The organism is Roseateles sp. P5_E4 (genome assembly GCF_054049255.1).
The window spans coordinates 110190-167860 of the sequence record NZ_JBFUMS010000012.1 but is presented as its reverse complement, the minus strand read 5'-3'; the positions used below and the strand labels follow the sequence as shown (position 1 = coordinate 167860).

At 67.3% G+C, this 57671-nt stretch carries 41 protein-coding genes (2 of these 41 cut by a window edge); 16 read left to right on the top strand and 25 right to left on the bottom strand.

The annotated features are described in order from the left end of the window. From ACXJLH_RS22405 to ACXJLH_RS22395, 3 genes are all read right to left on the bottom strand, one after another. Positions 1 to 1165: the 5' portion of an ATP-binding cassette domain-containing protein gene (locus tag ACXJLH_RS22405; RefSeq protein ID WP_457446352.1), read on the bottom strand. 851 nt of this gene lie to the left of the window's left edge; 1165 of the gene's 2016 nt are visible here — the first part of the coding sequence; it begins with the start codon at positions 1163 to 1165; its stop codon lies beyond the left edge, outside the window. Position 1166: 1 nt separating this feature from the next. Beyond that, complete coding sequence (locus ACXJLH_RS22400) at positions 1167 to 2318, bottom strand: efflux RND transporter periplasmic adaptor subunit (RefSeq protein WP_457446350.1); 1152 nt, start codon at positions 2316 to 2318, stop codon at positions 1167 to 1169. A 177-nt stretch (positions 2319 to 2495) separates the two neighbouring features. Then, positions 2496 to 4403 (bottom strand): glucokinase, encoded by a 1908-nt coding sequence (locus ACXJLH_RS22395; protein WP_457325220.1) that lies wholly within the window; start codon positions 4401 to 4403, stop codon positions 2496 to 2498. 349 nt (positions 4404 to 4752) lie between these two features. Here ACXJLH_RS22395 and glk point away from each other — a divergent pair, with 349 nt between their 5' ends. From glk to ACXJLH_RS22365, 6 genes are all read left to right on the top strand, one after another. Beyond that, positions 4753 to 5745: a glucokinase gene (gene glk, locus ACXJLH_RS22390; protein ID WP_457446348.1), complete on the top strand. Its 993-nt coding sequence runs from the start codon at positions 4753 to 4755 to the stop codon at positions 5743 to 5745. 456 nt (positions 5746 to 6201) lie between these two features. Then, positions 6202 to 8991: a TonB-dependent receptor gene (locus tag ACXJLH_RS22385; protein WP_457446346.1), complete on the top strand. Its 2790-nt coding sequence runs from the start codon at positions 6202 to 6204 to the stop codon at positions 8989 to 8991. A 221-nt stretch (positions 8992 to 9212) separates the two neighbouring features. Next, entirely contained in the window at positions 9213 to 10505 is a 1293-nt protein-coding gene (locus ACXJLH_RS22380) for an alpha-amylase family glycosyl hydrolase (RefSeq protein WP_457446344.1), read from the top strand. After that, a complete protein-coding gene (locus ACXJLH_RS22375; RefSeq protein ID WP_457446342.1) occupies positions 10502 to 11248 on the top strand; it encodes a sugar nucleotide-binding protein in 747 nt (248 codons plus the stop codon). The genes ACXJLH_RS22380 and ACXJLH_RS22375 overlap by 4 nt, the downstream gene beginning before the upstream one ends. After that, on the top strand, positions 11241 to 11624 hold the full coding sequence (locus ACXJLH_RS22370) for a RidA family protein (protein WP_457446340.1): 384 nt from the start codon (positions 11241 to 11243) through the stop codon (positions 11622 to 11624). Before ACXJLH_RS22375 ends, ACXJLH_RS22370 begins: the two co-directional genes overlap by 8 nt. A gap of 31 nt (positions 11625 to 11655) precedes the next feature. Next, entirely contained in the window at positions 11656 to 12495 is an 840-nt protein-coding gene (locus ACXJLH_RS22365; protein ID WP_056201797.1) for a PA4780 family RIO1-like protein kinase, read from the top strand. A gap of 230 nt (positions 12496 to 12725) precedes the next feature. Here the strand turns inward: ACXJLH_RS22365 and ACXJLH_RS22360 are convergent, their stop codons facing one another. The 7 genes from ACXJLH_RS22360 to ACXJLH_RS22330 form a co-directional block, all read right to left on the bottom strand. Further along, positions 12726 to 13802, bottom strand: coding sequence for a hypothetical protein (locus tag ACXJLH_RS22360; protein ID WP_457446338.1), 1077 nt, complete (start codon positions 13800 to 13802; stop codon positions 12726 to 12728). Beyond that, entirely contained in the window at positions 13784 to 14662 is an 879-nt protein-coding gene (locus ACXJLH_RS22355) for an aldo/keto reductase (protein ID WP_457352945.1), read from the bottom strand. The genes ACXJLH_RS22360 and ACXJLH_RS22355 overlap by 19 nt, the downstream gene beginning before the upstream one ends. Continuing rightward, positions 14659 to 17031 (bottom strand): glycoside hydrolase family 13 protein, encoded by a 2373-nt coding sequence (locus tag ACXJLH_RS22350; RefSeq protein WP_457446336.1) that lies wholly within the window; start codon positions 17029 to 17031, stop codon positions 14659 to 14661. Before ACXJLH_RS22350 ends, ACXJLH_RS22355 begins: the two co-directional genes overlap by 4 nt. A 5-nt stretch (positions 17032 to 17036) precedes the next feature. Continuing rightward, the gene (malG, locus tag ACXJLH_RS22345; protein ID WP_457446334.1) at positions 17037 to 17927 is read right to left on the bottom strand and encodes a maltose ABC transporter permease MalG; all 891 of its coding nucleotides are present in this window, start codon (positions 17925 to 17927) and stop codon (positions 17037 to 17039) included. Between the two features lie 98 nt (positions 17928 to 18025). Beyond that, positions 18026 to 19597, bottom strand: a complete 1572-nt coding sequence (malF, locus tag ACXJLH_RS22340; RefSeq protein ID WP_457446332.1) for a maltose ABC transporter permease MalF — start codon at positions 19595 to 19597, stop codon at positions 18026 to 18028. A 5-nt stretch (positions 19598 to 19602) separates the two neighbouring features. Beyond that, a complete protein-coding gene (gene malE, locus ACXJLH_RS22335) occupies positions 19603 to 20844 on the bottom strand; it encodes a maltose/maltodextrin ABC transporter substrate-binding protein MalE (RefSeq protein WP_457446330.1) in 1242 nt (413 codons plus the stop codon). Next, positions 20841 to 21962: an ABC transporter ATP-binding protein gene (locus ACXJLH_RS22330; RefSeq protein WP_457446328.1), complete on the bottom strand. Its 1122-nt coding sequence runs from the start codon at positions 21960 to 21962 to the stop codon at positions 20841 to 20843. Before ACXJLH_RS22330 ends, malE begins: the two co-directional genes overlap by 4 nt. A gap of 362 nt (positions 21963 to 22324) precedes the next feature. Between ACXJLH_RS22330 and ACXJLH_RS22325 the strand changes: the two genes are divergently transcribed. The 5 genes from ACXJLH_RS22325 to ACXJLH_RS22305 all read left to right on the top strand — a co-directional run bounded on the left by ACXJLH_RS22325 (position 22325) and on the right by ACXJLH_RS22305 (position 31395). Then, the gene (locus ACXJLH_RS22325) at positions 22325 to 24781 is read left to right on the top strand and encodes a glycogen/starch/alpha-glucan phosphorylase (protein ID WP_457446326.1); all 2457 of its coding nucleotides are present in this window, start codon (positions 22325 to 22327) and stop codon (positions 24779 to 24781) included. 2 nt (positions 24782 to 24783) lie between these two features. Continuing rightward, positions 24784 to 26961 carry a 1,4-alpha-glucan branching protein GlgB gene (gene glgB / locus ACXJLH_RS22320; RefSeq protein ID WP_457352935.1) on the top strand — a complete coding sequence of 726 codons (2178 nt, stop codon included), beginning with the start codon at positions 24784 to 24786 and terminating at the stop codon, positions 26959 to 26961. Positions 26962 to 26972: 11 nt separating this feature from the next. Next, on the top strand, positions 26973 to 29051 hold the full coding sequence (gene glgX, locus ACXJLH_RS22315; RefSeq protein ID WP_457446325.1) for a glycogen debranching protein GlgX: 2079 nt from the start codon (positions 26973 to 26975) through the stop codon (positions 29049 to 29051). Continuing rightward, entirely contained in the window at positions 29048 to 30559 is a 1512-nt protein-coding gene (gene malQ, locus ACXJLH_RS22310) for a 4-alpha-glucanotransferase (RefSeq protein WP_457446323.1), read from the top strand. Before glgX ends, malQ begins: the two co-directional genes overlap by 4 nt. Before the next feature lie 158 nt (positions 30560 to 30717). Further along, positions 30718 to 31395, top strand: a complete 678-nt coding sequence (locus ACXJLH_RS22305) for a PEP-CTERM sorting domain-containing protein (protein ID WP_457446321.1) — start codon at positions 30718 to 30720, stop codon at positions 31393 to 31395. Positions 31396 to 31443: 48 nt separating this feature from the next. Here ACXJLH_RS22305 and ACXJLH_RS22300 read toward each other — a convergent pair whose 3' ends face one another. Both ACXJLH_RS22300 and ACXJLH_RS22295 read right to left on the bottom strand, forming a co-directional pair. Continuing rightward, the gene (locus ACXJLH_RS22300; protein ID WP_457446319.1) at positions 31444 to 33273 is read right to left on the bottom strand and encodes a glycoside hydrolase family 13 protein; all 1830 of its coding nucleotides are present in this window, start codon (positions 33271 to 33273) and stop codon (positions 31444 to 31446) included. Beyond that, entirely contained in the window at positions 33270 to 34895 is a 1626-nt protein-coding gene (locus tag ACXJLH_RS22295; protein WP_457446317.1) for an alpha-amylase family glycosyl hydrolase, read from the bottom strand. The genes ACXJLH_RS22300 and ACXJLH_RS22295 overlap by 4 nt, the downstream gene beginning before the upstream one ends. A 127-nt stretch (positions 34896 to 35022) precedes the next feature. On the opposite strand from ACXJLH_RS22295, the gene ACXJLH_RS22290 reads away from it, so the two are divergent. Further along, a complete protein-coding gene (locus ACXJLH_RS22290) occupies positions 35023 to 37731 on the top strand; it encodes an alpha-1,6-glucosidase domain-containing protein (RefSeq protein ID WP_457446315.1) in 2709 nt (902 codons plus the stop codon). A 147-nt stretch (positions 37732 to 37878) separates the two neighbouring features. Further along, the gene (locus ACXJLH_RS22285) at positions 37879 to 39027 is read left to right on the top strand and encodes a GGDEF domain-containing protein (RefSeq protein WP_457446313.1); all 1149 of its coding nucleotides are present in this window, start codon (positions 37879 to 37881) and stop codon (positions 39025 to 39027) included. A 42-nt stretch (positions 39028 to 39069) separates the two neighbouring features. Here ACXJLH_RS22285 and ACXJLH_RS22280 read toward each other — a convergent pair whose 3' ends face one another. Both ACXJLH_RS22280 and ACXJLH_RS22275 read right to left on the bottom strand, forming a co-directional pair. Then, on the bottom strand, positions 39070 to 39621 hold the full coding sequence (locus tag ACXJLH_RS22280) for a PEP-CTERM sorting domain-containing protein (RefSeq protein WP_457446311.1): 552 nt from the start codon (positions 39619 to 39621) through the stop codon (positions 39070 to 39072). Between the two features lie 11 nt (positions 39622 to 39632). Next, positions 39633 to 43220 carry an alpha-1,6-glucosidase domain-containing protein gene (locus ACXJLH_RS22275; protein WP_457446309.1) on the bottom strand — a complete coding sequence of 1196 codons (3588 nt, stop codon included), beginning with the start codon at positions 43218 to 43220 and terminating at the stop codon, positions 39633 to 39635. Positions 43221 to 43510: 290 nt separating this feature from the next. Here ACXJLH_RS22275 and ACXJLH_RS22270 point away from each other — a divergent pair, with 290 nt between their 5' ends. Beyond that, positions 43511 to 44728 (top strand): tetratricopeptide repeat protein, encoded by a 1218-nt coding sequence (locus ACXJLH_RS22270; RefSeq protein ID WP_056201840.1) that lies wholly within the window; start codon positions 43511 to 43513, stop codon positions 44726 to 44728. Positions 44729 to 44734: 6 nt separating this feature from the next. Here ACXJLH_RS22270 and ACXJLH_RS22265 read toward each other — a convergent pair whose 3' ends face one another. Then, on the bottom strand, positions 44735 to 45061 hold the full coding sequence (locus ACXJLH_RS22265) for a YkgJ family cysteine cluster protein (protein WP_457352917.1): 327 nt from the start codon (positions 45059 to 45061) through the stop codon (positions 44735 to 44737). Between the two features lie 58 nt (positions 45062 to 45119). Between ACXJLH_RS22265 and ACXJLH_RS22260 the strand changes: the two genes are divergently transcribed. Next, positions 45120 to 45791: a plastocyanin gene (locus tag ACXJLH_RS22260; protein ID WP_457446307.1), complete on the top strand. Its 672-nt coding sequence runs from the start codon at positions 45120 to 45122 to the stop codon at positions 45789 to 45791. Here the strand turns inward: ACXJLH_RS22260 and atpE are convergent. The 9 genes from atpE to ACXJLH_RS22215 form a co-directional block, all read right to left on the bottom strand. Beyond that, positions 45788 to 46030: a F0F1 ATP synthase subunit C gene (atpE, locus tag ACXJLH_RS22255; protein WP_056201848.1), complete on the bottom strand. Its 243-nt coding sequence runs from the start codon at positions 46028 to 46030 to the stop codon at positions 45788 to 45790. The genes ACXJLH_RS22260 and atpE overlap by 4 nt on opposite strands. 120 nt (positions 46031 to 46150) lie before the next feature. Next, positions 46151 to 47611 carry a protein kinase domain-containing protein gene (locus ACXJLH_RS22250; RefSeq protein ID WP_457446305.1) on the bottom strand — a complete coding sequence of 487 codons (1461 nt, stop codon included), beginning with the start codon at positions 47609 to 47611 and terminating at the stop codon, positions 46151 to 46153. Continuing rightward, positions 47611 to 48387 carry a metallophosphoesterase family protein gene (locus ACXJLH_RS22245; RefSeq protein WP_457323550.1) on the bottom strand — a complete coding sequence of 259 codons (777 nt, stop codon included), beginning with the start codon at positions 48385 to 48387 and terminating at the stop codon, positions 47611 to 47613. The genes ACXJLH_RS22250 and ACXJLH_RS22245 overlap by 1 nt, the downstream gene beginning before the upstream one ends. A gap of 45 nt (positions 48388 to 48432) precedes the next feature. After that, positions 48433 to 50862, bottom strand: coding sequence for a fused MFS/spermidine synthase (locus tag ACXJLH_RS22240; protein WP_457446303.1), 2430 nt, complete (start codon positions 50860 to 50862; stop codon positions 48433 to 48435). Further along, a complete protein-coding gene (locus tag ACXJLH_RS22235) occupies positions 50859 to 51485 on the bottom strand; it encodes a TIGR02466 family protein (protein WP_457446301.1) in 627 nt (208 codons plus the stop codon). Before ACXJLH_RS22235 ends, ACXJLH_RS22240 begins: the two co-directional genes overlap by 4 nt. Beyond that, on the bottom strand, positions 51482 to 52441 hold the full coding sequence (locus ACXJLH_RS22230) for a HupE/UreJ family protein (protein WP_457446299.1): 960 nt from the start codon (positions 52439 to 52441) through the stop codon (positions 51482 to 51484). The genes ACXJLH_RS22235 and ACXJLH_RS22230 overlap by 4 nt, the downstream gene beginning before the upstream one ends. Beyond that, entirely contained in the window at positions 52438 to 53277 is an 840-nt protein-coding gene (locus ACXJLH_RS22225; RefSeq protein WP_457446297.1) for a peptidylprolyl isomerase, read from the bottom strand. The genes ACXJLH_RS22230 and ACXJLH_RS22225 overlap by 4 nt, the downstream gene beginning before the upstream one ends. Positions 53278 to 53456: 179 nt before the next feature. After that, positions 53457 to 55739, bottom strand: a complete 2283-nt coding sequence (locus ACXJLH_RS22220; protein ID WP_457446432.1) for a hypothetical protein — start codon at positions 55737 to 55739, stop codon at positions 53457 to 53459. A gap of 103 nt (positions 55740 to 55842) precedes the next feature. Continuing rightward, positions 55843 to 56298: a copper chaperone PCu(A)C gene (locus ACXJLH_RS22215; RefSeq protein ID WP_457352903.1), complete on the bottom strand. Its 456-nt coding sequence runs from the start codon at positions 56296 to 56298 to the stop codon at positions 55843 to 55845. Positions 56299 to 56458: 160 nt separating this feature from the next. On the opposite strand from ACXJLH_RS22215, the gene ACXJLH_RS22210 reads away from it, so the two are divergent. After that, positions 56459 to 57028 carry a PEP-CTERM sorting domain-containing protein gene (locus tag ACXJLH_RS22210; RefSeq protein ID WP_056201870.1) on the top strand — a complete coding sequence of 190 codons (570 nt, stop codon included), beginning with the start codon at positions 56459 to 56461 and terminating at the stop codon, positions 57026 to 57028. A 67-nt stretch (positions 57029 to 57095) separates the two neighbouring features. On the opposite strand, the gene argF is transcribed toward ACXJLH_RS22210, so the two are convergent. Continuing rightward, positions 57096 to 57671 carry the 3' portion of an ornithine carbamoyltransferase gene (argF, locus tag ACXJLH_RS22205; RefSeq protein WP_056201873.1) on the bottom strand. Its footprint extends 387 nt past the window's final position, so only the last 576 of its 963 coding nucleotides appear in the window; its start codon lies beyond the right edge, outside the window; the stop codon is at positions 57096 to 57098.

Below are 57671 nucleotides of genomic sequence, written 5' to 3'. Positions count from 1 at the left end.
GGCCCTGCACGAGCTTGAGCTTGCGTGCCTTCAGCGTGGCCGTGTCGCCACCGATGGCCTCCAGCATCGCGTCGCGCGACTGGTGTCGCGCGGTCAGCTGCATCTGGCGGTTCAGCGTGATGCTCTTGACGCCATTGAGCGCGCGTAGCGAGTCGATCTCGTGTGGCCGGAAGGGCTGGGGCACGGCCCCGGGTGGCAGGGCGGGGTTGCCGCGCCAGACGGGGATGCGGCCGGAGATCAGGCTGCTGAGGTCGGTCTCGATGGAGTCCCGTGCGGCGGTGGTCAGCGCGACGATGCTGACGACGGAGGCGATGCCGATGCTGATGCCCAGCATGGACAGGGCCGTGCGCAGCCGGTTGCCCTTGAGCGCCAGCAGGGCTGTGGCGACGGCCTCGCGCCATTGCACCTGCAGGCGGCGCAGGCGGCCGCCTTCCTTCACCGGTGGCGCATCGCTGGGCAGTTCGGTGGGCGCGATGTGGCCGGCCGGCGTGCCGTTGTCGGCAACGACCTTGCCGTCCTTCAGCTCGATGACGCGCCGCGCATGAGCCGCCACGGCTGCGTCGTGGGTGACGAGGATGATGGTGTGGCCGCGCTGGTTCAGCTCTTCGAGCAGGCGCAGCATCTCGGCGCCGGAGGCCGAGTCCAGCGCGCCGGTGGGTTCGTCGGCCAGGATGATCTGGCCACCGTTCATCAGCGCCCGGGCGATGGACACGCGCTGCTGCTGGCCGCCGGAGAGCTCATTGGGCCGGTGGTGCAGGCGGTCACCCAGGCCCAGCCGCTCCAGCAGCGCCCGAGCCCGCCCGCCGCGCGCGCCGGTGCCGACGCCCGCATAGACGGCGGGCAGGGCGGCGTTGGCGCGCGCGTCCAGGTGGGGCAGCAGGTGGTAGCGCTGGAAGATGAAGCCGAAGCGTTCGCGGCGCAGGGCGGCGAGCTCGTCGGGGCCGAGGGTGCTGGCGTCCTGGCCGTCGATGACGAAGCTGCCGCGCGTGGGGTTGTCCAGGCAACCGAGCACGTTCATCAGCGTGCTCTTGCCGGAGCCGGACTGACCCATGATGGCGACGAATTCGCCGGCCTCGATGTTGAGGCTGACGCCGTCGAGGGCGGGAACGTCGATCTCGCCCAGCTGGTAGTGCCGGGCGACGTCCTTCAGCTCGATGAGAGCCATGTCAGGTGGACGCTGCGCTGGCGGGAGCGGAGGCCGCATCCGCCGCACTCGGCGGCGCCAGCAGCACCTTCTCGCCGGCCTTCAGGCCATCCAGCACCTGCACCTTGGCGCCATCCTGCAAGCCCACCTTGACCTGCCGCGGCGTCTGCTTGTTGGCTGCGTCCAGCACCTGCACCGTGAAGCGCCCGTCCTTGCCGCGTTCACCCAGCGCGACGATGGGCATGGCCAGCACCTGCCTGGCCGAGCCCGTCTCGATGTCGACCTGCACCGTCATGTCGCTGAACAGCGCCCGCTCGCGGTTGTCCACCTCGAACAGCACGTTGTAGAACACCGCATTGCCCGCGCGCTCCGGCACGGGCTGGATGACGCGCACCTTGCCCTCGTAGCGCTTGCCTTCGCCCGACAGCGTGGTGAAGCGCGCCGTCTGGCCGACCTTGATGGCCTGGATGTCGGCCTCGGGCACCTTGGTGCGCACGGTGATGGTGTCCAGATCGGCCAGCGTCAGGATGACGGGCGTGATCTGCACCGAGATCAGCGTCTGGCCCACCTGCACGGGCAGGTTGACGACGGTGCCATTCATGGGCGCGGTGATGCGCGTGTAGGAGAGGCTGACCTTCTTCTTGTCCAGCTCGGCCTGCAGGCGCGTGAGGTTGGCGGCCTGGCCACGCAGATCGGCTTCGATCTTGGCGATGTCGATCTCGGCCTTCTCGGCTTCGTTGCCCGAGGTGGCCTGGCCAGCCAGCAGGCGCTGCTGGCGCTTGAGTTCGCGGCGGGCGGCTTCGGCGTCGACGCGGCGGCTGTCGATAGACGCGCTGGCCTGGGCCACGGCGGCTTCGGCTTGCGCCACGTCGCTGCGCGCCAGCTCGGGGTCGAGGCTGACGAGCAGGTCGCCCTTCTTGACTTGCTGGCCCAGCTCGATGTGGATGGTCTGGACCTGGCCGCTGACCTGGGCGCCGACGTCGACGCGGGTCTTGGCCTGAAGCACGCCGGCGGCCTGCACGGTCTGGGTCACGTCAGCCAGGGCGACGACGCCGCTGGGCGGAGGGGGAGGCGGGGGCGGTGTGCGAGTGAACCACCAGGCGGCGCCAGCGGCAGCGAGCACGGCGATGACGATCAGGCGCACGCGCCAGCGTTTCAGAAAAGAAGCTTTCATGTCCCTCCCAGGACGATGGGGTCTTATTCGCCCCTTCCGGCCGGCATTGGCGTGATGGGTCGGCTAGCGTAGCAGTTGAACGGAGCCTGGCGGCCCCACTTCACACATCGTCGTGAGTGAAGCGCCGCTTGGCAAAAGTCATGTGGGGTCAGGGCTTGAGTACTTCAAGCCGTGCACTCAGCGGCTGTGCGAGGTCAGCCGGGCCAGCGGCGAGGCCATGCTCACTCCGGGGGCCGCCGTGCTGGCGCCGCGTGCAGTCTTGCCGTCGTCGTCCTCGCCGCCGACGGTCAGCGCGGCGATGCTGTCGGGGCTGCGGCGCATCGCCACGCCCACGGCGAGGATGTCGATGACCAGCAGGTGCAGGATGCGGCTGACCATCGGCAGGTGGGTGGCGATGTCCTCGATGTGGTCGACGATCAGCGTCGCATCTGCCTTCTTGGCCAGCGGGCTCTGGCTGGCCGTGATGGCCACGACCTTGGCGCCGCGTTCCTGCGCCTTCTCGACGACGGACAGCAGCTCGGGCAGGCGGCCGCCGCTGCTGATGACGACGGCCACGTCGCCCTCGCGCAGCACATCGGCGGCCAGCAGCTGCAGGCGCGGGTCGGTGTAGGCGCCGCAGGGCATGCCAAAGCGCAGGAATTTGAACTGCGCGTCCTGGGCGACGACGCCGTAATGGCCGAGGGCGAAGAACTCGATGCGGTGAGCCGACAGCAGCATGTCGATGGCGCGGTCGATGGTGTCGCGGTTCAGATGGCTGCGCACCTGCAGGATGGCGCTGGCGGTGTTGCCCAGCACCTTGGCGCCCAGCTCCAGCATGGAGTCGTTGGTGTTGACCTGGGTGTGCGTCACCGGCACCGTGCCCGTCAGGCCGGAAGCCAGGCGCAGCTTGAAGTCGGACAGGCCCTCGCAACCCAGCGAGCGGCAGAAGCGGATGACAGTCGGCTGGCTGACACCGGCGGCGCGGGCAATCTCGGCGATGGGGTCGTTCAGCACCGAGCGCGGCTGGGCGAGCACCAGGTCAGCCACGCGCAGCTCGGCGGGTGACAGCTCGCTGCGGGCGCGGCGGATCTGGCCGAGGATGGCCGAGCCGGGCGAGGCCTGCAGGTTGCGCAGCTGGTTTTCAAGAATGGCCGAGGCGCCCTTGAAGGTGGCGTGCTCGGCCGTGATGACGAAGGTCGGGATGGCCGACACGTACTCGCGGAAGCGCCCCTTGTCCTCGAAGCGCTCGCGAAACGGGCTGCGGTCGAAGTACTCGCCCAGGCGCGGCACGATGCCGCCGCCGATATAGATGCCACCCAGCGAACCCAGCGTGACGGCCAGGTTGGCCGCGCAGGTGCCAAGCAGGCCGCAGAAGACTTCCAGTGTTTCCAGGCACAGCGCGTCGCCATCCTCCAGCGCGCGTTGGGTGATGGCAGGCGCCTGCAGCGGCTCGGTGGCCACGCCGTTGCGGTCGGCCAGGGCCTTGTAGATCAGCTCCAGGCCGGGGCCGGAGATCAGGCGCTCATAGGAGACGTGGTCGAGCGTCTTCCAGGCGAACTTCAGGATGTCCATCTCGCGCTCATCACGCGGGCCGAAGTTGACGTGGCCGCCCTCAGTGCCGAGCGCAATCCAGCCTTCCCCGGCCGGGATCAGCCCCGACACGCCCAGGCCCGTACCCGCGCCCAGCAGGCCGATGACGCTGGGCCGGCGCGCCTGGCCGCCGCCGACCTGGTGCACATCCACTTCGGCCAGCCGGGGCAGGGCCATGGCCAGGGCGGTGAAGTCGTTGACGACGACGAGGGTGTCCAGGCTCAGGCGCTGGCGCATCTCGTCGATGGAGAACTGCCAGTGGTAGTTGGTCATGCGCACCCGATCGCCTTCGACCGGGTTGGCGATGGCGATGGCCGCATGCGCGATTTGCTGTGCGCCGCCGTCCTGCCAGCTCAGGCCTTGCAGATAGGCGCGCACGGCGGCGTGGAAGTCGGCGTGGTCGGCGCAGCGCAGCGAGGCCATCTGCGTGAACTCACCCGGGCCGATTTCCAGCGCGAAACGGGCATAGGTGCCGCCAATATCGGCAAGCAGGCGGGGGCTGTCGAAACGGGGCATGGGCGCTGAAGGAACCTGAGGAAAGACGGGCGATTATCAGCAGGCGCGCAGGCGACCTGCCTTGGACCCTTTCGGGGGCGATTCCTGGTGTGGAAGCTCAAACAGGTTGTAGCTTCACTACAGATCCTCGGCAATCGAGTTTCCCCAGGGCGATGGCTGGCTTGCCGGGAGTTGAAAGCGTTTTCTCATTCGAGATGAGATTCCAAGGGCGAGTATGTATTGTCGATCGGATGTAGTTTTGCTACCGTCCGCCGCGACCGTACTACACCCTTTTCAGCCCTGTGTTTGCCACTGCCCGACTCCTGAATATCCGCTGCCTTGCGCCCCTCCTTGTTTCGGGAGTTCCTGTATGAGTGCCGCCTACCCCTGGTTGGTGGCCGACGTCGGCGGCACCAATGCGCGTTTCGGCACCGTTGCCGGCCCCGGCGCCGCGGTGGAAGACGTGCGGGTGCTGTCGGTGGCGGGCCATGCGGGGCCGGCGGCCGCAGTGCGCGCATATCTGCAGGGGCAGCCAGCCGGCAAGGCCCAGCCGCAGAGTGCGGCCTTTGCGCTCGCGACGGCGCTGGACGGCGATCACATCGAGCTGACCAACGGTGCCTGGAGCTTCTCGCGCGCCGGCGCGCAGGCCGAACTGGGCCTGAAGACGCTGCTCTGCCTGAATGATTTCGAGGCCCAGGCGCTGTCGCTGCCGCGGCTGCGTGCCGACCAGCTGCGCGCCTGGGGTGTGCCCCCGCCGGCGACCGGTGACGTGGCCGTGGGCACGGTCATGGCCGTCATCGGCCCGGGCACGGGCCTGGGCGTGGGTGGCGTCGTGCGCGCCCCTGGGCGCTGGCTGGCGCTGCCGGGTGAGGGTGGGCACGCAACGCTGGCGCCGGCGGACGATTTTGAGAGCGCCGTGCTGAGCCAGGCGCGCCGCGAGTTCCCCCATGTGTCGGCCGAGCGCTTCCTGTCGGGCATCGGCCTGCCGGTGCTGTGCCGCGCCGTCGCGGCCGCGCTCGGGGAGGGCGAAGACGTCAGCTCGCTGCCGACCGAGCAGATCGTCGCCCGGGGCCTGGCCGGTGAATCGACTGCTTGCGTGCGCACGCTGGATCTCTTCTGCGCCATGCTGGGTGGTTTCGCCGGCAGCGTCGCGCTGACGCTGGGTTCGCGCGGCGGCGTCTTCATCGGCGGCGGCATCGTGCCGCGCCTGGGCGAGCGCTTCTTCCAATCGGAGTTCCGCGCCCGTTTCGAGGCCAAGGGGCGCTTCCAGCCCTTCCTGGCGGGCATCCCCACGGCCCTCATCACCGACACGCTGGCCGCATTGTCCGGCGCCGCCCTGGCGCTGGAGCAGGCCGACGCCTGACACGGCGCGCGCGGTCTGCGCGCGCCGTCTTCTCACACGCGATCTTTGGCACCACGCCGCCGCCGCGCGGCCGGTGTGGCTTCGCCTTGCGTGCTCTCGCCTTGCATGACCGCCCCTTGCGCCTTGCGTCGCCCGGACGCGATTGGTCACGCCGGCAGACCTGTTGTTAACCCCTAAGTTGATGCTGTAGTTGCGCTACAAGTTTTGACTTCTTGCGTAGTTGTTCGCCCTGATGTTTCGCCGGCAGTGTCAATTCCATGCTGGTTTACCCGCGGTTTTTGACTGAAATCGGGTCGTTTCTTCGCAACGTCTAGGGTTTACGCAGATGCTGGAAAAAATCTAGTTTTGATACAAACCTGCTCGAGACGTTGGGTTCTCGCCCACGAGACGCGCGCCGGTGGCCCCGGAGGCGGACTTCGGGCCAAGCCGTTTTCCAATGAACTAGAGGAGACATTCATGACCATGAGCCAAGACAAGTGCGGGTCGGGCACCGCGGCGTCGTTCCGCATCAGTCCGATTGCCATCGGCTGCACGTTGCTGATCGCCGCCGCAGGCGCACAAGCGCAGACCCAGCAACTCGAAACGGTGACCGTCACCGGCATCCGCAGAGGCATCGAGGCATCGATCTCGGTCAAGAAGAACGCCGACAACATCGTTGAGTCGGTCTCGGCCGAAGACATCGGCAAGCTGCCCGACATCAGCATCGCCGAGTCCATCGGCCGCCTGCCGGGCCTTTCCGCCCAGCGCGTGGCGGGTCGCGCCCAGGTCATCAGCGTGCGCGGCCTGTCGCCCGATTTCGCCACCTCGCTGCTCAATGGCCGTGAGCTGGTGAGCACCGGCGACAACCGCTCGGTCGAGTTCGATCAGTACCCCTCCGAGCTGCTGGCCGGCGTGAGCGTCTACAAGACGCCGGACGGCGGCCTGGTCGGCCAGGGCCTGTCCGGCACCATCGACATGCAGACCGTGCGCCCGTTGAACTTCGGCAGCCGCGTGATGGCCGTCAACGTGCGCGGTCAGAGGAATTCGCTGGGCGGTGCCGCCGGCTCCAAGGGCACGGGCAACCGCGTCAGCGCCAGCTACATCGACCAGTTCGCCGACCGCACCGTCGGTCTGGTGCTGGGCTACGCCCACCAGGAAACCCCGATCCAGGAAGAGCAGGTCGGCCTGTACGAGCCCTGGCAGTCGCTGGGCGCCGGCTGGCGTCCGGGCGTGGCGGCAGGTACGTTCTATTCCGATGGCATCAAGGCCCTGCGCCGCACTGGGGTGACCAAGCGCGACGCCTTCATGGCGACCGCCGAGTTCCGCCCGAACAAGGGCTTCACCAGCGTGGTGGACTACTACCACACCAGGGCCACGCAGGAGGACACCGCGAACCAGTTCGAAGTCAATCTCGGCGGCTACAACGGCGGTTACAACCCGGGCCTGAACATCGCTTCCCCGGTGGTGAACGGCAACAACACCTTCGTCGGCGGCAGCGCCAGCGGCCTGTACCCGCTGGTGCGTGGCATGTACAACGACCGCAGGGACACCATCGATGCCTTCGGCTGGAACAACAAGCTCAAGCTGGCCGGCGGCGGCACGCTGACGGCGGATGTGAGCTACTCCAAGGCTGACCGCAAGGAAACCAATCTCGAGAACAACACGCAGTTGCTGCCCACCGGCGCAACCGCACCGCTGGACACCCTGAAGCTGAATTTCGCCACGTCCAGTTTCCCGACGCTGACCCCCACGCTGAACTACTCCGACCCGACCAAGCTGTTCCTGCGCGGCACGATCTACGGCTCGGGCTACGGCAAGCGTCCCAGCGTCGAGGACGAACTCAAGTCGTTCAAGCTGGCTGGCAACTTCCCGCTGCCGGATTCGATCAAGGGCTTCTTCCAGGACGTGGACCTGGGTGTCAACTACGCCGACCGCTCCAAGAAGAAGCGCCAGCCCGAGGGCAACATCAACGTCGGCTCGCAGGGTGACACCGCCATTGCCAGCGACCTGCAGTACGCCCCCGTGGACCTGAGCTTTGCGGGCCTGGGCAGCATCCCGGCCTGGAACGTGCCGGGCGCCGTGTCGCGCTACATGACGTTCAACCCCAGCGAGACCAGCGCGGCCTATCTGATCCCCAAGGCCTGGAACGTGTACGAGAAGGCCACCACCGGCTTCATCAAGGGCAACATCGACACCGAGTGGGGCGGCATCCCCATGCGCGGCAACGTGGGCCTGCAAGTCATCCGCGTGGATCAGTCGTCCACGTCGAACTATTGGGACAGCAACGCGCCCGCCGGCAGCAATGTCAAGACCAACAGCGACGGCAAGGTGCGCACCGACGTGCTGCCAAGCATGAACCTGGCTTTCTCGCTGGCCGATGACCAGACCCTGCGCGTGGCCCTGGCCCGCCAGATGGCCCGCCCGCGCGTGGACCAGCTCCGCTCGGGCATCGAGTTCGGCGTCGACAACTCGACCGGCAAGCCCGGCGCCAGCGGCGGCAACCCCAAGGCCGATCCGTGGATCGCCAATGCCTTCGACGTGTCCTATGAGAAGTACTTCGGCACCAAGGCCTATATCGCCGCGGCGGGCTTCTACAAGGACTTGAAGAGCTACATCTACACCCAGAAACAGGACGGCTACGACTTCACGGACTTCGTCAAAAGCTACACGCCGCCGAACACGTGCACGACGCCTGCCGGCCCCAATCAGCCTTGTCCCGCCGCGCTGCCCACGGGTACGTTCACGGCGCCGTTCAACGGCAAGGGCGGGAAGCTGTCTGGTGTCGAGCTCTCGGCCTCGCTGCCGCTGAGCCTCGTCTCCGACACCTTCAAGGGCTTTGGCATCCAGGCCAGCGCCAGCTTCACCCACAGCAGCATCAAGATCCAGGATCCGGAGAGTGCGAGCAGCGTGGGTGGCGGCGACATCGCGCTGCCCGGCCTGTCCAAGCGGGTCTACAACCTGACGGCCTACTACGAGGCCAATGGGTTCGAGGCCCGCGTGAGCCAGCGCCGCCGCTCGGACTTCATTGGTGAAATCGGCAACTTCAACGGCTCCCGTACCCTGCGCTACGTTGTTGGCGAGAAGATCACCGACCTCCAACTGGGATACTCCTTCAACGAGGGCGCCTTCAAGGGTCTGGGGCTGCTGTTCCAGGTCAACAACCTGACCAACGAGGCTTACCAAACCTACGCCGGCACCAAGGATCGCCCGTTGGAGTACATCCGCTGGGGGCGCACCTTCCTGCTGGGGGCGAACTACAAGTTCTGATGCTTCGGTGTTGAATGAGGCCCGGCCGTGCGCCGGGCTTTTTCGTTTGGGGGCCCTCATCGGCCCGGTCGGGAGACGGGCGATGATTCAGGGGACACATGACGCACAAGCTGGAGAGAAGCTCGACCTCTGTCGCACGCATGGACGCATCTTCCGTTTCAGCGGCGCCACCGCTTGCCACTTGCCCGCGATCACGCAGCACGTCCCTCATCTAGACCGCCATGCCCAACCGCCGCACCGTACTGACCGCCGCCACCTCACTCGCCCTGCCCGCCATGAGTGCCTCTGCCGCCGCCTCCGTCGAGATGCCCCATCTGCCCTGGACCCGCCAGGCCGTCATCTACCAGGTCAACGTTCGCCAGTTCTCGCCCGAGGGCACGTTCAAGGCCGTGCAGTCGGACCTGCAGCGGCTGAAAAGGCTGGGCGTGGACATCCTGTGGCTGATGCCCATCCAGCCCATCGGCAAGCTCAACCGCAAGGGGACGCTGGGCAGCTACTACTCGATCAGCGACTACACGGCCGTGAATCCCGAGTTCGGTACGCTGGCCGATGCCAAGGCGCTGCTCGCTGCGGCGCACAAGCTGGGGTTCAAGGTCATCCTCGACTGGGTGGCCAACCACACGGCCTGGGATCACCCCTGGGCCACGGCGCACAGGGATTGGTACAAGCTCAATGGCAAGGGTGAGATCTACCCCGTCACCTTCAACGAAGGCCAGCCGGGCGAGGAGCACTGGGACGATGTCGTCGCGCTGAACTACAAGAGCCCGGGCTTGCGCGCCGCAATGATCGACGCGATGAAGTTCTGGGTGCGAGAAACCGGCATCGATGGCTTCCGCTGCGATGTGGCCAGCCTGGTGCCGACCGACTTCTGGGTGCGTGTGCGCAAGGAGCTGGACGCGGTCAAGCCGATGTTCATGCTGGCCGAGTCCGACGCCATCGACCTGCACACCAGCGGCGCCTTCGACATGACCTATTCCTGGGACCTGGCCGACCAGGTGTTCAAGAGGATCGGCAAGGGCGAGGCGGGCGCCCCACTGTTGAAGGAGTGGCTGGCCAAGCAACCGGCGGGCTTTCCCGCCCATGCCTACCGCATGCGCTTCACGAGCAATCACGACTTCAACTCCTGGCACGGCACCGACGCCGATCTCTACGGCGACGCCTACCCCGCACTGGCGGTACTGACGTTCACGCTGCCCGGCATGCCGCTGGTCTACAACGGCCAGGAGTCGCGGTTGACCAAGAAGCTGGAGTTCTTCGAGAAGGACGCCATCGACTGGAAGACCTATGAGCTGAGCGACTTCTACGCCAGCCTCGCTGCGCTCAAGCACCAGCATCCGGCGCTGGCCGCCGGCCAGTACGGCGCGCCGGTGAAGCTGCTGGACAGCCCGCCCGACATCGTCGCCTTCGAGCGCCGCCTGGACCAGGATCTGGTGCGCGTGGCTGTCAACCTGTCGAAGATGGAACAGCTCTGGCAGGGCCATAAGCTGCGCCCATGGGGGTGGCAGTTGTCATGAGAATCCTCATTACTGGCCTGAACGGCACGTTGGCGCCACGCTTGGCCGAGGCTGCGCGCGCAGCCGGGCATCAGGTCATCGGCTGGGACCGTACCGCGGTGAACCTCGACGATGAGAAGCTGTCAGCCGCCTGGCTTTCCGCGCAGTCGGTGGACGCGATCGCCCACCTGGGCATGGCTTCGGCGCGCTTCGCGGGCTGGCTGGCGTCGCGCTGTCCGAACTTCCTGTTTACCAGCACGGTCATGGTCTTCGACCACGAGCCCGACGGCCCGCATGACGTGGCCGACGCGCGCAACGCCAAGGACGAATACGGCCGCTACAAGGCCGAGTGCGAAGACGCGGTGTTGCTGGCCAACGAGAGGCCCGTCATCGCCCGCATCGGCTGGCAGATCGACGCGACCCGGCCTGGCAACAACATGCTGACGACGCTGGACGAATGGCAAAAGCGCGATGGCCATGTGGCCGCAAGCCGAGCATGGACGCCGGCCTGCTCGTTCATGACCGACACGGCCGCTGCGCTGCTGGCGTTGATCGAACGGCCGCTGCCCGGTGTGCACCACCTGGACAGCAATTCCGAGGAGGGCTGGCGCTTTGATGAGGTGGCGCGCGCACTCGCGATCGAGTTCGGGCGCGACTGGCAAGTCCAGGCGAACGAGGGCTACCGGCACGACCAGCGCCTCATCGGTGGCGTCAGCCGCTTGCCACCGCTGTCGGCACGCCTGCCTGGGCTCACCCGTGATTGAGCGCTGGCCCATCAACGGCAAGGGCCGCAGCCGCACGGTGGCTCATGGGGGTTTTGGCGGCCTGGTCTGGACGGTGGCCAACGCGACCGACTTCTCGGCCGGCTTTGAAGAACAGGTGCGTCAAAGCCTGCAGATGCTCGAAGCGCATCTGCAGGAAGCCGGCTCGGCGCGCACCCACCTGCTGTCGCTGCAGGTCATCCTCACCGACATCGCCAACCGGGATGCTTTCGACCTGCAATGGCAGGCATGGATCGGGCCGCATCCCGAACATTGGCCGCAGCGGGCCTGCTTCCAATCTGGCCTGGCGCCGGGGTTGTTGATCGAACTGGTGGTCGTCGCGGCGCCTGTTTCGGCGAGGCAGAAGCTGGGCTCCTGAGCCCAGGCCCGCCCGCGTCGACAATGACGCCATGAAACCACCCGCCCGCCTGCAGGCACTGATTGATGAAGGCCTGATCGACAGCGTCGTTAGGCAACTGAAGAGCGGCAAGGAAGCCGATGTCTACGTCGTGCGCTGCGGCGATGACACCTGTGCCGCCAAGGTCTACAAGGAGGCCAACAAGCGGGGCTTCCGCCAGGCCGTCGACTACACCGAGAACCGCAAGGTCCGCAACAGCCGGCAGGCGCGCGCGATGGCCAAGCGCACGACCTTCGGCCGCCAGCAGCAGGAGGCGGCGTGGCAGAGCGCCGAGGTCGACGCGCTCTACCGCCTGGCTGCGGCCGGCGTGCGGGTGCCGCGGCCCGACAACTTCCATGATGGCGTGCTGCTGATGGAACTGGTGGCCGATGAGTTCGGCGACGCTGCACCGCGGCTCAATGACCTGAGCTTCAGCGCGGCCGAGGCGCGCCAGCACCACGACACGCTGATCGGCGAGGTCGTTCGCATGCTCTGCGCGGGTGTCATCCATGGCGACCTGTCCGAGTTCAACGTGCTGCTGGCCGCCGATGGCCCGGTCATCATCGACCTGCCGCAGGCCGTGGACGCCGCCGGCAACAACCATGCGCCGCGCATGCTCATACGCGACGTGAACAACCTGCGCAACTTCTTCGGCCAGCACGCGCCGGCCTTGCTGGCCACGCAGTACGGCCCCGAGATCTGGTCGCTCTACGCTGCCGGTTTGCTGGTGCCCGGCATGCCGCTGACGGGCCGCTACGAGCACAAGCGCGGCGAGGTGGACCTGTCGGGCGTGTTGCGCGAGATCGAGGATGCGCGCCTGGAAGAGGCAGCGCGCGTTCTTCGCATGAGCTAGGTTTCGCCCGGCTGCAGCTACAGCTCGCGCCGCTGGCCTGCAGCACGGCGCCGTAGAACTCGCGATGCAGACGCTGGAAGATGCCGTCGGTGATCCCCGCCTCCAGGCGGGTCTTCAGCTCGGCGGCCAGGCCGGGGCGACTCGGGCTGACGAAGAGATAGGCCGCCGCGGGGTAGTGCAGCATCAGGTTGGGCGCGATGGCCAGTCCTGCCGAGGTGACGGGGTTGACCCTAGAGCTGGTGGCGCTCGGCTTCGAGTTGTTGTTCGCGCAGCTGGTGCAGCAAAGCCGCGTCGTCCAGGGCTGCATCTTGCTGCGCCAATGCGCCGCAGCTGCGCAGGGTGTGGCCGTGCTCGCGCAGCGCCTGCTGCAGCCACTGGGCACGCCTGAGGGTGCGCGGCGTGCAGGAGCGGCCGCGCAGGTCGTCTTCGAGATCGCTGCGGTGGGCGCGCCAGGCGTCGGCCAGGTAGAGCCGACCCGGCGCGTGGACCAGTTCGTGGCGCCAGCGAACGGCCAGCCCACGGTAGTGACCGATGACGCGCCCGGTGGCGCCGCGGCAGGCCAGGCGCTCGGCCAGGCCCTCATAGGCCTGCGCTGCCAGCCGCTTGAAACCCAGGAAATGGGACAGGGCGTCGCCATCGCTGCCCGCATCGAGCAAGGCGCCGAACAGGTGGCGGCTTTCGATGCGTTCGGCGAGGTGGTATTGGGGGCGGTTGTGGCCATCGTCGGCGCTGTTGAACTGTGTCAGCGGGTCGAAGCGGTAGCAGTAGCCGAAGTCGTAGAGCCAGACGCGTTCGCCGTCGTCCAGCAGATTGCCGGCGCTGTAGTCCCACTCGAAGAAGCCGTGCTCGATCAGCGCGCAGCCGGCTTCGAGCAGCGTGCGCGCCTGGCGCTCGTCGAGCACGCCCGGGGGGCGGCCGGCAATCCAGGGCGATACGACGAGGCCATCGCGTAGCGAGCCGAAGACCGGTGCGACGACGCCCGGCAAGCCCAGCCCGGTCAGCTCGGCGTGGCGCTGCAGCTCGTTCAGGAAGGATGTCTGGCCGTCGGGATTGCGCACCCGGCATTCGGCGCGGGCGCGCTTGATGGCCCAGCGCTGGCCGGCGTGGTTGAGGCACAGCACCTCGGCGGTCAAGCCGCCGTTGTGCACGGCTTCAACGCCGGGGCTGTCGGCGTTCAGTGCCTTCAGTTGCGCGACCGGCAAGGGCAGCGCGGCCGCATCACCAAAGGCGAACTCGGCACCACTGGAGATGAAAGCCAGGTTGGTTCGCTGGCGCGCTTCGTCCAGCGTCAGATCAGGCCCGGCCATGCGTCGCCATGTTGGTCGAAGGCCGCGCGGACGGCGACCACCAGTTCGGCTGGCAGCGGTCCACGCGAGATCGCTTCGATGTTGCGGCGCAGGTTGGCCGGTTTGGCGGTGCCGACGATGGCGCTGGCAACGCCCGTGTGGAAGGCCGCGAAGCGCAGGGCCAGGTCAGCCCAGTCTTCCTTCGCGGGCAGGCTCATGGCCTTGAAGCGGTCCCAGTACTGGCCTTCTGCGAAGTCATCCGGCCGCTGCGCATGGCGCCAGACGGCGCCGGCCAGCGGGCGTTTGGCGATGACGCCGATGCCGGCATGGTCGGCCCGAGCGGCACGCAGGTTCAGATGGGCCTGGTCGCAAATGCTGACCGAGGTCTGCAGGCTGCCAAAGGCGTCACTGGCGATCGCGAAGTCGATCTCGGCGTTGTCACCCGAGTAGGCGGCCACGCGCAGCTTGCCGCTCGCACGGCAGTCGTTCAGCGCGCGCGTCACCTCGCCTTGCTCCAGCACATGCAGCGGGCATGAATGCAGGTGGACGATGTCGAGCCAGTCGGTCTGCATCAGCCGCAGCGCGCGCTCGACGCCTTGCACGATGCAGTCGTACGTCCAGTCCGGCACGCCTTCGACGCCGTAGCCCACCTTGGTGGACAGCACGAAGTCCGCACGGCGCGTGTTGAGGTGGCGGCCGATCCGCTCCTCGCTGAGGCCGTAGCCGCGGGCGGTGTCGACGAGGTTGATGCCAAGGTCCAGCACATGGTTCAGCAAGGCGCCGGCTTCAGCCTCGGTCGTGCGCTCGTCGTTGATGTGCATCGCACCGAAGCCCAGCGCGGAGACCTTGAGGCCTGTGTGGCCGAGAGGGTTCAGGATCATGGGGTGATGAGGACGCGGCCGAACAGCGGCGGCACGGTGAGTTGAATCCAGCCGTTCTTCACGGTCACGGTGGAGCCGCCCAGTGCGTCGCGCAGTTGGTCGGCCGGGAAGGGCAGGCCAACGCTGACGGTGCGTGGCTTGTCGCTGTTGTTGGTCGCCGTGATGGCCCAGGTCTTGCCGTCCTGGCGCGCCAGCACGACGACGTGGTCGTCGACATGCAGCGGCTCGCTCAAGCGACCGTGGCGCAGCACGGGCAGGTCGTGGCGCAGCTGGGTCAAGCGCTTGAAGTCGGCCAGCAGCGCGTTGTCGGGCTGGCCGCCTTCGTCGGCCCAGGGGTAGGGCGCGCGGTTGTAGGGGTCGTCGCCACCGCCCAGGCCCACTTCGTCGCCGTAGTAGATGGTCGGCGAGCCGGGGTAGGTCATCTGGAAGAAGACGGCCAGGCGCAGGCGCTGCTTGGCCAGCGCCAGATCGCGGTCCTCGCCGAAGTGGTGCAGGGCGCGCGGCTGGTCGTGGGTCGACAACAGGTTCATCAGCGCATAGAAGGACTGCGCCGGATAGGCCTCGCGCATCAGCTCCAGGTTTGCGGCCATCAGCTTGCCGCTCTTGCCGGCGGCGTAGTCCAGCACGGCGTTGCGGAAGATGTAGTTCATCGTCGAGTCGAACATGTCGCCGAGGAAGTACTTCGACGAATCGAACCAGGTCTCGGCGACGGTCAGCGCGTCGGGCTTCTTGGCCTTGACAGCCTGGCGCCATTCGCGCCAGAAGTCGTCGGGCACCCAGGGCGCCACGTCCATGCGCCAGCCGGCCGCGCCGCGGTCCAGCCAGAGGTTGGTCACCGAGTCCTTGTCGCGGTAGGCGTAGGCGCGAAAGGACGGGGCGCTCTTGTCGATCTCCGGCAGATCGGACACGCCGACCCAGCCCTGGAACTGCTTGTTGGGGTCAGTCTCCTCGGGCTTGAACTTGAACCAGCTCGCATACGGCGAGGCGGGGTTGATCTTGCCGCCGTCAAACGCACCGCCCGCGGGGAAATTGGAGAAGCGGTTGAAGTAGGGAGAGTCTGCGCCGACGTGGTTCAGCGAGGTGTCGGGGATGACGCGGATGCCGCGCTTGGCGGCTTCGGCGCACAGGCGAACGAAGTCGTCGTTGCTGCCGAAGGCCGGGTCGATCTGCTTGTAGTCGGCCGCGTCGTACTTGTGGTTGCTGGGCGCGCGGAACACCGGCGTCAGGTAGATGGCGTTGGCCCCCAGGCTCTTGATGTAGTCCAGCTTCTCGATGATGCCGGCGAGGTCGCCACCGAAGAAGTCGTTGTTGTAGAGCTTGTCCGAGCCGTCACCCGTACTCGGCTTGAAGGGCTTCTCGTTCCACTTCTCGTGGCGTTCGACGTCGCGGTCCTGGTAGCGGTCCTGTGGCCGGCCGCCACCGGGGCGCGGGTCGTTGGCCTTGTCGCCATTGCGGAAGCGCTCGGGGAAGACGTAGTAGTAGACGATGTCCCGGCCCCAAGCCGGCACCTCGAAGCCGGGCGCATGGATGGTCTGGCGGTAGCGGCGCACGCGGTTCAAGTTGGCCGGCAGGCGCTCGACCGAGGCAGACCCCATGGAGCCCTTCTCGCGCGTCCAGTAGATGGGGTCCTTGTTGTTCTGCAGCGCGTACCTGCCCTGATCGGTCTCGATCTCGAACCAGTAGCCGTAGATACCAGTAGCGTCGAAGCGATAGCTCGCTGTGAAGCCGATGCCCATGCCGCGCGACTGTGGCGTCATGGCGATTCGGGCCACAGATTCGTAGGCGAGTTGCTCCTGGTTGCCGGTCATCTGGCGGCGTTCGATGACGAGGGTGGCCTGCTTCAGGCCGGGCACGTCGTTGCCGATGCTGAAGCGGATCTCGCTGCCGGCCGGCTGGGCGCCGAAGGGCGCCTTGAACTCCGTTGCGCGGGAGTTGAAGTGGGTCGTCAGCGCAGCCTTGTCGGTGAGGGGCTTGGGTGGCGTGGGTTTGAAGGTCCTGGGGCCGACGGTAAGCGTGACGCTGCCGTCGGCGGCAATCGCCAAGCGCAGCGTCTGCTCCCCCTTGAAGTCGCGCTTGAGGTTGCCGCCGGCACCGCGAGCCGGGTCGCCCTTGGCGTCGCCGCCAAAGGTGAGGGCGGCCGTCCAGTCTTCATCGGCGAGCTTGAACTCCTGCGGCCCTTTGGCTTTGAGGTTGAGGAAGTAGGCATCGCAGCGGTACTCGAAGGCGTGGTCATCCTGCGCCGCCCAGTTGTTCAGCCCACCGCGCAGATAAAGAGTGGCGTCGCCGAGCGGTGCGGGTTTGCAGTTGGCGGCATGAGCCGCAGGGACGAGCGAAAGCAACGCTGCGCACAGCGCGAATGTCTTCAACATATGGATCAGCCCTTGACGCCGCCAGCCGTCAGGCCGGAGACGATCCAGCGCTGTGCCAGCAGGAAGACCAACGTGATCGGCAGGCCCGACAGCACGGCCGCGGCCGCGAAGTCGCCCCACAGGAAACGCTGGTCGTGCAGGAAGTATTTGGAGCCGACGGCCAGCGTGAGGTTGCCCTCTTCGCGCAGCAGGATGGACGCCACCGGGTACTCGATGATGGTGCCGATGAAAGCCAGCACGAAGACCACCATCAGGATGGGAATCGCCATCGGCAGCAGCACGCGCGAGAAGGCCTGCCAGTGCGTCGCGCCGTCGACCTTGGCGTTCTCCTCGATCTCGACGGGGATGGTCTCGAAGTAACCCTTGATGGTCCACACATGCGTGGCGATGCCGCCCAGGTAGGCGAGCACCAGGCCGGCGTGCGTCTCGATGCCCAGCGCCGGCACATAGGTGCCGATGGTCTCGAAGATGGCGTAGATGGCGACGAGCGCCAGCACCGGCGGGAACATCTGCAGCAGCAGCATGCCGTTGAGCACCGGCTTGTCGAAGCGGAACTTCATGCGCGCAAAGGCATAGGCCGCGCTGGTGGAGATGGCGACGATGAGGAAGGCCGAGATGGTGGCAATCTTGATCGAGTTCCACAGCCAGGTCAGCACGGGGAAGGGCGGCTGCACCAGGCTGCCATCGGCGGCCTGGTAGGGGATGCCGAGCGCCAGCTTCCAATGCTCCAGGCTGATCTCGGTCGGGATCAGGCTGCCGGTGGCGAAGTTGCCAGGGCGCAGCGAGATGGACACGACGGCCAGCAGCGGGAAGATGGTGATGGCGATGAAGATCCACATCACCGCGTGGCCGGCGAGGGTGCGCCAGCGGGCTTGTTTGCCGAGAACGATGGCCATTCAGAACTCCAAAGACTTAACCACAGAGGCACAGAGACACAGAGAAAGACAAAGGAAATTCCTCTGTGTCTCTGTGCCTCTGTGGCCGTGTTTGGTTTTCATTTCTGCGCCCTGGCAGACATGCGAAGGTTGATCAGCGACAAGGCGGCAACCAGGAAGAAGATCAGCGTCGAGATCGCCGCAGCCAGGCCGAAGTCGGAGCCCGAGTCCTTGAAGGCGATGCGGTAGGTGTAGCTGACGAGGATGTCGGTCTGGCCCGCGGGCAGCTTGGTGGACAGGAAGTCCGGCCGGCCGTCGGTCAGCAGCGCGATCAGCACGAAGTTGTTGAAGTTGAACGCGAAGGCGCTGACCAGCAGCGGCGCCAGCGGCTTGATGATCAGCGGCGCGGTGATCTTGAGGAAGTTGGTCGCGGGGCTGGCGCCGGCCAGGGCCGAGGCTTCGTACAGGTCGGCCGGGATCGCCTTCAGCAGCCCGGAGCACAGGATCATGATGTAGGGGTAACCCAGCCACACGTTGACGATCAGCAGCATGGTCTTGGCCAGCAGCGGGTCGGCAAACCAGGCCGGCTTGACGCCGAAGGCCGCGTTCAGGATGGCGTTGATCTCGCCGAAGTTCTGGTTGAACAGGCCCTTGAAGACGAGGATGGAGATGAAGCCCGGCACCGCGTAAGGCAGGAACAGCAGGGTGCGGTAGGTGGTGCGGTACTTCATGCCCTCCCAGTTCAGCAGCACGGCGAAGAGCATGCCGATGGCGGTGGAGAAGATGACCGTCAGCGCCGAGAAGATGACCGTCCAGCTGAAGATGGACAGGAAGGGGCCGCGGAACTCGGCGTCAAACAGCATGCGCGTGTAGTTCGCCATGCCGATGAAGGCCTTGAAGCCGGGCTGCAGGGTTTCGCCCGCCTCCGTCTGGAAGAAACCGGTGTCGCGGTTGGCCTTGAACACGGCGCCGTCGGCAGCGCGCGTCAGGCTGCCGTCGGCATTCGTCGTCCACATCGGTTTGACGGGGCCGAACTCGCGCAGGCCGAGGTAATGCAGCTCGGTCTTGTCGGGCGCAACGAGCACGAGCTTGGCCAGCGCGTCGCGGTGCTTGATCAGCTCGGGCAAGGGCAGGGCGGCATCTGTCGGTGCGGACGTGGCGTCCGCCGCGGCCAGGTCCACGCGGAGGTCCTTGCCCGCGCGCAGCGCCAGCGGTGGCGACATCCACTGCGGGTTGGCTTCGCCCTCGGTTTTAAGCACGAGGCGGAATTCGGCGCCGCTGGCATGCAGGCTGTAGTTCAGCACCCGGTCTTCGACCGCGTCATGCTGCTCCAGCAGGTACTCGCGCACGCGGCTTTCGCTGAGCAGGTGGATGCTGGAGTAGTTCGTCAGGCCGATCTGCGCCGTGTAGACGAGCGGGAAGGCGATGAAGACCAGCATGCCGGCCACGCCGGGGAAGAGGTAGCGCCACGCAAAGCCGCCACGGCTCAGGTAGACGTAGAAGCCCGCCGTGAACAGCAGCAGCACGCCGGCAGCCCAGGCGGCCTGGCCGGTCGTGTAGATCAGGAAGACGAGATACAGCGCGGCGACCATGCCGAGGATGGCGAGCGGCCAGTGCAGCCACTTGGACAGCTTCTCGGTCAGCGAGGGCGGCAGCGTTGTGTAGGCGCCTTGGCCGAGGGATGAGGACAAGGCGTTCATTTGTTCAGCAGCATCCGTGCGGCGGCGCCGTCGAGCGCGTCCTTCGGTGATTGCAGTCCGTTGGTGATGGCTTCGAGCGCCGCGTCCATCGCGGTCCAGAAGCGGCCGACCTCGGGGATGTTGGGGATGGGCGCGCCGTTGCGCGCATTGGTCATGCTGGCTGCGATCAGCGGGTTGACTGACAGCTCGGCGTAGAAGGCCTTGTTGGCCGGCACGCCGATGGGCACGTCGGCATCCAGCACCTTCAGCGCTTCGGGGCGCATCAGGTGGTTCTCGATGAACTCCTTGGCGATGTCCTTGTTCTTGCTGGGCGCCGAGATCATGCATCCCAGCACGCCGACAAAGCTCTTGCTCGGCTTGCCGGCGATGACGGCCGGGATGCCTGCCACACCGATGTCGATCTTGGCGCGCCTGGCGTTGTCCCAGGCCCAGGGGCCGGAGATCATCATGGCCACCTCGCCACGGGCAAAGGCGGACTCCATCTCGGAGTAGCGCGCGCCCTTGGGCATGTGGCCGCCCTTGATGAGGCGCTCGATCATCTGGGCACCAGCCAGGGCGCCTTCGTTGTTGACGTCCACCTTCTTGGGATCGAAATCACCCTGGGTATCACGGCCGAAGATGACGCCACCCGCGCCGGCAATCATGGGCCAGCTGAAGAAGCTCTTGTTGTAGTCCCACAGCACGGCGTGCTTGCCGCTGGCCTGAAGCTTCTTGTCCAGCGCGATCAGTTCGTCCCAGGTCGCGGGCGGCGTGGGCACCAGGGCCTTGTTGTAGATCAGGCCCGTCGTCTCGATGGCGATGGGGTAGCCCCAGATGCGGCCGCGGTAGCTCAGCGCCGCCCAGGCCTGGTCTTCGGACTCGGCCTTCAGCCGCGCCGATGGACGCAGCGACGTCAGCAAGCCCGCCTTGGCCCATTCGCCGACACGGTCGTGGGGCCAGCAGAAGATGTCCGGGCCCTTGCCAGCACCGGCGGCCTGCTGGAACTTGTCGGTCGCATCGACCGGGTGCTCGACGACGACCTTGACGCCCGAGGCCTTCTCGAAGGCATCGCCGACCTTCTGCAGGCCGTTGTAGGCCTTGTCGCCATTGATCCAGACCAGGAGCTTGGGTGTGTCCGCCGACGCCGCCGAAATGCCGCCACAGAGGCACAGAGACACAGTGAAACGCGAAAGGGCTTTCAGAGCTTTCTTCTCTGTGCCTCTGTGCCTCTGTGGCTGTGTTTTCTTCACAGCCGTCATGCCTGCAGCTCCGGCGCAGCCAGCCGGCGCAAGGCCAGACCGTTGGCGTCGAACACGTACAAGGCTTCAGCCGGCAGATGCAGGTCCAGATCCTGGCCGCTGCGCAGGCGGTCGCAGCCGTTGCGGCCTTCGAACTGGCAGGTCAGCGGCTCTTCGAGGCCGGGGTAGGGACAGTAGGCGAAGGTGATGCCGCCGAGGGATTCGACGAAGGCGACGGTGCTGTACACCAGGTTGTTCTCGCCACCTTGACGGATGTGCTCCGGCCGCACGCCGAGAGTCACCTTGTCGCCCACCTTGGCGCCACTGCCATCCACCAGCGCGCGCAGCACGACGCCGCTGCCGGCCAGCTTCACGTCCACATGCCCCGCCTCGATGACGACCAACTCACCCTCGATGAAGTTCATCTTCGGGCTGCCGATGAAGCCTGCCACGAAGAGGTTGCGCGGATGCTCGTACAGCTCCAGCGGCGAGCCGACCTGCTCAATCTTGCCGGCCGACAGCACGACGATGCGGTCGGCCAGCGTCATGGCCTCCACCTGATCGTGGGTCACGTAGATCATCGTGGTCTTCAGATCCTCGTGCAGCTTGGCGAACTCATAGCGCATGCGCACGCGCAGGGCGGCATCGAGGTTCGACAGTGGCTCGTCGAACAGGAAGACATCGGGCTTACGCACGATGGCGCGGCCGATGGCGACGCGCTGGCGCTGGCCGCCGGAGAGGTCTTTCGGCTTGCGGTCCAGCAGGTGCTCGATGTGCAGGATCCTGGCCGCGTTGCGCACGGCCGTCTCGATCTCGGCCTTGGGCACCTTGGCCAACTTCAGGCCGAAGGCCATGTTGTCGAACAGGTTCATATGCGGGTAGAGCGCATACGACTGGAACACCATGGCAATGCCGCGCTCGCTGGGTGGCACCTCGTTGACGACGCGCCCGCCGATGGTCAGCTCGCCGCCGGTGATTTCCTCAAGGCCGGCGATGGTGCGCAGCAGCGTGGACTTGCCGCAGCCCGAGGGGCCGACGAAGACCATGAACTCACCGTCGCGGATCTCCAGGTCGATGCCGTGAAGGATGCGGATGTCGCCGTAGGCTTTCTCCACACCGGTCAGTCGAACGTCTGCCACTTCTAACCTTTCAGTCGCCGGCCGTCTGGTGGTCGGCTTGTCTCGTCATTTGACGGCTAAATTTCTCTTCTTTGGCCGTCTTTGTAGACAATATACATTCGCTACGCGCTAGCAACAACAGAGGTTATCCGTTCGAATCTTCATGAAATCCTTGAAAATCAAGGCTTTGCAAAACATCTCGGGTTTTCCATATGTAGTCAAACTACACAACGGGGCGGAGCTGGTCGATACTTCAGCCAACGCTGCCCGTCGAGTAGCATTCTTGCCTCCGTCGCTGGGGGCCGGCACTGATGAACTCCCCAACACCCAAGAGCTTCGCGTTACCCGTTCAACGCAAGCCCGCCGCCAAGGCCTCCACCGCGATGAAGAAGCCGACTGCCCTCTCCGCCGAAGACAAGGCCTTGCGCGCCGCCTTCGAGACCGCCTACGAGCGCGAGCTGTCCCAATCCAGCCATGGCCCCACGCCGCAGGCGGCCTTGCACGCGGCGGCCATCGCCTGCCGCGAGACGCTCGCCCGCCGCTGGGCCACCACGCAGGCCGCTGACGCCCAGCGTGGCGACAAGGCGCCCGTGCGCCGCGTGCACTATCTGTCGATGGAATTCCTGATGGGCCGCGCGCTGTCCAATGCGCTGGCCGCCCTGAAGCTGGTCGACCCGCTGGAAGCCAAGCTGGCCGAGCAGGGTCTGGCCCTGGGCGATGTGCTGGAGCGCGAGCCCGATGCGGCCTTGGGCAACGGCGGCCTCGGTCGCCTCGCGGCCTGCTTCCTGGACAGCTTCGCCGAACTGGAGCTGCCGTCCTTCGGCTACGGCCTGCGCTACCGCTATGGCACCTTCGCCCAGGTCATCAGCCAGGGCCGCCAGCTGGAGCAGCCCGACGACTGGACGCGCGACTCGCCCGCCTGGGAGCTGCCTCGACAGGACCTGCGCTACGAGGTTGGCTTTGGCGGCCGCATCGAGGTCGATGCCTCGGGCGTGCGCCGCTGGCAGCCGGCCGACAGCATCGAGGCCCAGGCCTTCGACTTCATCGTGCCCGCCCACCACAGCGAGCGCGTCTCTACGCTGCGCCAATGGCAGGCCACGGCCGCGCCCATCGCCTTCAAGCCTTTCTGCGAGGGCGACTACGCCCGCGCTGCCCGCCACCAGGTGCTGGCCGATGCGCTGAACTGGGTGCTCTACCCGGACGACTCCACCGAAGCCGGCCGCGAGCTCCGCCTGAAGCAGGAGGCCTTCCTCGTCAGCGCCTCGCTGCAGGACCTGATCGCGCGCCATCTGCGCGAGTTCGGCTCGCTGCACAACCTCGGCAAGACCAACGCCATCCATCTCAACGACACCCACCCGGCGCTCGCACCCGCCGAGCTGATGCGCCTGCTGCTGGACGAGCATGGCCTGGGCTGGGACGAGGCCTGGAAGATCACGCGCCAAGCCGTGGCCTACACCAACCACACGCTGATGCCCGAAGCGCTGGAGACCTGGCCCGTGCGCATGTTCGAGAACCTGCTGCCGCGTCACCTCGAGATCATTTACGAAATCAACCACCGTTTCCTGGAAGAGGTGCAGGCCCGCTTTCCCGGCGATCACGCCTTCGCCTCGCGGGTGTCCCTCATTGACGAAGGTAGCCACGGCAGCGAGCGCCGCGTGCGCATGGCCGCGCTTGCGTTGGTCTCGTCGCACCGCGTCAACGGCGTGGCCGCGCTGCACTCGGAGCTGATGGTGCAGACCATCTTTGCCGACTACGCCCGCATCTGGCCGGAGCGCTTCCACAACGTCACCAATGGCGTCACGCCGCGCCGCTGGCTGGAGCAGGCCAACCCGATGCTGTCCGGGCTGCTGGACAGCCGCATCGGCGAGGGCTGGCGCAAGAACCTGGCCGAGCTGGGGGAACTGGCGCCGCTGGCCGCCAACAAGGAGCTGGGCGAGGAGTTCCTGGCCGTCAAGCGCGCCAACAAGGAACGCCTTGCCGCCGTCATCCGCCGTGAGCTGGGCATCTCGGTCAATGTCGACAGCCTGTTCGACATCCAGATCAAGCGCATCCACGAATACAAGCGCCAGCTGCTGAACATCCTGCACGTCATCAGCCGCTACCAGGCCATCCGCGACAACCCCGATGCCAACTGGGTGCCGCGCACCGTCGTCATCGCCGGCAAGGCGGCCTCGGCCTACCAGACGGCCAAGAGCATCGTGCGCCTGGCGCATGACGTGGCCCGTGTCATCAACAGCGACCCGCGCGTGGGCGACAAGCTCAAGCTCGTCTTCCTGCCCAACTACAGCGTCACGCTGGCCGAAAGCATCATCCCGGCGGCCGACCTGTCCGAGCAGATCTCGACGGCCGGCACCGAGGCCTCGGGCACCGGCAATATGAAGTTCGGCATGAACGGCGCGGTCACGATCGGCACCTGGGACGGTGCCAACATCGAGATGGCCGAGGCCATGGGCGTGGAGAACATGTTCGTGTTCGGCCTGCGCGCCGATGCCGTCGCCAAGATCAAGCAGCTGGGCTACGACCCGCGCCTGTATGTCGAAGAGAATCGCCAACTCAAGCGCGTCATCGATGCCATCGCGGCGGGCGTCTTCAGCAACGGCGACACCGATCGTTATCGCGCGCTGGTGGACAGCCTGTTGCACCGCGACGTCTACCTGCTGATGGCCGATTTCGCCGATTACGTCGCCACCCAGGCCAAGGTCGATGCGCTGTTTGCCGACCGTGCCGCCTGGGCTGAACGCGCCTTGCGCAATATCGCCGGCATGGGCCCGTTCTCGTCCGATCGCACGATCAACGAGTACGTGGACCGTGTCTGGTCCGTGAAGAGTCTGAACACCTGACGATGCTGAACGACGCCGACGTTGATTCCCTGCTGGCGGGCCGCCATGCCGATCCTTTCGGCCGGCTGGGCCTGCACGCGGATGACAACGGTCGGCTCTGGGTGCGCGCGCTGCTACCCGGCGCCGCGGAAGTCGCGCTGCTGGATGCCAGCAGCAAGAAGCACATCGTCGACCTGGAGGAGCGCCGCGGCGGCTTCTTCGAGGCGCAGGTGCCACGTCGCAAGCACCGCTTCGACTACCGCCTGGCCGTGCGCTGGACCGGGGGCGGCGAGGGCGTCTATGCCGACCCCTACAACTTCTACCCCCAGCTCGGCGACGACGAGCTCAAGGCCTTTGCCGAAGGCCGCAACTTCCGGCCCTGGCTGAGCCTGGGTGCGCATGTCGTGCAGTACGGCGACGTCAGCGGCGTGCGCTTCGCGGTCTGGGCACCCAATGCGAAGCGCGTCAGCGTCGTCGGCAACTTCAACAACTGGGACGGCCGGCGCCACCCGATGCGGCTGCGCCACCTGGCCGGCGTGTGGGAGATCTTCGTGCCCCACGCCATCGAAGGCGATCTCTACAAGTTCGAGATCGTCAACGGCAACGGCGCGCTGCTGCCGCTCAAGGCCGACCCCTATGCCCGCCGCGCCCAGTTGCGGCCGGAGACGGCCAGCGTCGTCGCGGCCCTGCCCGAGCCGACGCCGCTGCCGCGCCAGCGTGAGCGCGCCAACCGGCGCGAGTCGCCCATCAGCGTCTACGAGGTGCACGCCGCCTCCTGGCGCCGCGGTGTGGCCGGTGACTTCCCGACCTGGGACGAACTCGCCGAGCACCTGCCCGCCTACGTGGTCGACATGGGCTTCACGCATGTGCAACTCATGCCCGTCAGCGAGCATCCCTTCGACGGCTCCTGGGGCTACCAGACGCTGGGCATGTACGCCCCCAGTGCGCGCTTCGGCCCGCCCGAGGGCTTCGCCCGCTTCGTCAAGGCTTGCCATGAGCAGGGCCTGGGCCTGCTGCTGGACTGGGTGCCGGCCCACTTCCCCGCCGATGCCCACGGCCTGGCCGAGTTCGACGGCACGCGCCTTTACGAATATGCGGACCCCAAGGAAGGCTTCCACCGCGACTGGAACACGCTGATCTACAACTTCGCCCGCACCGAGGTGCGCGAGTTCCTGATCGGCAGCGCGACCTACTGGATCGAGCGCTGGGGCGTCGACGGCCTGCGCGTGGACGCGGTGGCCAGCATGCTCTACCGCGACTACTCGCGGCCCGCCGGCGAATGGATTCCCAACATCCGTGGCGGCCGCGAGAACCTCGAGGCCATCTCGATGCTGCGCGAGATGAACGAGCATGTCGGCGAGATCGAGGGCGCCATCAGCGTGGCCGAGGAGAGCACCAGCTTCCCCGGCGTCTCGGCGCCCACCTACGCGGGCGGCCTGGGCTTCCACTACAAGTGGAACATGGGCTGGATGAACGACACCTTGCGCTACATGGCCGAGGACCCGATCAACCGCCGCTGGCATCACGACAAGATGACCTTCGGCCTGATCTATGCGTTCAGCGAGAACTTCATGCTGCCCATCTCGCACGACGAGGTCGTGCACGGCAAGGGCTCCATGCTGGCCAAGATGCCCGGCGACGACTGGCAGAAGTTCGCCAACCTGCGCGCCTACTACGGCTTCATGTGGGGCCACCCCGGCAAGAAGCTGCTCTTCATGGGCCAGGAGTTCGCCCAGCGCCAGGAGTGGAACCATGCCGAGAGCCTGCCCTGGGGCCTGCTGGAAGACGACCGCCACGCCGGCGTGCAGCGCCTGGTGCGCGACCTCAACAAGCTCTACCGCGACCACACGGCCCTGCACCGACTGGATTGCGAGCAGGGCGGTTTCGAGTGGATCAGTGCCCATGACGCCGAGCATTCCATCTACGCCTGGGTGCGCCGCGACGGCACGGGCCGCATGGTCGTCGTCGTCTGCAACATGACGCCTGTGCCGCGCGAGGGCTATTCGCTGGGCGTGCCCGACGGCGTGACCGCCTGGCGCGAGGCCCTCAACACCGATTCGGCCTACTACGGCGGCAGCAACATGGGCAACGGCGTCGCCGCGGCGGGCCTGCCCGTGCAGGCGATGCCGGCGCATGGCAAGCGCCTGTCCATCACGATCAACCTGCCGCCGCTGGCTACATTGTTCTTCGTTCCGATCTGAGTCTGTAGTCCATGGCGCATCTGCCTGATCTGCAACCCGGCTGGCACGAGCCGTTGGGAGCGCTCGCCCGTGACGGCGGCGTCAACTTCGCCTTCGCGAGCGAGCACGCGACGCGCATCGAGCTCTGCGTCTTCGACGGCGAAGGCCAGCGCGAGCTGCGCCGCTACGCGCTGGACGGCCCGCATGACGGCGTGTTCCATGGCTTCCTGCCCGGCGTTGGCCCCGGCCTGGTCTACGGCCTGCGCGCCCACGGTCTCTATGTGCCCGAACAGGGCCACCGCTTCAACCCGCACAAGCTGCTGCTGGACCCGTACGCGCGCGAGATCGTCGGCCACTTCGGCTGGCGGGCCGAGCACCACGGCTACGAGCTGGGCCACCCGGACGGCCCGCGCTCGCTGGATGCGCGCGACAACGCGACGCAGGCGCTGAAGGCGCGTGTCGCGCCACCACCCGTGAATCACGCGCGTGCCCCCCAGCCGCGCCGCGCGCCGGCCGACGTCGTGCTCTACGAGGCCCATGTCAAAGGCTTCTCCAAGCTGCTGCCCGGCATGCCCGAGGAACTGCGCGGCACCTATGCCGGCCTGGCCCACCCCGCATCCATCGCTCATTTCAAGCGCCTGGGCGTGACGACGCTGTCGCTGCTGCCGGTGCACTACTGCATCGACGAGCCCCACCTCGCCGAGCGCGGCCTGCACAACTACTGGGGCTACAACACGCTGGGCTTCTTCTGCCCGGACCCGCGTTGGGCGAATGCGGCTCACCGCAACGACCCGACCGCCGTGACGGCCGAGTTCCGCCAGATGGTGGGCGCCCTGCACGAGGCCGGCCTGGAGGTGGTGCTGGACGTCGTCTACAACCACACGCCCGAGGGCAACGAGTTCGGCCCGACGCTGAGCTTGCGTGGCCTGGACAACGCCACCTGGTACCGGCTCGTCGCGGATGACAAGAGCCGCAATGAGAACCTGACCGGCTGCGGCAATACCGTCAACTGTGCCCACCCGCGCGTGACGCAGTTCGTGCTGGACTCGCTGCGCTACTGGGTCGCCGAGATGGGCGTCGACGGCTTCCGCTTTGACCTGGCGCCGGTGCTGGGCCGCACGAACCAGGGCTATGACCCGAATGCCGCCTTCTTCACCGCGCTGCGCCAGGACCCGTTGCTGGCCGGCGTGCACCTGATCGCCGAGCCCTGGGACGCGGCCTACGACGGCTACCAGGTCGGCCGCTTCCCCGGCCGCTTCCTGGAGTGGAACGACAAGTTCCGCGATGCCGTGCGCGGCTATTGGCTCGGCGCCGGACCGGGCGTCGGGCGCGGAGAGCTGGCGCGGCGCTTCATGGCCTCGAGTGATGTCTTTCACCATGGGCAGCGGCTGCCCACCGCCTCCGTCAACTTCGTGGCCGTTCATGACGGCTTCACGCTGGCAGACCTGACGAGCTATTCCACCAAGCACAACCACGCCAATGGCGAAGAGAACCGTGATGGCCGCGACGGCGAGCTCTGCGCCAACTTCGGTGCCGAAGGCCCGACCGAGGACGCCGCCATCAACGCCACCCGCGAACGCGTTCGCCGCGCTTTGCTGGCCACGCTGCTGCTGGCGCAAGGCACGCCGATGCTGTGCGCCGGTGACGAGATCGGCAATGGCCAGGGCGGCAACAACAACGCGTATTGCCAGGACAACGGCATCACCTGGCTGAACTGGGACCAGGCTGAAGGCCGCACGACCGAGCTCGTCGCGCAACTGCTGACCCTGCGCGCGAGCGAGCCGCTGCTGCGCCACCCGCGCTGGTTTGCCAGTGGCCCGGCAGACGCCAGCATTGCCTGGTACGCGCCCAGCGGCCACGAGATGAGCCCGCACGACTGGCACGACGCCGGCCAGCGCGCTTTCGGCGCCCAGCTGCGCGAAGCGGATGCCGGCGCGCCGCGGCTGATGATCGTCTTCAACCCCGACCCGGCGCCGCTGCCCTTCCTGCTTTGCAACGGGCCCTGGCAGCTCGTGCTCGACAGCAGCGGCGAATCGGCCGCGCCCCTCGTTCTTCCCGGCCAGCCGCTCAATGTGCCGGCCCGTTCCCTCGTCGTACTGCGCCACGCATGAACCTGAACCAACGCTCCTCGGGTGTGCTGCTGCACATCACCTCGCTGCCCGGCCCCCATGGCATGGGCGACTTCGGCCCCGACGCTTATCGTTTCGTCGACTGGTTGCAGTCCGCCGGCCAGTCCGTCTGGCAGTTGCTGCCGACGACGCCCATCGGCCCCGGCGACAGCCCCTACCAGGGCGTGTCGGCCTTCGCCGGCAGCCAGTGGATGGTGGCGCTGGAACCGCTGGTCGCCAAGGGCTGGCTGACCCAGCCGAGCGTCCCGGCCTTCAACGGCGGCCTAATCAACTATGGCGAGGTCACGCCCTGGCGCGAGCAGCAGTTGCGCGCCGCGGCCAAGGGCTTCTTCGCCAACGCGGCGGACGCGGACCGCATCGCCTTCGCCAAGTGGTGCCTGGAAGCGCAAAGCTGGCTGGACGACTACGTCCTCTTCATGGCCATCCGCTCGCCGCTGAACGGCCAGCCGTGGTGGGAATGGAGCGAAGGCCTGAAGAAGCGTGAGTCCGCGGCACTGGCGGCGGCGCGCAAGGACTACGCCGACGAGATCGCCTTTTGGCAATTCGTGCAGTGGCAGTTCGACGTGCAGGCCGGAGCGCTCAAGAGCTACGCCAACGAGCGCGGCGTCCACATCATGGGTGACCTGCCCATCTTTGTCGCCCACGACAGCGCCGACTGCTGGTCGCGCCCGGACCTTTACGAGCTGGACGACAACTTCCAGACCACGGTGGTGGCCGGCGTGCCGCCCGATGACCTCGGCCCGCTCGGCCAGCGCTGGGGCAACCCGCTCTACCGGTGGGACAAGATGGCCGACGAGAACTACGCCTGGTGGACGGCGCGCATCCAGCGCGCGCTGACGCAGGCCGACGTCTTTCGCATCGACCATTTCCGCGGCTTTGCCGGCTACTACGAGATTCCCGCCAGCAGCCCCGACGCCACGCAGGGCCAGTGGCTGACCGGCCCGGGCATGGCCCTCTTCGACGCCATCAGACAAGCCCTGGGCCCGCTGCCCATCGTGGCGGAGGACCTGGGCTTCATCACCGATGACGTGCACGCGCTGCGCGATGGTTGCGGCTTCCCCGGCATGAAGATCCTGCAGTTCGCCTTCGGCGCTACAGCGCAGCACGAATTCCTGCCGCATATGTGGCCCAGGGCCTCGGTGGCCTACACCGGCACGCATGACAACGACACCGTGCGCGGCTGGTGGGACCAGGCCAAGCCTCGCGAGCGCGCCTTTGCCGGCTCTTACCTCGCCTGCGGCGACCACGACGTGCACTGGGCCATGATCCGCGCCTGCGCGAATTCAGTGGCCAACATGGCCGTGTATCCGCTGCAGGACGTGCTTGGCCTGAACAGCGCCCACCGCATGAATGTGCCCGGCGTGCTGGGTGGCAACTGGGGTTGGCGCTTCCACTGGGGCATGCTGGGCAGCGAGCCGGCCCGTGTGCTCGGACTCATTACCGCGGCTTCGGGCCGGGGCCCGTTCGAGCTGTTGAAGCTGCCCGCCTGACGCTGCAAGCCGCCTTCCCCCTGAACCGGGGGGCGGTTTGGCTTCATCGGTAGCACGTTGTTGATCAATCAGAGGGGCGGGCTGCGGGGCATTTCGCTAGCATCGGCCGGTTTCCTCGGTGCGCCTTTGCGCCGGGGCGCTTCCAAAGAAGGTCCACCATGCAGATCAAGACCCTTGCCGCCGCCGCGGCCCTGCTCGTTTCCGGCCTGGCCAGCGCCACCACGACGCTGAACGCCGGCTCCTACTCAGTCACCTACGACGAAACCACCACGGGCTTCGGCTGGATCAGCAGCTGGTTCACGGCCGGTGGCGGCGCTGTGGGCTTCGATTGGTCGGTGGACCCGTCGGTGAACGTCACGAGCGTGGGTGGCGCGGCGATGTCGGCCACTTTCGCCATTCCCGACTTCACCATCTCGGTCAACCCGGGCTACGCCTTGAGCGGTGCCGTCATGTCCAGCCTGGGCAACATCGTCTACGCCCAGAACGGCGGCGCGACGACGTCGATCACCGCGACGGGCATGGTCTCGCTGGATGGCGGCGCGCCCATGGCGTTGCCTTCTGCGCCCCTGACGCAGACGGTCATCAACCCCTTCTTGGGCTATTTCTCCGGCTCTACCAGCGTGCCGGTCGGCGCGTTCAGCAGCTTCGCCGTGACGGGCGCTTCCATCACGCTGAATGCGTCCGGCGGCAGCTTCGCCGCCATCGGCGCGCAGCCGCAGAACAAGCTGAGTTTCGCGTTCACCGCAAACCCCGTGCCGGAACCTGAAACCTATGCCCTGCTGCTCGCCGGCCTGGGTGTTGTCGGCCTGCTGGCACGCCGCCGTCGCCCCTGCTGATAGGCGTTCGCCTCGGCAACAAGGGCTCCGCAAGAAGCCCTTTTCCGTTCAGCGCGAGACTTCCAGGATCAGCGGGCTGCGCGCCGCCACCGTCAGCGCGGCGCCGAGGCTGAACTCCCGGTCACCGAGGACGTCGCGGGCACGGTCGCCCGCGGCCACGCGCTCGCTGAAGCGGGACAGCGCCAGATTCACCGGCTCGGCGCTCTTGTTCAGCACGACCATGACGGTGCGGTCGGCTTCGTAGCGGAAGAAGACATGGCAGCCGTCCAGCGGTGCGTACTGCATCAGCGCGCCGTCGTGGATGGTGGTGGCGCCCTTGCGCCAGTTGAAGAGGCGGCGCGTCCAGTCCTGCATCTCACGCTGCTCGGCCGTCAGGCCCGCGCCGGTGAAGGCGTTGACGGTGTCGCCGGGCCAGCCGCCGGGCATGTCGGCGCGCACGCGGCCGTCGTCGCGCTCCACGGGGCTCTCGAGCAGGATCTCGCTGCCGTAGAACAGCTGCGGGATGCGCCGCGTGGTGGCGAGGTAGGCCAGCGCGATCTTGGTCAGGCCGACATCGCGCTTGAGCAGCGAAAACAGGCGCGGCGTGTCGTGGTTGCCGTCGAACAGCACGAGGTTGGCCGGGTCGGGGTAGACGAAGTCATGCGCCAGCCCCTCGTAGAGCTTGGTCAGGCCGGTGTGGGCGCCGTCGTCCTCGGTCAGCGCGGCCAGCAGATTGCCCTGCAGCGGGAAGTCCATCAGGCTGGGTGCGTATGACACATAGCCGTCATGGTTCTTCTTGCCGCGCTGCCAGTAGGACACGACGGCCGGGTGCGGGCTCCATTCCTCGCCGACGATGTTCAGGCGCGGGTACTCCTGCATGACGCGGGCGGACCAGCGGGTCAGGAAGTCGCGGTCGGAGTAGGAGTAGGTGTCGGTGCGGATGCCTGACAGGCCGAAGCGCTCGACCCACCACAGCGTCATCTGCGTCAGATAGGTGGCCAGCTCGGGCCGGCGCTGGTTCAGGTCGGGCATGCCGGGAACAAACCAGCCATCGGTGAAGCGCAGGCGGTCGCTGGCCGAGGCGTAGGGATCCTGCAGCGTCATGCGCGCGTGGTGGGTTTCGGTGTATCCGGCTGGCCATTGGTTGACCCAGTCCGGCGCCGGCAGGTCGGCCATCCACCAGTGGCCGCTGCCGATGTGGTTGAGCACGATGTCCTGGATGACGCCGACGCCCTGGGCCCGAGCCTCGGTGGCGAAGGCGCCGAAGTCGTCGTTCGTGCCGAAGCGCGGATCGATCTTGTAGAAGTCCGTCGCCGCATAGCCGTGATAGCTGTACCTGGCGCTGTTGTTCTCGACCAGCGGCGTCGGCCAGACCTGGGTGAACCCGAGCCCGGCGATATAGCCCAGGTGCTGGCGCATGCCGGCCAGGTCGCCGCCGTGGCGGCCGCCGGGGTCCGCGCGGTTGACGCCTTCCTTCATGTCGGCCTGCCGGCCGCTGCCACTTTTGGCGAAGCGGTCGGGCACGACGAGATAGATGGCGTCCTTGGGGCCGAAGCCCTGGCGATCGGCTGAGCCGGGTGCGCGGGCCAGCAGCGAGTAGCGCAGCGTGCGGCCGGCAATGGTCAGCAGCAGTTCGCCCGGCTTGGCGTCGGGGCTTACGTCGAGGTCGATGAAGAGGTAGTTGGCGCTGGTGGCGCGGTGGCTGCCCTTCAACCTCACGCCGGGGTAGGGCGCCAGCGTCGGCTGGGCGCCGGCAATGCCGCTGCCATGCAGCATCAGTTGCAGGGAGGTGTCGTGCATGCCGACCCACCAGTTGGGCGGTTCGACATGCTGCAGGCCGGCGGCCATCGTGTTCAGGCTCATCAACAGGGCGGTGGTCAGGGTGATCAGGGACTTCATGGCGCTTGCAAGCTGTAGATGCGCACCGAAAGCGGCTGCAGCGTGGCGGAGACGGCGCCCTTGGGATAGAGCGCCCGGGCATGCGCCGTCAGTTCGATGGTGGCCGGTGTGTCGCCGTAGTTGATGGCAACGAGGACACGCTCCTTGCCCTGCACGCGCTGGAAGCTCCAGACGGCGCCGTCGACGCGGTCGGACTCGTAGCGGCCCAATGTCAGTGCCGGCGACGCGCGGCGCAGCGCGATCAGCTCACGGTAGAAGTTGAACAGCGAGCCGGCGTCGCGCTGCTGGCTTTCGGCGTTATGGGCACTGCGGTTCAGGGCCAGCGGGCGGAAGGGCTGGGGGTTGGTCGTGAAACCACCTGCCGCGGTCCAGCTCATCGGCGAACGCAGCGGATCGTCACCCTTGCCGTCGATGCCAGCATGGCCGATCTCCTCGCCGTAGTAGACGAAGGGCGTGCCGGGCAGCAGCAGATAGCTCGCCGCGGCGAGCCGGTAGCGGGCTTCGTCGCCGTGCAGTTGGTCCCACACGCGTTGGCCGGTGAAGATGTCGTGGTTGTGCAGAAAGGTCGCCATCGTCGGCGACATGCTGCGGTAGTAGTCGGCCACCTTCTGCACCGCCGCAACCTCGCCCTTGGCAGCCTTGATGATTTCGTAGTTCTGGTTGAAGGCGAAGGCGCCGCCGCACAGCTCCGGCTTGCCATAGGCGATGGGCTCGGCCGTGGCCTCGCAGACGACGTAGCGGCCGGGGTAGCTCTTGATGAGGTCCTGGAAGCGCTTGGTCAGCACGCGGCTTTCGGGCTGGTCGTTCCAGTCCTTGGCGTTGTTCTCGATGAGGTGAGGCACGGCATCCAGCCGGTAGCCGTCCAGGCCGCGGTTGAGCCAGAAGCGCAGCGAGTCCTCGTGGTACTGCACCACGGCCGGGTTGCGCATGTTGAAGTCGGGCATCTGCGGGCCGAAGGTGCCGAAGAACACGTCCGGCGCACCAGGCTTCGGCGCGGGCAGGTCCTTCAGTTCGCCGGGCCAGTCCCACGGCTTGGTGGCGGCGTCGTACCAGGGATATTTGCCCCAGATGTCCCAGCCGGGGCCCGGCGCGGTATTCCAGACGAACCAGCTGCGCCAGGGGCTATTGCGGTCGGCCACGGCCTCTTGGAAGGGCGGGAATTGCCAGGACGCGTGGTTGATGACGTAGTCCATGACGATGGCGATGCCGCGCTTGTGCGCCTCGCGGATCAGCTCGTCGAAGTCGGCCAGCGTGCCGTACTGCGGTTCGATGGCGCGGAAGTCGGTCGTGGCGTAGCCGTGATCGTGATCGGAGCTGGCGGTGATGGGCATCAGCCACAGGCCGCTGACGCCGAGCTTCTTCAGGTAGTCCAGTCGCCGGGTCAGGCCTTTCAGGTCGCCGATGCCGTCGCCATTGCTGTCCTGGTAGCCGCGCACGAAGACTTCCATGAAGACGCCGTGCTGCCAGTTCGCGGGCAGGGCGCTGGCGCGCGGCTGGGGCGGTACCGGCCGTGTGTCGATCTGGGCTTGTGCCGTGGCCGCTGCGGCCAGTGCGAGGGTGAGCAGCAGTTGCTTTTGCATGGTGTTCAGCAGGTGGCGGTGTGGACGAGAAAACTTGTCCATGAGGCAGTCATGTAATCAAACTACTTATCAATCTGATGTCGAGCATAGCGACGACATTGGGTGATTCGCTAGCGGGATTTCGATGAATGTAGTTTTGCTACTATTCAAAAACAACAAGGAGACCTTCATGCCATATCGCCCCCTGCTGTGCTGCATGGCGCTGGGCCTGACGCTGATTGCCGGTGCAGCGCGCGCCAGCGATCTGGACGATTGCAATGCCGAAGTGCCGATCCCCGCACCTGCTGCGCGGCCGGCAGCCGAGGCCTATTGGCTGGATGCGCGGACCGTGCAGTGGCCGGGGCTGAAGCTGCAGGGCGGCGACCGCGTACGCCTGTATCACGCCCGGGCGGCGGGGCTGAAGGCGCCGGCTGGCGACAGGGTCACTGGCGCCGATGGCGCGGTCGAACTCGTGCCCGCCACGGTGGCGCTGCCGGCGCGATTCCGTTTCATCGGTGAGGGGCCGCGCTTCGCCATTGCGGGCGGCGCGGATGCCGCGGCCCTGCTGCGCGAGCAGTTGATGCTGGTGCACGAAGCTGCCGACGGCAGCGTCCTTGGCGCGACAGGCCTGCAATTGCCCGGCGCCCTGGACGACCTCTATGCCGCGGCCGAGCGCGTGACGGATTTTGGCGCCCATCCCGCCAAGGCGCAGACGCGCTTTGCCGTCTGGGCCCCGACGGCCCAGCGCGTGCTGCTGTGTCGCCATGCCGGGCCCGACTCGCCCGTGGTGGCGGTCGATGCGATGCGTCTCGATGCCGCCATCGGTGTCTGGCGTGCCGAGCTGCCGGGCGACCTGAGCGGCCAGGCCTATCGCTACCTCGTCGACGTCGTCACGCCCACCCATGGCCGGGTGCGCAATCTCGTCACCGATCCCTATTCGGTCGCGCTGACGGCCGACTCGCGGCTCAGCGTCGTCGCCGACCTTGCTGCCCCCGCGCTCAAGCCGCGTGGCTGGGACGCCTCGCCGCGCCCGACACGCGTGAGGCTCGCCACCGACCAGGTCATCTACGAACTGCATGTGCGCGACTTCTCGGTCAGCGACACGACTGTGCGGCCCGAATGGCGCGGCAAATACCTGGCTTTCACGCAAGGTGAGTCCAACGGCATGAAGCACCTCAAGGCGCTTTCCAAGGCCGGCCTGACCGACGTGCACCTGCTGCCGGTCTTCGACCTCGCCAGCGTGCCGGAGCGCGGCTGTATGACGCCGACGGTGCCCGACGCGCCCGCCGACGGCGAGGCCCAGCAGGCCGCCGTCATGGCCGTCGCGGCCGACGACTGCTTCAACTGGGGCTACGACCCCTGGCATTTCAACGTGCCGGAGGGCAGCTACGCGACCGACCCGCTCCGGCGCGTCGTCGAGTTCCGCCAGATGGTGATGGCCCTGCACCAGGCCGGCCTGCGCGTCGGCATGGACATGGTCTACAACCACATGGCCGCGGCCAGCCAGGCGCCCAAGTCCGTGCTGGACCGCCTCGTGCCCGGCTACTACCACCGCCTCAATGCCAAGGGCGAGGTTGAGCGCTCCACCTGCTGCGACAACACGGCCACCGAGCATCGCATGATGGCCAAGCTGATGATCGACTCGGCGGCGCTGTGGGTGCGCGAGTACCACATCGACTCCATGCGCTTTGACCTGATGGGTCACCAGCCGCGCGAGGCGATGGAGAAGCTGCAAAAGCGCGTCGACGCCGAAGCCGGCCGCCCGGTGCAACTGCTGGGCGAGGGCTGGAATTTTGGCGAGGTTGCCCATGGCGCGCGCTTTGTGCAGGCCTCGCATCTGAGCCTGAACGGCAGCGGCATCGGCTCGTTCAGCGACCGCGGCCGGGATGCCGCACGAGGTGGCAGCGCAGGCGAGGGCGGCGACGACAGCGTGCGCAACCAGGGCTGGCTCAATGGCCTGGTGTACGCGCCCAATGCCTTGTCGAACGCGAAGCCGGAAGAGCTGCTGGCCGCCGCCGACATGATCCGTGTCGGCCTGGCCGGCTCGCTGCGCGGCTATGAGCTGACGACCTGGCGTGGCGAGACCAAGCGCCTCGATGCCATCCTCTACGGCGGCGACCAGCCGGCCGGCTTCGCGTCCGAGCCGGGCGAGGTCGTCAACTACGTAGAGAACCACGACAACCAGACGCTGTTCGACGTCAACACGTTGAAGCTGCCGCTGGCGACCAGCCGCGCGGACCGCGCCCGCGTGCAGATGCTGGGCGCTGCGGTGGTGGCTTTCAGCCAGGGCATTGCCTACTTCCATGCCGGCCAGGACATCCTGCGCAGCAAGAGCATGGACCGCAACAGCTACGACAGCGGCGACTGGTTCAACCGGCTGGACTGGAGCTACAAGAGCAACCACTTCGGCACCGGCCTGCCGCCCAGGCAGGACAACTTCGGCAAGGACGGCCGCGACTGGGCGCTGGCCCGCGAGCGGCTGACCGATGGGGCCATTTCCCCCGGCCCGGCCGAGATCGCCTGGGCCCGCGACGTCTTTCGCGACCTGCTGCAGATCCGCGCCAGCACGCCGCTGCTGCGGTTGAGCAGCGCCGCCGAGATCAAGAAGCGGTTGAGCTTCCCCGGCAGCGGCCCAAGCCAGAACCCGGTGCTGGTGGCGACGCGCATCGACGGAAAAGGCCTGCCGGGCGCGGGCTTCAAAGCCGTGATGACGCTGATCAACGTCGCGCCGACGGCGCAGACGCTGAAGCTCCCCGAGGAGGCCTCTGCCGTCTGGCGCCTGCACCCCGCGCAGCGCCATTCACAGGCGGCGGATCGGCGCGTGGCGCGCGAGGCCAAGGCGGTTCGCGGTGTCTTCGATGTGCCGGCCCGCAGTGCGGCCGTGTTCGTGCTGGATTGAGGGCGCCGTTGGCGGGATTTGCAGCGGCGCGAACAAGCAACGATATTCCGCCAACGGCTTCCGGTGAGACGCGACGACACGCTGGTGCGCGGGCTTGCCGGTTGAGGATTCAAGGAATGGGTCAACAGAGGTCAGGCGACGTCAACCATGCAAGCTGCGCAAGATTTCGACAAGAACGTCCGCAGAAAGAAGATCCTTCTCAAATATACGACGCTTGTTTTTGTCGCGTATGCCATCACACAGATTGCGACTCTGGGGGCCTACCTTGCAGGAATTTCTTCGGTCAGGCTTCCTGAGGTCTTGCTCCTTGCGTCGATATCGCTAGGTGTTACGGCGATATTCCTGCTGTGGATCAGGCTGAAGAATGTAGCTACCAAGAAATTCGCCAACTTCGTCTTCTTCGGTCAGTTTGCCGTCTGGCTCGTCATGTATTCGGCCTGGTTTCTCGTTCTCAGGGAAGTACGCGGCGCTGCGCTGTTTTGCGCCCTGATGGCGCTGTCGTTTCTCTTGTCGAACGCAAACCTGATCCAGTCCCTCATCGTTACTGCCAGCGCGACATTGCTGCAGATGGCCGGCTCATATGTTGCAATCGTTCATCTGAAGCAGCCTGGATCACTGGGTGTCGAGATTTTCTACGCACTCTGTTTTCTCCCCGCCGCCCTTTTTATCTGCAATCTTTCCGACCAGTATGCCCGTCAAAGATCCGAGGTGAAGGCGGCGAAAAGCGCTGCTGAACAAAGCCGGGACGCTGCGCACCAGCTCAATGCCGAACTGGAAAAGGCATTGAAGATGGTGCACGATATGTCGATTCATGACGAATTGACGGGCCTGTTCAATCGGCGCCATTTGATGGATGTGCTGTCCGTCGAGAAGAATCGCGCCGACCGCACCGGCCAGCTATTCTCAATCGTGGTTGTCGATATTGATCATTTCAAACTGGTCAACGACAGCTTTGGGCATCTCAAAGGAGATGAGGTGCTCAAGGAGGTGGCCAACGCACTGCAAAAGACTTTGCGTGGCTGCGATTTTTCAGCGCGCTTTGGCGGAGAGGAGTTCATGATGATCCTGGGGCAGGCGGGTGCAGATGGCGCAAAGGCCTGCGCAGAGAGAATCCGTCGGCTGATCGAAGTCATCAGATTCCCCGGATTTGGAGATGACTTCAAGGTCACGGTGTCGATGGGGCTGACCGAGTATCGGCCGGTGGAAGACATATCGGAATCGATCTCGCGCGCAGACCAGGCGCTTTACCGTGCCAAGAATTCCGGCCGTAACCGCGTCGAATATGCGAAACGCTGAAACGCGCGGCAGCCAGGGCCTTTGATTTGAATGGTGCGCGACTCAGCCGCGCCGGGTGCGGTGCCCATGCGCGCCGATCAGGCCGAGGCCCAGGAGCACCAGCGCCGCAGTAGCCGGCTCGGGCACGGTGCTGACGTCGAAGCTGAGATTGCCGCTGACCCACTGGCCCTCGGCGACGTTCAGCGCGAAGTCCTTGAAGCCCTCGCTGAACTCGATGCGCAGCAGGCCGTCGGCGCCAGCGCTGGCGCCCAGGAGCGTCAGGTCAAGCGAGCCGGCGTAGCTGCCGCTGCCGCTGGTGCTGTCCAGGGCGCCCGGCGCGAAGGTGAACAAGTCCAGACCGCTGGAGTTGCCGAAGCTGAGCTGCATCTCCGACAACACGCTGGGCGCGAAAGCGTTCAGGTCCAGCGTCCAGGCCAGCGAGTTCAGTACCGCGTTGGCGCCGATGTCGATGAGCCAGACAGTGTTGCCCGCTTCGCCCAGCAGGTTGATGCTCTGCGCGCCGCTCACGTCGACGACGACGGGCGCGGCCTGGGCGGTGAGTCCGGCGAAAGCCAGGGTCGCCGCAGTGGCCAGGCGTTGGAGTTGCTTGTTCATGCCTTGGGTTCTCAGTTGGATGCCGCGGGGCGAGCGACGAAGACGACGGCCGTGCGGGCCGGCACGTTGAAGGCGCCGGTGGTGCGGTCGAACGTGGCTGCGCGAGCGTGCTGGTCGGCGGTGTGCGCCGGGTGCAGTTCCAGCGCGTGGCCGGCGAGCGTGGGCAGCGTGAGCTGCTTGGCGGTCTTGTCGACGTTGATCAGGTAGACGAGTTCATCAAAGTTGGCGCCCGGGTAGCCCACGCCGTTCAGGCGGCCGACCAGCACGGTGGCTTCCTGGTTGGAGCCGGTGTTCAGGAAGCTCAGGCGCGACTTGATGTCGTCGGCCGTGCGCAGGCGCAGCAGCGTGCTGCTCTTGCGGATGCGCAGCAGGTCGCGGAAGGCGTCGCGGGTCCACGCGATGTCATTGGCATGGGGCTTGATCAGCGCATTCGCCAGCAGCGGACGGGCCAGGCCCCAGTTGTCGCCGTTGTCGCGCGAGGGCGGCAGGCCGACGCCGAAGTTGTTGTCGGCATAGCTCCAGTCCAGGCGGTTGAACCAGTCGCCGCTGTCGTAGCTGTTGCGGTCCAGGCTCTTGCTGCGCAGCGTGTCCACGCCGGCGTGGAAATAGGCCACGCCCTGGCTGAAGGCATTGATGGCGCTGGCCAGGATCTGCACGCGGGCGCGGTCCTCCTTGCTGGTGCCGGTGGGCAGGCGGAAGGCGTTGTTGTCGAACAGCGTCAGGTTGTCGTGGTTCTCCACGTAGTTGACGACCTCGCCGGGCTCCAGCACCCAGCCGGCCGGGATGCCGCCGACGTCGATCTGGTCCAGGCGCAGATTGGCGTCCCAGCTCGTCTGCATCTGGAAGCTGCGGATGGAGCCGGCGAGCGACGCCTTCAAGCGGTCGGCAAACCACATCAGCTCGCCGCGGCTCTGACCGGAGGCGGAGGCATTGCTGTCGTAGAAGAAGCCGTTCACATAGCCCTGGTTGGCGACGAGGGCGTTGCCGGAGTCGCAGCAGCCGCCGCCGCGCACCGCGTCGCGGATCAGCGGGTTGAAGCTGCCGATGCCGGAGCCGTTCAGCGACAGCATCTCGGCCTGCACGAAGCGCGCGCCGTTGGCGACTTCGCCGAAGTTCCAGCCCTCGCCGACGATCTGCACCTCGCGGCCGGTGGCGACCTTGACGCGCGCCTTCAGCGCCTCGATGACCGAGCGCGGGTGGTGGCCCATGATGTCGAAGCGCAGCGAGCTGATGCGGTAGTCGCGCGTCCAGGTGACGGCCGAGTCGATCATCAGCTTGGCCATCATCAGGTTCTCGGCCGCGGTGTTCTCGCAGCAGGTCGAGCGCTCGATGCCGCCGGTCGCGCTGAGGCGGTAGTAGTAGCCGGGCACGACCTTGTCGAGCACCGAGTTGGCGTTCTGGCCCGACGAGGTGGTGTGGTTGAACACCACGTCCATGCCCACGCGCAGGCCGGCGGCGTTCAGGGCCTGCACCATGCGGCGGAACTCGACGACGCGGGTCAGCGGGTCGTTGGCATTGCTGGAGTAGCTGCCCTCCGGCGTGCTGAACTGCAGTGGGTCGTAGCCCCAGTTGAAGCAGTCGGTGCCGGCGGTAGCGGCCACGGTGGCCTGCTGGGATTCGCTGTCGGGTGCGCCGCTGGGGGAGGGCGTCACGCAGCTCTTCTCGTTGACGCTGGCGATGTCGAAGACGGGCAGCAGGTGCACGTCGGTCAGGCCGGCGGCGGCCAGCGCCGTCATGTGCTTCATGCCATTGGACTGGCTTTCGGTGAAGGCCAGGTATTTGCCGCGCCTGGCGGCGGGCACGGTGGCGTCGTTGATCGAGAAATCGCGGACGTGCAGCTCGTAGATGCTGAGGTCCGACGGCGCGGCCACGGTGGTGGGCGGCGCGCTCTGGTCCCAGCCATTGGGCTTGGTGGCCTGGGCCTGCAGGTCCATGACAACGCTTTGCTGGCTGCCCAGGGTCAGGCCGAGGGAGTAGGGGTCGGTGACGAGGTTCTTCACCAGGCCCGTGCCCTTGACGAAGACCTGCACCTGGTAGCGGTAGTTGGCGCCTTGCAGATGGCCTTGCTTGCTGAGGCTCCAGACGCCGGTGGCAGCGTCGCGCGCCATCGGCTCGGTAGTGGTGCGGGTCAGGCCCGAGTTGCCCAGGGCCGTCGTCAGCACCAGCGATACGTTCTGCGCGGTGGGTGCCCACAGCTTGAAGCTGGTGTTGCCATTGCTGGCGACGGCGCCCAGGTCGGGCACGTTGTTGGCGGCGGCATAGAGGTCGTCCAGTGCGCCGGCGATCTGGGCGGTGGTGGCGTTCTGCACCTTGCCGTTGGCGTCTTCCTGCACGAGCACGAGTTGCTGCTGGTGCAGGCTGGGCAGGCGAACCACGTCGGCTGCACGCACGTTGAAGACGGTGCCGCTGGCCACGTACTTGAAGCGCAGCGCGTCAGCGGCGGGCACGGTGCCGGTGAAGGCGTCCAGCGTGATGTAGCCGTCAGCGCCTTGCACCGGCGCTTCGAGGCCGACGCTGATCTGGCCAGTGGCCGAGTAATAGAGGCGAGCCGGGCTGCTGGTGGCGATGCGCGGCCACTTCACCAGCGTCTTGTTCAGCCACACGGCGCGGGCATCGGTGCTGGAGACCTGGCGCAGGTCCGGCGGCGCGAAGTAGACGGTGGCGTCGCGCTCCACCAGCCAGATCTGGCCGACCTGGTTCTGGATGTTCAGCGCGGCGTACTCGACATGGATGTTGTCGTTGCGGCCGTCCTTGTCGTTCTCATTGGGCGGCATGCCATGGATGATGAATTCCAGGGCCTTGCGGTTCACGTCGCCCTGCGGGTTGAGCACGGGGATGTCGAACACGACTTCGCCGTCGCCCGCTGCGTAGCCGGGCATGGCGCTCAGCGGCACGGGCTGGCCCCAGTTCTCGATGTTGACGCCTGAGGGGAAGTTTGGCAGGGCGGCCACGTTCAGGCCGCTGCCGTTCCACAGATGCAGGCCCCAGGCGCTGTAGCCGCTGTCGAAGCGCTTGTAGTGCACGCGCAGGGTCTTGATGTCGGGCGCGGGCAGCAGCAGCGGGTTGCTGGCGTAGCTGGTGCTGTCGCCCTGCAGGCGCCAGATCTCGTTGGCGCCCGCCTGCAGCACATAGCTCTGGTCGGCGCCGCCGTTGTCCTTGTTGTCGCCGTTGTGCAGCAGGAAGCCGACGGTGCCGCTGCCCGCGGCCAGGGGCACGTCGTAATAGACGCCGAAGTCGTCGCTGCCGGCCGCGTTCCAGCCGCCGTTCCAGTTCGGGCTTTGGGCGGCGTTCCAGGTGTGGATCTGCCAGCCGGCGTAGTCGCCGCCCGAGCGGCGGTAGTGCACGCGCAGCGAGGTGGCGGGTGCACCGGGCGTAGCCACGGCGGCAATCTTGGCGCGTGGCGCCTGCTGGGCGACTGGCACGCCGGCCAGCAGCTCAACGCCGCTGCTGTCTTCGGCTGCCGCGCTGCTGACGCTGCTCATGGTGGCCTGTGGTTCGACGCTCCCGCCGCCACAGGCCCCCAGCAGCGCCAGCGCGCCGATTGCCAAGCCCGTGATCGCCTGTCGCGCCTGCAGCGCCCAGCCTGCCCATGCCTTCATGTCGTGCACTCCTTGGAAGTGCGCGGATGCTATTGAAGCAAAACTACATATGGAAGCTGGTGAAATCCCGAGGGGAAGTTCATGAATTTCCACTATGTATAGAGAGATTCGCCCAGAAGGCTCATGGATCTATTTGATCTATGTGTAGTTTTATTTCAATCATGATGCCTTGCGTCTGGAAGGAAACGAAAGATGTGACGACTGAGGAAATCGTGAGGATGACTCACGACATGCGGGCAGCGCAGGACTAAGCTTCAACCAGGAGACTGCAGCGAGAGCAGGGGACTGCCATGAACAAGATCCGTACCTTGAGCGCCGCCCTGGCCGTGATCGCCACGGCGGTCGGCCTGAGTGGCTGCGCCGTCGAAACCAGGCCACCGCCGACCACCGACGTTTTCGTCGATTCCGCGTTCAAGCCGCCCAGCGTCCACATCGATGCGCAGGAGGCGCTGGCTCTGAGCCCGGCGATGAAGCGCTTCGCCGAGACGGAGATGGCCAGCGAGATCCGCAACAAGGGTCTGCGCGATGGCCTCATCGACGCCCTCTACACCAAGGGCCGGCTGCAGCTGGACTACGACGCCGAGAACACCCGCACGGCGGCCGAGGCCTTCGAGGCCAAGCGTGGCAACTGCATGTCGCTGGTGCTGATGACGGCGGCCTTCGCCCGCCACCTGAACATGCCGGTGCGCTTCAACAGCGTCTTCCTGGAAGAGAGCTGGACCCGTTCCAACGGCATCTTCTTCGTCGCCGGCCACGTCAACATCAGCCTGGCCCGGCCGCTGGCCGTCGGCCGCACAACCGTCTTCGGTGACCCGGAGCTGCTGACCATCGACTTCCTGCCGCCCGACCAGGTGCGCGGCCATCGCGGCCGGGTCGTCGACGAGTCCACCATCCTGGCGATGTTCCTGAACAACCGTGCCGCTGAGGCGCTGACGGTGGGCAAGGTCGATGACGCCTACTGGTGGGCGCGCGAGGCCATCCGCACCGATGCACGTTGGCTGTCGGCCTACAACACCCTGGCCGTGCTCTACCGCCGCAAGGGCCTGATGGACCGCGCCGAGGCGACGCTGCGCCTGGTGCTGGATCGCGAGCCGCTCAACACCCAGGCAATGTCCAACCTCGTTCTCGTGCTCAGCGACACCGGTCGCCGGGAGGAGGCTCTGGTCTATTCCAACCAGCTCGCCCAAATCCAGCCCATCGCGCCCTACAAGTTCTTCGACGAAGGCTTGGCGGCCATGCGGGCGGGCGAGTACGCGGCCGCCCGCCAGCTGTTCCGCAAGGAGTTGGCGAGAGCAGCCTATGTGCCCGAGTTCCATTTCTGGCTGGGCCTGGCCAACTACGGCATGGGCGATGTGTCGGGTGCGCGCGGCGAGATCGCCAAGGCGCTGGAGAACAGCGCGACGGTCAAGGACCGTGAGATGTATGGCGCCAAGCTGGCCTGGCTGAACGAGATCCGCGAGCAGCAGCGCCAGCAGCGCATACCGCTCCGAGGGCCGGCGGGATCCTAGTCGCCATCAGATCGCAGCGAGCCCGTGCCGGGCTCGGGCCCGGGCACAGGCCTCGTCACCAATGCCCATGGGCGCCCGCTCGCCGAACTCGCGGCAGGGCGAGGGGCGCCACTCGTGGATGCCGCAGCTGGCCTTCACGCCCACCTTGCCGCTGAGCGCCGCGCAGCGCGGCTGGGCATGGTCGGTGCCGCGCATGCGCACCAGGCGGCCGGTGAGCTCCACCGCCAGGCCATCGGGCACGCCGCCGCCTTCGCTCTCCAGCTCGCTGCGGTCGAAGTCGACCCGAAAGCTCGCGCAGCAGGCGCCGCAGCTCAAACAGGGGTTGTCACTCATCCAGCCAGTGTAGGTAGCGGTGAGACACTGGATCGACCCCACCTCATCCCAGCCCACCATGCGCGCATTCCTTGGCACCCTCCTGCTGCTGGCCGCCGGCGCAGCCCAGGCCGCGGATCTGACCGTCACCGTGATGGATCGCAACGGCAAGCCGCTGGCAGACGCCGTCGTGCTGGTCGACAGTGCGGTGCAGGGCCTGCGGCCCACCACGGTGATGGAGGCGACCGTCGTGCAGGAGAAGCTGCGCTTCGTGCCCACGGTCAGCGTCGTCGGCCTGGGCGCCAAGGTCAGCTTCAGCAACCTGGACACCTGGGACCATCACGTCATCCTCGGGCTGATGGGCGCCGGCGGTGTCTACGTCGACCCGGGCCAGAACACCCAGTTTCGACTCGCCGGCCGCGTTGGCAACAAGCCACCGGCCTCTGACAGCAAGGTGCTGAGCCAGCCCGGCGCCTATCTGCTGGGTTGCCACATCCACGGCTCCATGCGCGGCCACATCTACGTGGCCGACACGCCCTGGGCCAAGTTGGGCGGCGAGGACGGCAGGGCCGTGCTGCAAGGCTTGCCGGAAGGCCCGGCGCGGGTGCGCATCTGGCACCCCGACCAGCTCGTCGAAGGTTCGCCGACGGAAGTGAAGGTCGCCGCCACCGGTAGCGCGGTGACGATCACCACGCAGATCGCTCCGGCGCGCAAGAAGCGGCCCGCGGGCGATCCGTACTTCGGGGGCTAGTGAGCGAAGGGGTTTGCGGTCGCGAACCACAGGCCGATGCCGGTGGCGATGATGAAGGCGCCATCGGTCACGCCGACCGCCAGGAAGAACTTGGTCTGCAGCTCGGGCGCGATCTCGGGCTGGCGAGCGATGCCCTCCAGCAGCTTCATGCTGGCCAGGCCGATGCCCAGGCAGGAACCGAAGGCGGGAATGCCGATCAGCAGCGCGACGGCGAGGGGCAGGACATCGAAGGCAGGCATCTTGATTACTCCTTTGTGTTGGCGAGAAGGAGTCTGGCCGCGTCACTGCGGCGCGTCGATGACCTCGCAAGTCATTGAGTTCAGTCGCCGGTTCAGGTCAACTGGAGGCTTGTTTTTCCGCTATCCACCCGCCGGCTCGCGCACGACGGTGACCGTGCAGTCCGACTCGGCCACGACCTGGCCCGATACGCTGCCCAGGTAGCGCCGCAGCGCCGACGCGCCGCGGGCGCCCATGACGATGTGGTCCACGCCGTTGCGGTGGGCGAAGTCGATGATGGCGCCGGCTGCGTCGGGCGCCTCCAGCACGTGGAAGGTCAGCCGCCCGTCTTCGAGGCTGAGCGCCTTGCTGATGGGCCGCGCCCAGTGCTTGAGCGCGATGAGCTGCTTCACATGCAGGCTCTGGCCATGCTGGTCGGTCAGCTCATCAATGCCGATGCGGTTCACGCGCATCACGGACACGCAGGCCAACCGTGCGCCGGCCTCGGTCTGCACGATGCGGCGCACCGTCTCGCAGAGCTGGGCCAGCAGCTCGGGCGTGGCGTTGTCCACGTCCACCGCCGCCATGACGATGGGGCTGCGCGCCAGTTGCTGGCCGGCCGGCGCCGCGGGCGCGGGTTCGGCGCCCAGCGCGAGGAACCAGCGCCTGAGCCGGCTCATGCTGCCGCTGACTTGCAGCTTCTCAGCGCGCGCGGTCAACGCCACGCCGGCGGGTTCGCGCAGGTCCAGCGCGAGCTGGGCGGCGCTCTGGTAGCGGCGCTCGGGCTTGACCTCCAGGCAATGCAGGATGACTTCCTGCAGCCAGGGCGGCAATTCGGGGCGGATGGCGCGCGGCGGCACGGGCTCGACGAAGAGGCGCCGGCGCAGGCCGCGCACCGAGTCCGGCTGGCCGAAGGGGCGCTCGCCGGTGGCCAGGTGGTAAAGCATGACGCCCAGCGCAAACAGGTCGCTGCGCTGGTCGTTGCGCACGAACTGCACCTGCTCCGGGCTCATATAGGGCCCCGTGCCCATGGGCAGCGTGAAMTCCTCTTCGAGCAGATCGGGCAGCTGCTCGTGCCGGCTCAGGCCGAAGTCGACCAGCACGGCCGTGCCGTCGGCGCGGAACATGATGTTGCTCGGCTTGATGTCCAGGTGCACGACATGCTGGCGGTGCAGCGCGGCCAGGGCCGTGGCGACGCGGGCGCCGATGTCGGCCACTTCCTCGGGCGGCAGCGGCGCATCGTCCAGCCGCGGGCGCAGCGTGTCGCCAGGAATGTGCTCCATGACGATGAAGGCCTGGCGTGTCCAGTCGCCGCGGGCGACGAACCGTGGCACATGCGGGCCGCTGAGCTGTGGCATCAGCATCTGCTCGACCTCGAAGCCGACGATGGTGGCCGGATCCTCGCCGCCCTTGATGCGCGGCACCTTCATCAGCAGTTCGATGCCGTCATCGGCGCCGCTGTCACTGCCTTCCACGCGGCTGACCCGCCACAGGTTGGCCATGCCGCCCTGGTGCAGGCGAGCCTCCAGCCGGAAATCGTCCAGCACCTGGCCCGCTTCTAGCGGAGCTGGCGGGGCGGGTGAGGCAGGGGCTGTCGTGCTCATCACTCTCCGCGGGTGAGGCGGCCGGCGAGACGCTCAGCTATCAGCGGCGGCAGGTCGGTTGCGCGCAGGGCCGCGACGGCCGCGTCAACGTCGTAGGCCACACGCTGGAAGGTGATGCGGGCATCGTCCAGATCGGACTTGCCGGGGTCGAGCAACGCGTAGCAGGCCGCCGGGTTGCCGTCACGCGGCTGGCCGCAGGAGCCGGGAATGACCAGCCACTGGCGGTGCGCCGGCAGCGGCATGGGCACGCCGGCCACGGGCCGGAAGTCGCCTGCCTTGCCGGTGCCGGAGAGGTGGAAGAGCATGGGCTCGTGCATATGGCCGCAGACCTGGATGCGCGCCGCGCTGGCGTGCAGGCTCTTCACGGCCTCGGCGCGGCCCTGCACGTATTCCCAGCCATTGGGATCGAAGGCATTGGCATGCACGAACAGGCAATGGCCCGGCTCACCGTGAGCCTGCAACGGCAGCCGCGCGAGAAAGCGCAACTGGTCTTCGTTCAGCTGGGCGCGCGTCCAGTCGATGACCGCGCGGGCATCGGGGTGCATGCCCGGCGTGCCGCCATGGACCACGGCTTCATCGTGGTTGCCCTGCACGGCGATGGCGCCATCGGTGACCAGGGCCATGACCTGATCGACCACCCAGGCCGGGTCGGCGCCGTAGCCGACAAAGTCGCCCAGCAGCGCATAGCGCGTGGCGCCCTGGGCCCGCGCGTCCGCCAGGACGGCTTGCAGGGCCTGTTTATTGGCATGAATGTCTGTGATGAAAGCCCAACGCATGGGCCGCAGCTTGCCACGAAGGGCTGACGCCGGCCCAACACCGGGTCAGGGGGCGGCGAGATCGGGGCGGATATCGGCCAGGGATGCGAGCAGGCGTTGCGCAGTTGCCGGGTCGCGCGGGGCCAACGCTTGCGCGATTCGGCGCAGCGGTTCAGCGGCGGGCCGGAAGTCGGGGCTTTGGCGCAGTACGGCCAGCAGCGGCGGGCCGACGCGGGCCAGCATGACGGCCGGGTCTGCGCTGGGTGTGGTGCGGCGGCCCAGGTCCAGGTAGTCGCGGCGGGCCTGGGTGTAGGCCGAGAGGCGCGCGGCCGCTGCGGCATCCGGCTGGGCGAGCAGCGTGCCCATGTCGACGCTCACCTCGCCCAGCAGCGCGAGCAGGCGGTCACGCGGTGCGGAGTCGGGCGCATAGGTGACGCGGGGTGTGCGGTAGGCCACCCAGGGGCGGTCGTCGGTGTTCAGCGGCGCGTCCGCGGCGAGGCGGCGCAGCGCTGGGGCGTCGGCGATGAAGCTGCCGAGCACGGCGAAGCTGTCGCCAAGGCCGAAATGCCCCGCCAGCCCCGGCGCCACCCTCGGCGCAAAGCGGGTACCGCCGGTTCGCCCGACAAGGCCCAGCGTGGGCGTGTCCAGGCTGTTGCTGGCGAGGATGGCGGCGCCATCGGGAAAGGCCTGCAGGAAGGCCGCCGTGATGCTGCGCAGCGTTTCCAGGTCGAGCTGGTGCAGCGGCAGCCATTGGCAGAACAGGCCTTGCGGCGCAAGCCGCTCGCGCACGGCGCGGAAATGCTCGACCGTGTAGAGAGCACCCGAGCCGCTGCGGGCGGGATGGAAGTTGTCGGAGACGATGACGTCGTAGTGGTGCGCGCTGGTGCGTACGAAGCGGCGCGCATCGGCGGCATGCAGGCGCGGGCTGGGGCCTTCGCCCAGCGCGGGGCGGAACAGCGCGGAGGCTTCGATGACTTCGGGCAGCAGTTCGACGGCCTCCACCTGCACGCCAGGCAGCCGCGCGGCCACGCCGGCAGTGATGCCCGAGCCCAGGCCGAGGAAGAGGGCGCGCTGCGGCGCCGGATGCAGCAGCAGCGGCAGCAGTGCCTGGCGGCCGTCGACATGCAGCGTCGCACTGCTGCCTTCCTGCTGGCGGTTGTTGATGCGCAGCCGCGCCACGCCCGTGGCGTCCTCGACGACGCTGACGGCGGCCATTGCGCCCTCTCGGTAGCTGAGGATGCGGCCGCCCTCGGGGCGGTCGACGAAGGCCAGCGGCGGTGCCAGAACGGCAATCGCGGCGGTGGCGGCAGCAGGCAGCGACCAGCCGAAGCTGCGCCAGGCCGGCAGGAGCAGCAGATAGCCCGCTGCGACGAGGATCAAGGCGAGTTTGGGGCCGAGGGCGGGCGCGATGAGCACACCGAACAGCGGCGCGGCCAGCGTGGCGCCCAGCGTGTTGACGCCGAGTGCGCGGCTGAACGCAATGCCGGCCGCGGACGCGTCGGCGCTGAGCTGGCAGAACAGGGCGCCCATCAGCAGCGTCGGCAGCGCGAACACGGCGACGGCGAGCACAGCCTCGGTGGCCAGTGCCGCGGCCAGCGTCTCCGGCTGCAACCATGACTTGATCGCGTCGGCGCTCCACAGCGCGGCCATGCCGAGGAGGATGCTCACGGCCAGGGCCTGCAGCAGGCGCGGCGCGTTGCGCAGCGCTGGCCAGCGTGCATGGGCTGCGGCGCCCAGTGCGCTGCCAGCGAGATAGACGGCCAGAAGCAGCGCGAAGGTGTAGACGGTGTCCTCGGCCACCTGGCTGAGCACGCGCACGGCCAGCACTTCGTAGGCGATGCCGAGCAACCCGCTCAGGGCCAGCAGGACGAGTGGCCGGCTCGATGTCGGTGAGGCAGGCGCCGGCGCGGGGCGGGACTGCAATGAAACGCCGGCCAGGAATGCGCAGCCCAGGTTGAGGGCGACGCAAAGCCCTGCGCTACGTGTCAGTCCCCAATTCGGAATCAGCCAGAAGGCGGTGGCCAGCACGCCGGCGACGGCGCCCAGTGTGTTCGCGGCATACAGCGGCGCGACGCCCGCGGTACCGATGCGGGCCATGGCTGGCAGCGTGGCGCCCATCGCGGCGGAGGCCGGCAGCAGCAGCATGAAGCTCGCTGCAAAGGCAATGCTCCACTGCCACAGCGGCGTGGCGTCCGGGCCGATCAGCGCGAGTGCCGCGTTGCTGGCCATGGGCATGGCAGCCATCAGCACGGCACCCCAGATGCCGATCAGCGCCTCGCAGGCGGCGTACCAACGCAGCGGCCTCGCGCTGGCCTCGATGCGGCGGCCCAGCAGCAATGACCCCAGCGACAGCCCGCCGAAGAAAGCCGCGACTACCGCGAGCACGGCGGCCGATTCGTGGCCCAGCACGAGTCCGAGCTGCTGCGTCCAGACGATCTGGTAGCCCAGCCCGGCAAAGCCGGACGCGGCCATCAGCAGTAAAGCCAGATGCTTCAAGAGTTGAAGCTCAGCGTGTAGCCCCAGCTCTCCAACCGTGTCGGGATGGCGTTGAAGGCCAGGCTGATGCGCCGCCCGCCAGCGTTGGGCGGCACGGCGTGCATCAGATAGCTGGGGAACAGCACCATGTCGCCCGGGCTGGGCGCGGGGCCGACCCATTTCTCGGCGTTGTAGGGGCCGGCGGTCACGCCGGCGTGGTCGTTCTTCAGCGCGAAGTCATGGCCGCCGGGCGACTTCATGAAGACGGTGCGGGCCGAGTCATGGGTCTCGGTCAGGTAGACGACGCCGGAGGCAAAGCTGTTGGCGTGGTTGTGCATGGCCTGGCGCCCGCCGGTGTCCAGCACGTTGACCCACATCTCCTTGATGGCCCAGCCCAGGGTCTCGCCAAAGAGGTGGCGGCCGAATTCGGCGATCTTGGGTGTGATCAGCGCCGCGGCCTGCACAAGCAACGGGCTGTCGCCGGGCTGCAGCATCTGGGTGTGCGACAGGGCTCCCGAGCTATTGTTGGCCTGCAGCGCGCGAGTGCTGAAGTGGTCGATCAGCGCATTGACGAGGGGCACGGGCAGCACGCCCGGCGCGCGCAGCAGCGGCACCGGGAAAAGGCCGATGACTTCGTCTGTCATGCCAGAACTGCCGCGATGCGCAGCCACGACCAGTAAGCCGCGGCGCTGCCGATCATGTAGAGCAGCACCGTGCGCAGCCGCTGCGTGGCCGGCCAGCGGGCGCTGAGGCGCCACAGGCACCAGCAGAAGCCGACAGTCATCAGCTGGCCCAGTTCGACGCCGACGTTGAAGGTCAGCAGCGCGACCAGCAGATGGTTCTCGGGCAGGCCGATTTCCTTCAGCGCGCCGGCAAAGCCCAGGCCGTGCACGAGGCCGAACAGGAAGGCGACCAGGGCTGGCCAGCGCCCCGCCAGGGTGTCGCGCTTGTGCAGCGCCTCGCCAGCCACCAGAACGATGGATAGCGCGATGCTGGCCTCCACCGGTGCCGAGCGCAGCGTCAGCAGCCCCAGGGCGCTGCTCGCCAGCGTCAGGCTGTGGGCGGCCGTGAAGGCGGTGATAGTCCAGACCAGGCGGCGGCGAAAGCCGACGAGGAACAGCAGGCCAATGACGAAGAGCAGGTGGTCGATGCCGCCGAGGATGTGCTCGACGCCCAGCAGCGTGTAGGCGCTGGCGATCTCGCCCATGCCGCGCGGGTCGTTGGCGGCACCGTAGAGCTGCACCGTGGGCTGGGCCTTGGTCAGCGTGTAGACGCGGGTGTCGCCGTTCATCCAGACGACCTTGACGACGGCCGCGGAGTAGCGTTCGCCGACGCCCCTGACCGACATCGTGCCGGCCAGGCCTTGCTCGCCGCAGCGCAGCGCATTGGCCTGGGTCGTGCAGCCTTGCGGCCACACGGGTGTCAGATCCTGGCCCACCGGGCGCTTCTCGCCCGCCGACCACTGCCAGACGAATTCGCCGCGCTGCGTTTCGCGCAACTGCAACTCGGCCATGCTCATCTCGTGTGCCGAGGCGGGCAGGGCGGCGGCCGCAACGGCGAGCCACAGCATGGCACGCAACCACATCCACCCGCGCTTCATGGGGCAGTCGCCTCCACCTTGACGGTGTATTTCCTGGCGAGGGCTGCCACTGCGGCGCTGCGTTGGACGGCCAGGGTCGCGTCCGTCCAGTCCTGCAGCACCACGCCGCGCAGCGCCTCGAAGCTGGCCGGTCTGGCGCCGCTGCTGGCGTCCAGCCGCACGGCGTGCCAGCCCTCGCGCGACTGGAGCGCCAGCCATTGGCCCGCGGTGGCTCCTTCCAGTGCCTTCGCGAAGTCCTCGCCATAGCTCTGTAAAAGGTTGCTGTGCGGCCTCCCCTTGAAGACGCGCAACCCGGCCTTGGTGTCGCCCGGCACGCCGTTGTTCAGCAGGTCGACGAAAGTGCGCACGGCCGCCTCGTTCGCCTCGCCGCCCAGCACGGCCTCCTGGAAGTCGAACCGAGCCGGCTCGTCGTAGCGGGCGCGGTGTTTCTCGAACCAGTCGCGCAGCACCGGCTCCTTGACCGGCGGCAGCTGGGTGCCGCCGTCGACCACGCTGAGCGCCTTGAAGATGACGCGTTCTCGGATCGCGGTGTCGCCTTTGTCGAGCTGCAGCGCCAGGCCTTCGCGGTAGAGCACCTCGTTGTCGAGCCAGACCTTGCGCAGCGCGGCGGTCTCTTCGGCGTTGGGCTCATGGCCGCGCTTGGCTTTGAACAGCTCGCGGGCCTCGCGATCGACTTCGGCGCTGATGATGATCTCGTTGGACCCCGCGGTGTCGCGGTTGAGCAGGCGGTCGGCGCCGAACAGGGCAGCGCCCAGCAGCAGGAAGTGCAACAGCGGTTCGCGGGTCCAGTTCGGCAGGCCGGATAGGCGGGGCGGCGCCTTGGCGGTGGGGGTCAAGGAAAGCTGGGCGGACATCGGTCTCTGGGGGCGGGGCACAGGCGGCGGATGCTATCGACGCTGCAAGACAAATTGACGACAAGCGTGGCCGCTGGGGACGCGCACGCGCGACGAAAAAAGGGCGCCGCATCGCTGCGGCGCCCTGGCAAGTGTTGTCGGGAGCAGGGCTCCCGGCTCCTTTACTTGACGCCTGCGACGGCGACCGAATTGGCCACTTCGACGTAGATCGGGTTGCTGTAGAACCAGAGGTCGGCCCAGGCCGCGACGTCGTAGGACACCGCCTTCTGGCCCACGATCGGGTTGCCCGCGCCGGTGGCCGTGGCCAGGTGAGCCGGGCAGCCGTTGATGGTGCCGTTGGCCTGCGTCCAGGTTGCGCCAGCGGCCGGCAGGTTGGTGGCCACCGTCGTGCAGGGGATGCGAAGCATCGTCGTGTCGTTGGCGTTGGTGAACAGGTCGGCCAGCGGGTTGCCGTTGGCGTCCGTCTCGTAGGGCACGGCCGCCGGCATGTTGGTGCCGCGCAGGCGCACGTACTGCGAGGCCTGGACCGCCGGGATGCGCAAGCTCATCTTCAGGAAGACGCTGTTGTCCACGCCTGACGACACTTGAGTCCAGGCCGAGCCGCCGTTGCCGCTGAAGGTCTTCAGGATGGCGGCCGACGTGTTCTTGGCGGCGGCCGGCACGGCCGACAGGCCTGCGGTGCTGCCGTCGGCGCGCAGCCAGTCGGTGTTACGCGGCCATTCGCCGGCGTAGTCGGCCGAGCCGGGCGTCCTGTAGCCGGTCACGAGGCCACGGACGACGTCGACGTGGTCCAGCACCGGCTTGTTGATCGGCTGGTTGATGCCGACCTGCAGCAGCGATGGGTTCGGGAACGAGTAGGGGGCGAAGTTCGCACCGTCCGGGTCGCGCAGCACGACGGCCACGACGATCTCGGCACCAGGGCGGACCGCGAGCTTCTCGCCCATGGTGGCGCAGCCGGTCTTGTCGATGTCGGTGGCGTTGGTCGCCGCGGCGACGGCAATCGCCTCGACGGAGGCGTTCGTCCGGGCGGCGATGCCCGGGTACGAAGCGCAGGCCACGAACGCCAGGCGGTCGATCAGCTGGCCGGAGGCCGCCCAGGCGTTGCCGGTGCGCAGTCCGTCGACGATGGTCTGCGGGCGCAGCTTGTCGGCACCGTTGCGGACCAGCACGTGTGTGCGCTGGTATTCGCCGGGGTAGAAGTCCTGCGACGAGCGGCGGTCATCCGGGCCGAACTGGCCGCGGTTGTGCCAGTCGGAGCTGGCGAAGAACCAGAAGCCGCGGCCTTCGCCGAGCAGGGCGTCCCAGACGCCGCCGACCTGGCCTGCATAGACGCCGGTGCCGCCGTAGGTGGTGCCGCCGACGGAGTCGGTCAGCACGCCGCCGATATTGTTGCGCTTGACCTGGTACTCACCGCGGTTGTCAGACGCGCCGTGGCCGGGCTGCGACTCGAAGCCGAAGGCGACGTTGGGCGCGGCGTTGTTGAAGTTGCGCAGGTGCTCGATGTTGTAGCCGTTGTTGCCGTTCGGGTTGAACGGGCCGGCGCGCTCCAGGTGGGCGGGCACGTAGTAGCTGGCATTGCCGTGGAAGTTCGCCATCCACTTCATGGCTTCGACGGTCTTGAGGTGGCCGCGCGTGCCGACGCCGGTGCCGGTGGCGGGAATGAGCTTCTGGCCGGTGGCGCTCCAGCCCAGGGTGGCGGAGGTGGAGTCGGCGCTGTTCGGGTTGGCGCAAGTCCAGTTGTTGCCCGTGCTCGAGCCGGTCACGTTGCCGCGACTGGTGTCGGTGTCGTTGCGGTCGAAGCAGTAGGACCACTGGGCCAGCGCGTTGGCGTTGCCGAGCGGCGAATAGCCGGGGGCGGTGGGCAGCGTGACGGAGTCGACGGAGGCCGGCATCTGGCCAGTGATCACCGATATCGAGCTGTGCTCATGGCCGGCGACGACAGACTCCAGCCCGAGGAACAGCGGCAGGTTCTTCTGGGCCGCGAGGTACTCGATGACGGGGTACTGGTACTCCTGCAGCGACTGCCAGCGCCACATGTTGCCCGTGCCGCCGCCGCCGCCGCCGTTGCCCTTGAGGTTGGCCGCGCCGATGCTGTTGGCCCAGGTCGTCGTCGGGCCCTGGCCGGCGACATAGGGGAAGGCCGGTGTGGACAGCGAAGCATCCTCGACCAATGTGCAATTGCGGTTGCCATTGCCGCCGTGGCCGGCCTGCACGAACCAGTCCAGGCCCCATGGCGTCTCGGACTTGTCGGTGACCTTCTTCACCAGCTTCTGCATCGAGATGGAACCGTCCGAGCAGGTGGTGTGGTTGTGGAAGTCACCGGAGACGTATTTGCCCGGCGTCTTGCCTGCGGCGGTGGCGACGGTCGGCGCGATGACGACGATGCTGCTGAGGGCAGCCACGGCGGCCAAGGCGATCTGGCTCTTGGTGAAATAGTGGGGCATGGAAGCGGCTCCGAAAGGGAATAGGGGAGGCGTGGAACGGGGCGGATGCTAGGAAGCGGCCGTGACCCTGGCGTGACGGCATCGCGACGCTGCTGAGACGCGTTCAGGGCAAGCCGGCGAAGTCGACGTTGAGCGTGGCGTTGACGGGCTCGGCGAACTCGAAGATGAGACGCAGGGGATAGCTGCGGCCGATCTGCAGCGGCTGCTGCAGATCGAGCAGCTCGATGTGCAGGCCGTCCTCGGTCAGCTCCAGCGTCTGGCCTGGTTGGATCGGCAGGGACAAGTCTTGCGCCTTGGCGGGTGCGCCGGGCCCGGCCAGGCGTGCTCCAGCAGCCACCGGGGTTTCGACGCCGATCAAGCGATCCGCGCGCTGCACCTCATCGAAGCGCATGCACAGCACAGCCGTGTCGGCGTCGACGCGGGCGGTGCGAGTCCAGGGGTGCCAGATGCGCAGATGGCTGCTGAAGAACTCGCAGGCCCGTGCCGGGCGGGCCAAGCCCAGGTAGGCAGCGCTGGCGGCGAGCAGCAGTCGGCGGCGGGGCAGGGGAGAGGCGGGCATGGGCGGCAACCATCGCAGGCGCAGGTGACGGCGCTGTGACGAAGCCGATGACTCTCGGGCGTCACGCGCCTGTCGTCTTTGACCACCACACTCCGGCCCGATTCAAACGCAGCGGCGTTCTTCCATTTGCCGCCTCAACCTTCAAGCTCTGGAGTTTTCAATGAAGCTCGCCACTCTCGCCCTGGCCCTTGGCCTGGCCTCGCCGGCTTTCGCGGCCGCTCCGCTGTCCGTGGACTTTGAAAAGAACTGGTCCTATGGCGACGAGGTGGCCAACACCTACGCGGCCGACGGCGTGACCTTCACCAATGTGCTGGGGCTGTCCAACGACGCCAACTTCAGCTACTTCGGCAATGCACCGTCGCCGCTCGGCGTGGCCTTCGTGCAGCTCGATGGGGTCGTCAATACGGCTGCCTACATGAATGTCGCCGCTGGCGTTGCCGGCGGGCTGAGCTTCTATTACGCCGGCACTGACACGGCCACCATCAGCGCCTATTCGGGCCTGAACGGTTCAGGCTCGCTTCTGGGCACCATCACGCTGACCGCGACCGGTGACTACTCGACCTGGTCCCAGAAGATCCTGAGCTACAGCGGCACGGCACTGTCCTTCGACCTGACTGGCACGAACGGCGTTGCCGCGCTGGACAACATCTCCGCCGTCCCCGAGCCGAGCAGCATCGCACTGCTGCTCGCCGGGGGCGCCCTGGTGCTGGCCCGCCGCCGTCGCGCCTGATCAGCGAGCGCCCAAGAGAAAAAGCCGGCTGTTCGCAGCCGGCTTTTTGCTTTCGAGATGAGGCGTGTCAGCCAATGCGTCCAAGCAGCAGGTACTCCATGAGTGCCTTCTGCACGTGCATTCTGTTCTCCGCTTCATCCCAGACGACCGACTGCGGTCCGTCGATGACGTCCGCCGCCACTTCCTCGCCGCGATGGGCCGGCAGGCAGTGCATGAAAAGGGCGTCCGGCTTGGCGCGAGCCATCATCTGCGTGTCCACGCACCAATCCGCGAACGCAGCCTTGCGAGCCTCGTTCTCGGCTTCGTAGCCCATGCTGGTCCAGACGTCGGTCGTCACCAGGTCGGCGCCGTCGCAGGCCTCGCGCGGGTCGTTGAACACGCGGTAGCAGCTCGCGTCCTTGATACCGGCCACTGCCGGGTCCACACCATAGCCGCTGGGTGTGCTGACATGCACTTTGAAGCCGAGGATCTCGGCCGCTTGCAGCCACGTATTGGCCATGTTGTTGCCGTCCCCCACCCAGGCGACGACACGGCCCTTCAGGCAGTCCATGTCGATGGCACCGCGCCGGTCCATGCCGCGGTTCTCGATGAAGGTGAACAGGTCGGCCAGGATCTGGCAGGGGTGGTACTCGTTGGTCAGGCC

Excerpts from the sequence above, each read along its gene's own strand:
- ACXJLH_RS22400 (WP_457446350.1), bottom strand. The coding sequence starts at position 2,318 with ATGAAAGCTTCTTTTCTGAAACGCTGGCGCGTGCGCCTGATCGTCATC.
- ACXJLH_RS22395 (WP_457325220.1), bottom strand. The coding sequence starts at position 4,403 with ATGCCCCGTTTCGACAGCCCCCGCCTGCTTGCCGATATTGGCGGCACC.
- glk (WP_457446348.1), top strand. The coding sequence starts at position 4,753 with ATGAGTGCCGCCTACCCCTGGTTGGTGGCCGACGTCGGCGGCACCAAT.
- ACXJLH_RS22385 (WP_457446346.1), top strand. The coding sequence starts at position 6,202 with ATGACCATGAGCCAAGACAAGTGCGGGTCGGGCACCGCGGCGTCGTTC.
- ACXJLH_RS22380 (WP_457446344.1), top strand. The coding sequence starts at position 9,213 with ATGCCCAACCGCCGCACCGTACTGACCGCCGCCACCTCACTCGCCCTG.
- ACXJLH_RS22375 (WP_457446342.1), top strand. The coding sequence starts at position 10,502 with ATGAGAATCCTCATTACTGGCCTGAACGGCACGTTGGCGCCACGCTTG.
- ACXJLH_RS22365 (WP_056201797.1), top strand. The coding sequence starts at position 11,656 with ATGAAACCACCCGCCCGCCTGCAGGCACTGATTGATGAAGGCCTGATC.
- ACXJLH_RS22360 (WP_457446338.1), bottom strand. The coding sequence starts at position 13,802 with ATGGCCGGGCCTGATCTGACGCTGGACGAAGCGCGCCAGCGAACCAAC.
- ACXJLH_RS22355 (WP_457352945.1), bottom strand. The coding sequence starts at position 14,662 with ATGATCCTGAACCCTCTCGGCCACACAGGCCTCAAGGTCTCCGCGCTG.
- ACXJLH_RS22350 (WP_457446336.1), bottom strand. The coding sequence starts at position 17,031 with ATGTTGAAGACATTCGCGCTGTGCGCAGCGTTGCTTTCGCTCGTCCCT.
- malG (WP_457446334.1), bottom strand. The coding sequence starts at position 17,927 with ATGGCCATCGTTCTCGGCAAACAAGCCCGCTGGCGCACCCTCGCCGGC.
- malE (WP_457446330.1), bottom strand. The coding sequence starts at position 20,844 with ATGACGGCTGTGAAGAAAACACAGCCACAGAGGCACAGAGGCACAGAG.
- ACXJLH_RS22325 (WP_457446326.1), top strand. The coding sequence starts at position 22,325 with ATGAAGAAGCCGACTGCCCTCTCCGCCGAAGACAAGGCCTTGCGCGCC.
- glgB (WP_457352935.1), top strand. The coding sequence starts at position 24,784 with ATGCTGAACGACGCCGACGTTGATTCCCTGCTGGCGGGCCGCCATGCC.
- glgX (WP_457446325.1), top strand. The coding sequence starts at position 26,973 with ATGGCGCATCTGCCTGATCTGCAACCCGGCTGGCACGAGCCGTTGGGA.
- malQ (WP_457446323.1), top strand. The coding sequence starts at position 29,048 with ATGAACCTGAACCAACGCTCCTCGGGTGTGCTGCTGCACATCACCTCG.
- ACXJLH_RS22305 (WP_457446321.1), top strand. The coding sequence starts at position 30,718 with ATGCAGATCAAGACCCTTGCCGCCGCCGCGGCCCTGCTCGTTTCCGGC.
- ACXJLH_RS22300 (WP_457446319.1), bottom strand. The coding sequence starts at position 33,273 with ATGAAGTCCCTGATCACCCTGACCACCGCCCTGTTGATGAGCCTGAAC.
- ACXJLH_RS22295 (WP_457446317.1), bottom strand. The coding sequence starts at position 34,895 with ATGGACAAGTTTTCTCGTCCACACCGCCACCTGCTGAACACCATGCAA.
- ACXJLH_RS22290 (WP_457446315.1), top strand. The coding sequence starts at position 35,023 with ATGCCATATCGCCCCCTGCTGTGCTGCATGGCGCTGGGCCTGACGCTG.
- ACXJLH_RS22285 (WP_457446313.1), top strand. The coding sequence starts at position 37,879 with ATGCAAGCTGCGCAAGATTTCGACAAGAACGTCCGCAGAAAGAAGATC.
- ACXJLH_RS22280 (WP_457446311.1), bottom strand. The coding sequence starts at position 39,621 with ATGAACAAGCAACTCCAACGCCTGGCCACTGCGGCGACCCTGGCTTTC.
- ACXJLH_RS22275 (WP_457446309.1), bottom strand. The coding sequence starts at position 43,220 with ATGAAGGCATGGGCAGGCTGGGCGCTGCAGGCGCGACAGGCGATCACG.
- ACXJLH_RS22270 (WP_056201840.1), top strand. The coding sequence starts at position 43,511 with ATGAACAAGATCCGTACCTTGAGCGCCGCCCTGGCCGTGATCGCCACG.
- ACXJLH_RS22265 (WP_457352917.1), bottom strand. The coding sequence starts at position 45,061 with ATGAGTGACAACCCCTGTTTGAGCTGCGGCGCCTGCTGCGCGAGCTTT.
- ACXJLH_RS22260 (WP_457446307.1), top strand. The coding sequence starts at position 45,120 with ATGCGCGCATTCCTTGGCACCCTCCTGCTGCTGGCCGCCGGCGCAGCC.
- atpE (WP_056201848.1), bottom strand. The coding sequence starts at position 46,030 with ATGCCTGCCTTCGATGTCCTGCCCCTCGCCGTCGCGCTGCTGATCGGC.
- ACXJLH_RS22245 (WP_457323550.1), bottom strand. The coding sequence starts at position 48,387 with ATGCGTTGGGCTTTCATCACAGACATTCATGCCAATAAACAGGCCCTG.
- ACXJLH_RS22235 (WP_457446301.1), bottom strand. The coding sequence starts at position 51,485 with ATGACAGACGAAGTCATCGGCCTTTTCCCGGTGCCGCTGCTGCGCGCG.
- ACXJLH_RS22230 (WP_457446299.1), bottom strand. The coding sequence starts at position 52,441 with ATGAAGCGCGGGTGGATGTGGTTGCGTGCCATGCTGTGGCTCGCCGTT.
- ACXJLH_RS22220 (WP_457446432.1), bottom strand. The coding sequence starts at position 55,739 with ATGCCCCACTATTTCACCAAGAGCCAGATCGCCTTGGCCGCCGTGGCT.
- ACXJLH_RS22215 (WP_457352903.1), bottom strand. The coding sequence starts at position 56,298 with ATGCCCGCCTCTCCCCTGCCCCGCCGCCGACTGCTGCTCGCCGCCAGC.
- ACXJLH_RS22210 (WP_056201870.1), top strand. The coding sequence starts at position 56,459 with ATGAAGCTCGCCACTCTCGCCCTGGCCCTTGGCCTGGCCTCGCCGGCT.